At 64.7% G+C, this 54,951-nt stretch carries 57 protein-coding genes and 1 pseudogene (2 of these 58 cut by a window edge); 22 read left to right on the top strand and 36 right to left on the bottom strand.

Going from position 1 to position 54,951, the window contains the following annotated elements:
• The 3 genes from efp to EHH60_RS28455 all read left to right on the top strand — a co-directional run.
• Positions 1-469, top strand: partial view of an elongation factor P gene (gene efp, locus EHH60_RS28465; protein WP_124162696.1) — the 3' portion only. It extends 98 nt beyond the left edge of the window; only the last 469 of its 567 coding nucleotides appear in the window; its start codon lies off the left edge, out of view; it ends in the stop codon at positions 467-469.
• Between the two features lie 91 nt (positions 470-560).
• Positions 561-2,111 (top strand): M23 family peptidase, encoded by a 1,551-nt coding sequence (locus EHH60_RS28460; RefSeq protein WP_245454610.1) that lies wholly within the window; start codon positions 561-563, stop codon positions 2,109-2,111.
• A gap of 85 nt (positions 2,112-2,196) precedes the next feature.
• Positions 2,197-3,174, top strand: a complete 978-nt coding sequence (locus tag EHH60_RS28455) for a DUF808 domain-containing protein (protein WP_124162694.1) — start codon at positions 2,197-2,199, stop codon at positions 3,172-3,174.
• 37 nt (positions 3,175-3,211) lie between these two features.
• Here the strand turns inward: EHH60_RS28455 and EHH60_RS28450 are convergent, their stop codons facing one another.
• Both EHH60_RS28450 and EHH60_RS28445 read right to left on the bottom strand, forming a co-directional pair.
• Complete coding sequence (locus tag EHH60_RS28450) at positions 3,212-3,715, bottom strand: cupin domain-containing protein (protein WP_124162693.1); 504 nt, start codon at positions 3,713-3,715, stop codon at positions 3,212-3,214.
• A 21-nt stretch (positions 3,716-3,736) separates the two neighbouring features.
• Positions 3,737-4,214, bottom strand: a pseudogene (locus EHH60_RS28445) (carboxymuconolactone decarboxylase family protein).
• A gap of 54 nt (positions 4,215-4,268) precedes the next feature.
• Here EHH60_RS28445 and EHH60_RS28440 point away from each other — a divergent pair.
• Positions 4,269-4,793, top strand: coding sequence for a MarR family winged helix-turn-helix transcriptional regulator (locus EHH60_RS28440; RefSeq protein ID WP_124162692.1), 525 nt, complete (start codon positions 4,269-4,271; stop codon positions 4,791-4,793).
• Positions 4,794-4,842: 49 nt separating this feature from the next.
• Here EHH60_RS28440 and EHH60_RS28435 read toward each other — a convergent pair whose 3' ends face one another.
• Both EHH60_RS28435 and EHH60_RS28430 read right to left on the bottom strand, forming a co-directional pair.
• Positions 4,843-5,094 (bottom strand): hypothetical protein, encoded by a 252-nt coding sequence (locus EHH60_RS28435; RefSeq protein ID WP_124162691.1) that lies wholly within the window; start codon positions 5,092-5,094, stop codon positions 4,843-4,845.
• A gap of 67 nt (positions 5,095-5,161) precedes the next feature.
• Complete coding sequence (locus tag EHH60_RS28430) at positions 5,162-5,422, bottom strand: hypothetical protein (protein WP_124162690.1); 261 nt, start codon at positions 5,420-5,422, stop codon at positions 5,162-5,164.
• Between the two features lie 148 nt (positions 5,423-5,570).
• Here EHH60_RS28430 and EHH60_RS28425 point away from each other — a divergent pair, with 148 nt between their 5' ends.
• A complete protein-coding gene (locus EHH60_RS28425) occupies positions 5,571-6,800 on the top strand; it encodes a lytic murein transglycosylase (protein WP_124162689.1) in 1,230 nt (409 codons plus the stop codon).
• 107 nt (positions 6,801-6,907) lie between these two features.
• Here the strand turns inward: EHH60_RS28425 and EHH60_RS28420 are convergent, their stop codons facing one another.
• The 3 genes from EHH60_RS28420 to recJ all read right to left on the bottom strand — a co-directional run bounded on the left by EHH60_RS28420 (position 6,908) and on the right by recJ (position 10,543).
• Positions 6,908-7,705, bottom strand: coding sequence for an aldolase (locus EHH60_RS28420; RefSeq protein ID WP_124162688.1), 798 nt, complete (start codon positions 7,703-7,705; stop codon positions 6,908-6,910).
• A 94-nt stretch (positions 7,706-7,799) separates the two neighbouring features.
• The gene (locus EHH60_RS28415) at positions 7,800-8,609 is read right to left on the bottom strand and encodes an SDR family NAD(P)-dependent oxidoreductase (protein ID WP_199752107.1); all 810 of its coding nucleotides are present in this window, start codon (positions 8,607-8,609) and stop codon (positions 7,800-7,802) included.
• Positions 8,610-8,701: 92 nt separating this feature from the next.
• Positions 8,702-10,543: a single-stranded-DNA-specific exonuclease RecJ gene (gene recJ / locus EHH60_RS28410; RefSeq protein WP_124162686.1), complete on the bottom strand. Its 1,842-nt coding sequence runs from the start codon at positions 10,541-10,543 to the stop codon at positions 8,702-8,704.
• A 289-nt stretch (positions 10,544-10,832) separates the two neighbouring features.
• Between recJ and EHH60_RS28405 the strand changes: the two genes are divergently transcribed.
• The 3 genes from EHH60_RS28405 (at position 10,833) to EHH60_RS28395 (ending at position 13,521) form a co-directional block, all read left to right on the top strand.
• Entirely contained in the window at positions 10,833-11,909 is a 1,077-nt protein-coding gene (locus EHH60_RS28405; RefSeq protein WP_124162685.1) for a methyl-accepting chemotaxis protein, read from the top strand.
• A 402-nt stretch (positions 11,910-12,311) separates the two neighbouring features.
• On the top strand, positions 12,312-13,055 hold the full coding sequence (locus tag EHH60_RS28400; RefSeq protein WP_124162684.1) for an SDR family oxidoreductase: 744 nt from the start codon (positions 12,312-12,314) through the stop codon (positions 13,053-13,055).
• Positions 13,056-13,104: 49 nt separating this feature from the next.
• Positions 13,105-13,521, top strand: a complete 417-nt coding sequence (locus tag EHH60_RS28395; protein ID WP_124162683.1) for a cupin domain-containing protein — start codon at positions 13,105-13,107, stop codon at positions 13,519-13,521.
• A gap of 243 nt (positions 13,522-13,764) precedes the next feature.
• Here the strand turns inward: EHH60_RS28395 and EHH60_RS28390 are convergent, their stop codons facing one another.
• From EHH60_RS28390 to EHH60_RS28360, 7 genes are all read right to left on the bottom strand, one after another.
• Positions 13,765-13,980, bottom strand: a complete 216-nt coding sequence (locus EHH60_RS28390) for a hypothetical protein (protein ID WP_124162682.1) — start codon at positions 13,978-13,980, stop codon at positions 13,765-13,767.
• 137 nt (positions 13,981-14,117) lie between these two features.
• Complete coding sequence (locus EHH60_RS28385) at positions 14,118-15,122, bottom strand: 4-hydroxythreonine-4-phosphate dehydrogenase PdxA (protein ID WP_124162681.1); 1,005 nt, start codon at positions 15,120-15,122, stop codon at positions 14,118-14,120.
• Positions 15,119-16,657 (bottom strand): tripartite tricarboxylate transporter permease, encoded by a 1,539-nt coding sequence (locus tag EHH60_RS28380; RefSeq protein WP_124162680.1) that lies wholly within the window; start codon positions 16,655-16,657, stop codon positions 15,119-15,121. Before EHH60_RS28380 ends, EHH60_RS28385 begins: the two co-directional genes overlap by 4 nt.
• Before the next feature lie 11 nt (positions 16,658-16,668).
• A complete protein-coding gene (locus EHH60_RS28375) occupies positions 16,669-17,151 on the bottom strand; it encodes a tripartite tricarboxylate transporter TctB family protein (RefSeq protein WP_124162679.1) in 483 nt (160 codons plus the stop codon).
• A 267-nt stretch (positions 17,152-17,418) separates the two neighbouring features.
• Positions 17,419-18,405: a Bug family tripartite tricarboxylate transporter substrate binding protein gene (locus EHH60_RS28370; RefSeq protein WP_124162678.1), complete on the bottom strand. Its 987-nt coding sequence runs from the start codon at positions 18,403-18,405 to the stop codon at positions 17,419-17,421.
• 51 nt (positions 18,406-18,456) lie between these two features.
• Positions 18,457-19,716: a CaiB/BaiF CoA transferase family protein gene (locus tag EHH60_RS28365; RefSeq protein ID WP_124162677.1), complete on the bottom strand. Its 1,260-nt coding sequence runs from the start codon at positions 19,714-19,716 to the stop codon at positions 18,457-18,459.
• Positions 19,717-19,725: 9 nt separating this feature from the next.
• Positions 19,726-20,520, bottom strand: coding sequence for an enoyl-CoA hydratase/isomerase family protein (locus tag EHH60_RS28360; protein ID WP_124162676.1), 795 nt, complete (start codon positions 20,518-20,520; stop codon positions 19,726-19,728).
• A gap of 116 nt (positions 20,521-20,636) precedes the next feature.
• Between EHH60_RS28360 and EHH60_RS28355 the strand changes: the two genes are divergently transcribed.
• Entirely contained in the window at positions 20,637-21,302 is a 666-nt protein-coding gene (locus EHH60_RS28355; protein ID WP_124162675.1) for a GntR family transcriptional regulator, read from the top strand.
• Positions 21,303-21,474: 172 nt separating this feature from the next.
• Positions 21,475-22,446, top strand: coding sequence for an MBL fold metallo-hydrolase (locus EHH60_RS28350; protein WP_124162674.1), 972 nt, complete (start codon positions 21,475-21,477; stop codon positions 22,444-22,446).
• Positions 22,447-22,474: 28 nt separating this feature from the next.
• Here EHH60_RS28350 and EHH60_RS28345 read toward each other — a convergent pair whose 3' ends face one another.
• The 7 genes from EHH60_RS28345 to EHH60_RS28315 form a co-directional block, all read right to left on the bottom strand.
• On the bottom strand, positions 22,475-23,038 hold the full coding sequence (locus EHH60_RS28345) for a DUF4269 domain-containing protein (protein WP_124162673.1): 564 nt from the start codon (positions 23,036-23,038) through the stop codon (positions 22,475-22,477).
• Positions 23,019-23,432, bottom strand: a complete 414-nt coding sequence (locus EHH60_RS28340) for an ASCH domain-containing protein (protein ID WP_124162672.1) — start codon at positions 23,430-23,432, stop codon at positions 23,019-23,021. The genes EHH60_RS28345 and EHH60_RS28340 overlap by 20 nt, the downstream gene beginning before the upstream one ends.
• Before the next feature lie 62 nt (positions 23,433-23,494).
• Positions 23,495-24,214 (bottom strand): haloacid dehalogenase type II, encoded by a 720-nt coding sequence (locus tag EHH60_RS28335; RefSeq protein ID WP_124162671.1) that lies wholly within the window; start codon positions 24,212-24,214, stop codon positions 23,495-23,497.
• A gap of 166 nt (positions 24,215-24,380) precedes the next feature.
• Complete coding sequence (gene glpX, locus EHH60_RS28330) at positions 24,381-25,382, bottom strand: class II fructose-bisphosphatase (protein WP_124162670.1); 1,002 nt, start codon at positions 25,380-25,382, stop codon at positions 24,381-24,383.
• An 85-nt stretch (positions 25,383-25,467) separates the two neighbouring features.
• Positions 25,468-26,784, bottom strand: a complete 1,317-nt coding sequence (locus EHH60_RS28325; RefSeq protein ID WP_124162669.1) for a homoserine dehydrogenase — start codon at positions 26,782-26,784, stop codon at positions 25,468-25,470.
• Positions 26,785-26,813: 29 nt separating this feature from the next.
• Entirely contained in the window at positions 26,814-28,034 is a 1,221-nt protein-coding gene (locus EHH60_RS28320) for an LL-diaminopimelate aminotransferase (protein ID WP_124162668.1), read from the bottom strand.
• Positions 28,035-28,250: 216 nt separating this feature from the next.
• Positions 28,251-28,526 carry a hypothetical protein gene (locus EHH60_RS28315; protein ID WP_124162667.1) on the bottom strand — a complete coding sequence of 92 codons (276 nt, stop codon included), beginning with the start codon at positions 28,524-28,526 and terminating at the stop codon, positions 28,251-28,253.
• A gap of 250 nt (positions 28,527-28,776) precedes the next feature.
• On the opposite strand from EHH60_RS28315, the gene EHH60_RS28310 reads away from it, so the two are divergent.
• The 3 genes from EHH60_RS28310 (at position 28,777) to EHH60_RS28300 (ending at position 31,933) form a co-directional block, all read left to right on the top strand.
• Positions 28,777-30,585: a PHA/PHB synthase family protein gene (locus EHH60_RS28310; protein WP_199752105.1), complete on the top strand. Its 1,809-nt coding sequence runs from the start codon at positions 28,777-28,779 to the stop codon at positions 30,583-30,585.
• Between the two features lie 62 nt (positions 30,586-30,647).
• Positions 30,648-31,046 carry an MAPEG family protein gene (locus tag EHH60_RS28305; RefSeq protein ID WP_124162666.1) on the top strand — a complete coding sequence of 133 codons (399 nt, stop codon included), beginning with the start codon at positions 30,648-30,650 and terminating at the stop codon, positions 31,044-31,046.
• Between the two features lie 20 nt (positions 31,047-31,066).
• Positions 31,067-31,933: a Rossmann-fold NAD(P)-binding domain-containing protein gene (locus EHH60_RS28300; protein ID WP_124162665.1), complete on the top strand. Its 867-nt coding sequence runs from the start codon at positions 31,067-31,069 to the stop codon at positions 31,931-31,933.
• Positions 31,934-32,173: 240 nt separating this feature from the next.
• Here the strand turns inward: EHH60_RS28300 and argC (EHH60_RS28295) are convergent, their stop codons facing one another.
• Genes argC (EHH60_RS28295) through EHH60_RS28285 form a run of 3 tightly spaced genes read right to left on the bottom strand, consistent with a single transcriptional unit; the run spans position 32,174 to position 34,929 of the window.
• Positions 32,174-33,157, bottom strand: a complete 984-nt coding sequence (gene argC, locus EHH60_RS28295) for an N-acetyl-gamma-glutamyl-phosphate reductase (RefSeq protein WP_124162664.1) — start codon at positions 33,155-33,157, stop codon at positions 32,174-32,176.
• A 42-nt stretch (positions 33,158-33,199) separates the two neighbouring features.
• A complete protein-coding gene (gene argC, locus EHH60_RS28290; RefSeq protein WP_124162663.1) occupies positions 33,200-34,246 on the bottom strand; it encodes an N-acetyl-gamma-glutamyl-phosphate reductase in 1,047 nt (348 codons plus the stop codon).
• Positions 34,246-34,929 carry an FMN-binding negative transcriptional regulator gene (locus tag EHH60_RS28285; RefSeq protein ID WP_124162662.1) on the bottom strand — a complete coding sequence of 228 codons (684 nt, stop codon included), beginning with the start codon at positions 34,927-34,929 and terminating at the stop codon, positions 34,246-34,248. The genes argC (EHH60_RS28290) and EHH60_RS28285 overlap by 1 nt, the downstream gene beginning before the upstream one ends.
• A 159-nt stretch (positions 34,930-35,088) precedes the next feature.
• Between EHH60_RS28285 and EHH60_RS37245 the strand changes: the two genes are divergently transcribed.
• Both EHH60_RS37245 and EHH60_RS28280 read left to right on the top strand, forming a co-directional pair.
• Entirely contained in the window at positions 35,089-35,265 is a 177-nt protein-coding gene (locus tag EHH60_RS37245; RefSeq protein WP_158626782.1) for a hypothetical protein, read from the top strand.
• A gap of 78 nt (positions 35,266-35,343) precedes the next feature.
• Entirely contained in the window at positions 35,344-36,345 is a 1,002-nt protein-coding gene (locus EHH60_RS28280; RefSeq protein WP_124162661.1) for an MBL fold metallo-hydrolase, read from the top strand.
• 38 nt (positions 36,346-36,383) lie between these two features.
• Here EHH60_RS28280 and EHH60_RS28275 read toward each other — a convergent pair whose 3' ends face one another.
• Entirely contained in the window at positions 36,384-36,914 is a 531-nt protein-coding gene (locus tag EHH60_RS28275; protein ID WP_124162660.1) for a DedA family protein, read from the bottom strand.
• Between the two features lie 272 nt (positions 36,915-37,186).
• On the opposite strand from EHH60_RS28275, the gene parE reads away from it, so the two are divergent.
• The 4 genes from parE to EHH60_RS28255 all read left to right on the top strand — a co-directional run bounded on the left by parE (position 37,187) and on the right by EHH60_RS28255 (position 41,745).
• The gene (parE, locus tag EHH60_RS28270) at positions 37,187-39,229 is read left to right on the top strand and encodes a DNA topoisomerase IV subunit B (protein ID WP_124162659.1); all 2,043 of its coding nucleotides are present in this window, start codon (positions 37,187-37,189) and stop codon (positions 39,227-39,229) included.
• A 447-nt stretch (positions 39,230-39,676) separates the two neighbouring features.
• Positions 39,677-40,459: an outer membrane protein gene (locus tag EHH60_RS28265; RefSeq protein WP_199752103.1), complete on the top strand. Its 783-nt coding sequence runs from the start codon at positions 39,677-39,679 to the stop codon at positions 40,457-40,459.
• Positions 40,460-40,767: 308 nt separating this feature from the next.
• A complete protein-coding gene (locus EHH60_RS28260) occupies positions 40,768-40,953 on the top strand; it encodes a hypothetical protein (protein WP_124162657.1) in 186 nt (61 codons plus the stop codon).
• Positions 40,954-40,974: 21 nt separating this feature from the next.
• Complete coding sequence (locus tag EHH60_RS28255; RefSeq protein ID WP_124162656.1) at positions 40,975-41,745, top strand: SDR family NAD(P)-dependent oxidoreductase; 771 nt, start codon at positions 40,975-40,977, stop codon at positions 41,743-41,745.
• 111 nt (positions 41,746-41,856) lie between these two features.
• Here the strand turns inward: EHH60_RS28255 and EHH60_RS28250 are convergent, their stop codons facing one another.
• From EHH60_RS28250 to EHH60_RS28230, 5 genes are all read right to left on the bottom strand, one after another.
• Positions 41,857-42,624 carry an outer membrane protein gene (locus tag EHH60_RS28250; protein ID WP_124162655.1) on the bottom strand — a complete coding sequence of 256 codons (768 nt, stop codon included), beginning with the start codon at positions 42,622-42,624 and terminating at the stop codon, positions 41,857-41,859.
• Between the two features lie 178 nt (positions 42,625-42,802).
• Positions 42,803-44,050 carry an FAD-dependent oxidoreductase gene (locus EHH60_RS28245; protein WP_199752101.1) on the bottom strand — a complete coding sequence of 416 codons (1,248 nt, stop codon included), beginning with the start codon at positions 44,048-44,050 and terminating at the stop codon, positions 42,803-42,805.
• Positions 44,051-44,225: 175 nt separating this feature from the next.
• Complete coding sequence (locus tag EHH60_RS28240) at positions 44,226-44,630, bottom strand: hypothetical protein (protein WP_124162654.1); 405 nt, start codon at positions 44,628-44,630, stop codon at positions 44,226-44,228.
• Positions 44,631-44,708: 78 nt separating this feature from the next.
• A complete protein-coding gene (locus EHH60_RS28235; protein ID WP_124162653.1) occupies positions 44,709-44,924 on the bottom strand; it encodes a hypothetical protein in 216 nt (71 codons plus the stop codon).
• 91 nt (positions 44,925-45,015) lie between these two features.
• A complete protein-coding gene (locus tag EHH60_RS28230; RefSeq protein ID WP_124162652.1) occupies positions 45,016-46,530 on the bottom strand; it encodes a caspase family protein in 1,515 nt (504 codons plus the stop codon).
• A 196-nt stretch (positions 46,531-46,726) separates the two neighbouring features.
• Here EHH60_RS28230 and EHH60_RS28225 point away from each other — a divergent pair, with 196 nt between their 5' ends.
• The 3 genes from EHH60_RS28225 (at position 46,727) to EHH60_RS28215 (ending at position 50,719) form a co-directional block, all read left to right on the top strand.
• A complete protein-coding gene (locus tag EHH60_RS28225; protein ID WP_124162712.1) occupies positions 46,727-47,701 on the top strand; it encodes an AraC family transcriptional regulator in 975 nt (324 codons plus the stop codon).
• Between the two features lie 299 nt (positions 47,702-48,000).
• Positions 48,001-49,485: a DEAD/DEAH box helicase gene (locus EHH60_RS28220; RefSeq protein WP_124162651.1), complete on the top strand. Its 1,485-nt coding sequence runs from the start codon at positions 48,001-48,003 to the stop codon at positions 49,483-49,485.
• Between the two features lie 166 nt (positions 49,486-49,651).
• Complete coding sequence (locus EHH60_RS28215) at positions 49,652-50,719, top strand: GGDEF domain-containing protein (RefSeq protein ID WP_124162650.1); 1,068 nt, start codon at positions 49,652-49,654, stop codon at positions 50,717-50,719.
• 49 nt (positions 50,720-50,768) lie between these two features.
• Here the strand turns inward: EHH60_RS28215 and EHH60_RS28210 are convergent, their stop codons facing one another.
• The 6 genes from EHH60_RS28210 to sufC all read right to left on the bottom strand — a co-directional run.
• Positions 50,769-51,230: a TfoX/Sxy family protein gene (locus EHH60_RS28210; RefSeq protein WP_124162649.1), complete on the bottom strand. Its 462-nt coding sequence runs from the start codon at positions 51,228-51,230 to the stop codon at positions 50,769-50,771.
• Between the two features lie 162 nt (positions 51,231-51,392).
• Positions 51,393-51,734, bottom strand: coding sequence for a HesB/IscA family protein (locus tag EHH60_RS28205; RefSeq protein WP_025036042.1), 342 nt, complete (start codon positions 51,732-51,734; stop codon positions 51,393-51,395).
• Between the two features lie 108 nt (positions 51,735-51,842).
• Positions 51,843-52,214, bottom strand: coding sequence for an SUF system Fe-S cluster assembly protein (locus EHH60_RS28200; protein ID WP_124162648.1), 372 nt, complete (start codon positions 52,212-52,214; stop codon positions 51,843-51,845).
• Entirely contained in the window at positions 52,211-53,458 is a 1,248-nt protein-coding gene (locus tag EHH60_RS28195; RefSeq protein WP_124162647.1) for a cysteine desulfurase, read from the bottom strand. Before EHH60_RS28195 ends, EHH60_RS28200 begins: the two co-directional genes overlap by 4 nt.
• Entirely contained in the window at positions 53,455-54,759 is a 1,305-nt protein-coding gene (gene sufD / locus EHH60_RS28190) for a Fe-S cluster assembly protein SufD (protein ID WP_124162646.1), read from the bottom strand. Before sufD ends, EHH60_RS28195 begins: the two co-directional genes overlap by 4 nt.
• 12 nt (positions 54,760-54,771) lie before the next feature.
• Positions 54,772-54,951: the 3' portion of a Fe-S cluster assembly ATPase SufC gene (gene sufC, locus EHH60_RS28185; protein ID WP_124162645.1), read on the bottom strand. 570 nt of this gene lie beyond the right edge of the window; only the last 180 of its 750 coding nucleotides appear in the window; the start codon falls outside the window, past its right edge; its stop codon occupies positions 54,772-54,774.

Raw genomic sequence — 54,951 nt, 5'->3', positions numbered from 1 at the left:
GGGCACGCCGGTCAGCCAGATCGAAATGCGCCGAATCTCGGACGGGGTAAAGATCTCCGAACGCTACAAGACCACCGACCAGGTCGAAAAGGCCACGATCGAAGAACGCAACTACACCTATCTCTATGAGGATGGCGACGGCTATCACTTCATGAACCCCGAGACCTACGACCAGGTTCAGGTCTCCAAGGACGTCGTCGGCTCCGCCGCCGCGTATCTCCAGGAGAGCATGACGGTCAAGCTGTCCATGCACGACACCAACCCGGTCTCGATCGCCTTGCCGCAGCGCGTAACGCTGGAGGTGGTTGAGACCGAGCCGGTGACCAAGGGGCAGACCGCCTCGTCCTCCTACAAGCCCGCGGTTCTCTCCAACGGCGTGCGCACCACCGTGCCGCCGCACATCACGGTCGGAACCCGCGTGGTGGTGATGACCGAAGACGGCTCCTACGCCGAGCGCGCCAAGGACTAAGCGACCAATCGAGGATCGGAACAGGTACCGCCGGGGGGGCGAGGCAGTGGGCAGGAACAGTTTCCGCTTCGTCTCGTTTCTCCTGGCGTTGATGTCGCTCCTCCTCGCCGCGCCAATCGCTGCGGATGAATTCCGCGGCCCCTCGCTCACGGCCCTGCGCGTCGATTGGCGCGCAGCACTCGACCAGCTCCGTGTCGAGATCAAGAGCCACCCACAGATTGCGGGCAACTTCATCTTCGCACTCCGACGTTCGGTGCCGCGCTACGATCCGCGCGCGGTGCCCGCGCTGGTGCAGCTCAACGCGATCTCCTCTCGCTTCTTCACCGGCATTACCCGCAGTCCCGTGCCCGTGCTGCTGCCGTTCGACGCTGCCGCGTACCTCGAGGCGCAGTACAGCGGCGCATCGCTAACGTTGTCGCGCTACCAGGCCGATTTCAACCCCGTCGACATGTTCGATGCCGGTCCAGCCGGCTACAGCGCGACCTTCTCGTTCGAGCCCGGCGCCGGCGAGGGCATGCCGAGCCGGGTGTTCGCAAGGCCGGTCGAGGTGCAGATCACGGGCTCGGCGCTCGTCTACGACATCGCCGATCCAGCCGGCGGCAAGGGCGAGCTAGTCAAGCCGCTCGCGCCAACCTACCCGGACCTACGCAAACTCATCCGGGAAGGCTATGTGCGCTACGCCTTCACCCGCTTCGGCGTCGCCTATGTGGTGTCGATCCAGTGCCTCGACAGCGCCGCCAAGCCGCGGCGGCTCGCCTGTAAGGAAGCCTATCCGGTCGCCGAGCGCTTCTTGAAGGCTCTGCGTGTCGCCGGCGGCCAGCGCACGCGGCCGTTGATGGACATTGCCTCCAACGTGCTCGAGCGTCCGGTGGAGCGTTCACCGGACTTCAGCTACCGGCCGAGCGGCGACATCATCCCGAACACCGGCTACCGCAAGCAAAGCGGCCATCCCGACATGATGGCCTATGCCCAGATCCGCTTTCCGCTAGATAAGGCGCCCGCCTTCGTACGCTCCCAATCCTACGGCAAGCGCGACAAGAGCGAAGGTCCGACCGCCTATCCCTGGCGCGACAATTTCTGCGAGTCGCGCAGTTTCGAGGTGTGGCAATGTGCCGGAGGCTACGGCCACCAGGGCGAGGACATCCGCGCCGCCGCCTGCCCGCCGCCCGGCGAAGGCCGGGAGCCCTGCGATCCCAAGCAGCGCGCCGTCGTCGCCGTACGTGACGCGATCGTCATCCGTGGAGCCAGGGACCAGGCCGCGACGCTTCAAGTCAATAGTCGCACCGAGCACATCCGTTTCCGCTACATGCATATGAACCCGCACGCGTTGAACGCCGATGGCGTGCTCAATGGCCGCACCGTCACCGAAGGCGAGAAGATCGGTGTGATCTCGAACTATCTCGACCATCCCGCCGGCACGTCGATGCACCTGCATTTCGACGTGCAGGTGTTCACGCGCGACGGCTGGATCTGGGTCAGCCCCTACATCACGCTGGTCTCGGCATACGAACGCCTGATCCGCGCCCGCGGCCGCGAAGTCGGCCCGGAGATCGCAAACACGGCGCAGCCGGTCGCCCATGCGCTGCCGGAGGACGTGATCAAGCCGGACCTGCGCGAGGGATCGGGCGGCGAGGACAATTGACGGTTTTGCCCGTTCCGATGCCGCGCGGTGCAAGAGCGTGTCGTCGCGCACACCCGCAGGCTCGAACGAAGAAGGAACACGGTTCATGAGTGTCGGACTGATCGGTCTTCTCGACGATGTCGCGGCGATCGCAAAGGTGGCAGCAGCCTCGCTCGACGATGTCGCGAGTCAGGCCGCCAAAGCGGGCACGAAGGCGGCAGGCGTGGTCATCGATGACGCGGCCGTCACGCCGAACTACGTCATCGGCTTTGCCTCGAAGCGCGAACTGCCGATCGTCGGCACGATTGCGGTCGGATCGCTGCGCAACAAGTTGCTGATTCTGCTCCCCATTGCCCTGCTGCTTGGCTATTTCCTTCCCGCCGCGGTCACGCCGCTGCTCATGCTGGGCGGAGCCTTTCTCTGCTACGAGGGCGCCGAAAAGGTGCTCGAAGCCGTGCTGCCGCATCATGCGCACCACCACGAAGCTCAGCTCCAACCGATTGCGTTGAATGCCCGGTCGGCCGAGGACGAGAAGGTCGCGAGCGCCATCAAGACGGATTTCATCCTGTCGGCGGAGATCATGGCGATAACGCTGGCGGCCCTCCCGGCGGGCGGCATCTGGATGCAGGCGCTGGTGCTGGCGCTGGTCGGCATCTGCATCACCGTCGGGGTCTACGGCGTTGTGGCTCTGATCGTAAAGGCGGACGATGTCGGCGTCGCTCTTGCCCGCCATGACAGCGCTTCGATCATCGGCGGCGGAATCCGCTTGCTTGGACGCGCGCTCGTCCGCGGCATGCCCACCTTCCTGGCGGTGCTGAGCACGATCGGCACCGCCGCCATGATCTGGGTCGGCGGCGGCATCATCCTGCACGGCATCGAGAAATACGGTCCGCCTGCGGTCGGTCACACGGTCCATGCTGCAACCGAGGCTGCCGCACACCTTCTTCCCTCCGTCGCCAGCATCATCGAATGGTCGGTCGAGGCGGCTATCTCGGGCGTCGTTGGACTGCTTGTCGGCGCGATTGCTATTCCGGTTGTCGAATACGGCCTCTCACCGGCATGGAAGCTGTTGAGGCGATCATAGCCGGCTTGAATACGCAGTCGGGGCCGACGAATGGCGGCTATTCCAAGAACGTCGTCAGCTGCGCGCCCTCATCCGCGACGAACACCGCGATCAACTCTGCCGGCTCGGTCATGCTCGCATTGGCCGAGACCAGATGCGTCGAGCCGGGTGGCTCGAAAAAGGACTGGCCGACGCCGAATGTCTCGAGGGGGCCACCGCCGAGCTGCGAGCGGATCTCGCCCTTGGTGATGTAGGCCGTCACCGAACCCGCGTGACGATGCGGCCGCGAAAGCCCGCCTGGACCGTAGGACACACGCACGATGGTGACGCGCTTGCCCGGGACGTTCGGAAGCGCGTAGGAGCCGATCGGCTCGACCTTGTCGAGCGGCGAGCTCTCGGCTGCGGTGGCGCAGAGCGGCGCCAACGCTCCCGATACACTGTCGATCGTCACCGGCAGCACCTTGCCGATCACAAGCGCGCAGGCGAGGCCGCCAATGCCGGCGATCGCCATCGAACGCGACGGCATCGGACGCTGCGCGGCGGCCAAACTCATTGCTGTCATGCCGATCTCCCAGTCCTGCAATCATGACGCCGCAGCGTTCGCCGTGACCGGCCGCTTGGCCGGCGTCCAGCGATACGCTGCACCAAAGCGATTCCAAACGTTGATCGAAGCGACCGCCGAGGTCAGATAGGTCAGCTCGGTTTCGGAGAACTCGCGCGTTGCCTCCGAATAGACCTCCTCGCTGACCCCGCCGGGCAGCAGCGTCAAGGCCTCCGCCCAAGCCAGTGCCGCGCGCTCGCGCGCAGAGAAGATCGGCGCCTCGCGCCAGACCGCGACCAGATGCAGCTTGTCGACGGGAACTCCGAGCCGTTCCGACAGAAGGACGGTGCTGCAAGCAGAAGGCGCAGCCATTGATCTGCGAGGCGCGCAGCTTGACGAGCTCGAGCAGCTGCTTGTCGAGACCGGCCTTGGCCGCAAGCTGGCCCAGCGCAAGCACCACATCATACGCGTCCGGCGCGATTCTCTTGAAATCCTCATATTCGCTGCGGGCGTGTGACATTGCCGTTCACCTCATCTTGTTATAAGTGCACTTATAACTTATAAGAGCTCTGATATGCTACACAAGACTGCTGCCATCACAAGACCGAAAACGGTGCGCAAGGCACCCGCGCCTGCCGGCGACGTGCGCGTGCCCGCTCCCGGCGAAGGCAAGCGCGGTGAGCAAGGCTATCTCGGCTATCTCCTGCGTCAGGCCCAGGCCGCGGTTCGCCTCACGATGGAACGGACTCTCGCCGATCTCGGCGTGACGTCGCCGCAATTCGCGGTGTTGACGATGCTCAACGCCTATCCGGGCTTGTCGGGGGCCGATGTCGCCCGCCTCACCTTCCTCACGCCTCAGACCGTCGGCGTCATCGTCCGCAACCTCGAACGCGACGGCGCGATCGTGATGACACCTCATCCCGTCCATGGCCGCATCCAACAATGGACGCTGACGCCGCGCGGCGTGACGCTGTTGAAGGCGTGCCGGCAGCGTGTGCTCGAACTGGAGAAGCGCCTCGCTCGGGATTTGGATTCGAAAGCGGAAACCACGATACGGCGCTGGCTTGCCGGCATCGCGGCTGATCTGCAGGAGGACTAAAGGCGATCGACATTCGCAGTCGCTGATTGCTGCCGCAGCGGCAGCGCGGTTAGCCGCCTTTCAACACCTTCTTGACCTCGCCGTCGGGCCAGGTCTCGCCCGCCGCGATCACCCGCACGCGGCTTTGGTCGGCGGCATTCACCAGCACGTGCGAACTCATCCGGTCGCCGCTCTGCTCAAGACGCAAATCGGTTTCGGGCTTCCAGCTCAGCGTGGTCGCGAGGTCGCCGGGAAAGATCTGCCATTGCGATCCGTCGTCGAGTTCGACGACATGGCTTTCCGCATGCGTGCGTATCTTCATTCCACCCCGATTCGATCTGCCGATCGTGTGAAGGAAGGCCCCGGCGTCGAACCGGGACCCTGCTCCGTCAGTCGTTGTCGTGATGAATTTCGGTCTTGCTGCGATTGCCGAATTCATCTTCCTTCTTGATCACCGTGGTGCGGTCGGCGGGCTCGCGCTCCCTGATGACCGTGGTGCGGTCGTGGTCGCGGTCGCGCTCACGATATTCGTGGGACTGTCCGACCGTTACGCCTGGACCGGCTGGGCCGACGTGAACGCCGACCTCATCGGCGAGCACAGGCGCCGCAACGGTGGTAACCATGGCGGCGGCAAGCAGATATTTCCTCATCTTCTCCTCCTTCCCAGTGTGTGGGGGGAATGCGGGAGTGCGACACTTGTTCCGGTGGGAACAGCCGACGCGCTCAGGCAGAATTCACCCTTCGCCGCCGTTCCAGGAACCGACTCACACGCGCCATGTTTCCGGCTAGAATGCGCCCATGACGCACGCTGATTCCTCGCCTCATCCAACTCGCCGCGCCCTGCTCCAATCGGCGTTCGGTGCAGCCGCCTTGCTCGCCGGCCCGACACGCGCTCTCGCCGCGCCTGCGGGCTTCGACGAATGGCGCGAGAGCTTTCGCGCACGCGCGATGGCGAAAGGTATTTCCGCCGCGACATGGCAGCGCGCGATGGGACGGGTCGAGCCGGACATGAGCGTGTTTAAGCAGATGCGCAACCAGCCCGAATTCCACGAGCAGGTCTGGCAATACATCAATCGCCGCGTCTCGGACTGGCGCATCATCAACGGCAAGATCGCGCTGAAGAACAACGAGGCGTTGCTCGCCCGCATCGAGCGCGATTTCGGCGTCGAGCGAGGCACGCTGCTGGCGCTGTGGGGCGTCGAGTCCGCCTATGGCGATCCTCTGGTGCAGCAGAACCACATGAGGCCGGTGTTTCCCTCGCTTGCCGCGCTCGCCTGGAACGAGCCGCGCCGCAAGGCCTATTGGGAGACCGAGTTGATCAACGCGCTGCGGATCGTCGACAAGGGCTGGAGCACCCCGGAAGAAATGCGGGGTTCCTGGGCCGGCGCGATGGGGCACTCGCAATGGATGCCGGAAGTCTGGCTCAATGTCGGCATCGACTATGACGGCGACGGCAAGGTCTCGCCATTCGGCAAGCCCGACGACGCGCTGGGCTCGACCGCGAAATACCTCGTCAACCGCGGCAAATGGCATCGCGGCGAGCATTGGGGCTACGAGGTGCGCGCGGCAGGCAATATGAGCGGCAGCCGCACCTATGCGGCGTGGCAGGCGGCCGGCGTCACCCGCGCCGACGGCCAGCCCTTCCCGCAGCCCAACGCGTCCGCGCAGATGTGGACGCCGGTTGCGGGCGGGCCGACGTTCCTGCTGGGACCGAATTTCTATTCGGTGAAGAGCTACAACCCTTCCATGAACTATGCGCTCGCAATCTGCCATCTCGGCGATCGATGCCTCGGCGCACCGCCCTTCATCCAGCCGTTCCCGGGCTCGGAGCGCGCGTTGACGCTGGCCGAGGTGCAGGAGATGCAGACGCGCCTGACCAAGGCCGGCTTCGATACTGGCGGCACCGACGGGCGCGTCGGCAACGACACGATGAAGGCAGTGAAGGATTTTCAGCAGCGCGCCGGCATCACGCCGGCGGACGGATACGGCGGACTGAAGGTGCTTGCGAAGCTGCGGCAGGGATCGTAGGTACGCTCCTCCTGCTCTCGTTCCGGGCGTGGCGAGACCCCGATATGTCGCACCACGGCCTCTTGATTCCGGGCTCGCGCTTCGCGCGCCCCGGAATGACACCGTGATCAATGCCGGTACTGCGGCTCTTCCGCGTCGAGCTGTCGGCGGATGGCGGCAAGATGCAGCCGCGCGGATTCGGTATCGCCCTCGCGCATCTGCTTGTAGGTCGCGTCCGCAATCGCGGGATCGACCGGCAACACCTTTCGTCCCGTCGACATCGCCAGCACCTGCACCTCGGCAGCGCGTTCGAGGTAGTAGAGATCGTCCCAGGCCTCCGCGATGGTCGGCGCCAGCACCATCACGCCGTGATGCTTCATGAAGACGATGTCGGCATCGCCCACGGCGGAGGCTATGCGTTCCCCTTCACGATTGTCGAGCGCAAGGCCGTTGTAGTCGCGGTCGACCGCCGTGCGGCCGTAGAACTTCAGCGCGGTCTGGCCGGCCCAGATCAGGGGATCGCCCTCGGTCATCGACAGCGCCGTGGCATAGGGCATGTGGGTGTGGAAGGCGACCTTTGCGCGCGGCAGGCGCTTGTGCATCTCGGCATGGATGTAGAAGGCGGTCGCCTCCGGCACACCCTCGCCGTCGAGCACGTTGCCGTGGAAGTCGCAGATCAGGAGCTTCGACGCAGTCAGCTCGCGGAAGGCGTAGCCGTAGGGATTGACCAGGAACAGGTCGTCATGGCCGGGGACGACGGCCGAGAAATGATTGCAGATGCCCTCCTCGAAGCCGTTGCGCGCCGCCATGCGGAAGCAGGCGGCCAAATCCTCGCGCGCGGTGCGGATCGCGTCGGTCGCGAGGTCCGGCCGGTTGGAGCGGAATGGAGCGGGCGCGGGCGAGGAAGCGTGAAGGCTGTGCGCCATGGCGAAGGACACCTCTGTCGGTAAGCTCCCCGCCTTGTACAGGGCTGGCGCTTACACGTCAGCCCCTTGCGTGCGCCGCCCTGCCCTGCGTGGCCTATGCGCGCCGCGGCACGCCTCCGGCATTCATGCCGCCGTCGATAACGAGCTCGCTGCCGGTGACATAGCGCGAGACATCGGACGCCAGATACAGCACGCCGGAGGCGATCTCCGCGGCATGGCCGGCACGGCCGAGGGGCGTGACGACCTTGGCGCGCTCCTCCGGATCGATCGGTGCGTTCTGGCCGGCGCCGGTCGCCCCGGTCGGGATCTTGCCCCAGATCGGGGTATCGATGATGCCGGGGTGAACCGAGTTGACGCGGATGCCGTCGCCCGCAGCCGCGCACTCCATCGCGATGGATTTGGCGAACAGCCGAACGCCGCCCTTGGTCGCCGAATAGGCCGACAACCCCGGCGAGCCGCGCAAGCCCGCCAGCGATGACATCATGACAATCGAGCCGCCGCCGGTCTTGCGCATCAACGGCAGGCAATGCTTGACCGAAAGAAAAACACCATCGAGATTGATCGCATTCTGCTTGCGCCAGTCAGCGAGCGTCATGTCGACGATCGAGGGCACGGAGATGCCGATGCCAGCGTTGGAGACGAGCACGTCGAGCCGGCCGTAGCGCTTGCCGACCTCAGCGACGACCTCGATCCAGCGCTCCTCGCTGGTGACATCCTGCTCGAGGAAGACCGCCTTGCCGCCGGCCTTGGTGATGCGCCTGGCAAGTTCGAGGCCTCTCAGCTCATCGATATCGGTTGCGATGACCGTGGCGCCTTCGCGCGCGAACAGCTCGACGATGGCCTCGCCAATACCCGAGGCGCCGCCCGTCACCAGCGCGACCTTGCCCTCAACCTGCCCTGCCATATTCACTCCCTTTCTTTTTTGTTGTTTGAGGCCGTTATATTTGGCGCATGATCTTTGTCGGAAAACCGCTTCGCGCTTTTCCGGATCATGAGCTATCTAATCACGGATGGCCCCTGGTCCGGTAGCGCGACGTCGACGACGCGGAATTGCACGCGCTCGGCGCCCTGGTAGCGATCGACCGAGAGCGAGCCCGCGACATGCAGCTGCTGGCCGCGATTGGCGAGCAGTGCGTTGCCGAGCTTCTGGCCGACCGAACGGAACGCGATGCCGTTGACCATGGCGCCGTCGCCCGACTTGAAGCGCAGGCGCAGATGCGCCTGCCCGACCTCGTCGGCAAATACGAGTTGGTGCGCCGGCAGTGCCAGCACGGGCTCCGGATTTCCGCTGCCGAAGGGACCAGCGCGGTTGAGCGTCGTCGCCAGCTCCGGCGTCACCGCACGTGCGGAGACCGCGCCGTCGATATAGAGCTCGTTGACGTGGCGCGCCTCCGCGACGTCCCGGGCCAGCGCGTTTTCGAGATAGGCGCGGAATTCGGCCAGCTTCTCTTTTCGCAGCGTGACGCCGGCGGCCATCGCATGCCCGCCACCCTTGAGCAAGATACCGTCGGCAACCGCCTGCCGCACCGCCTTGCCGAGATCGACGCCGGCGATCGAACGGCCCGAGCCGGTGCCGATGCCGCCAGGCTCCAGCGCAATGGCAAAAGCAGGCCGCGAGAACTTCTCCTTCAGGCGGGAGGCGACGAGGCCGACCACGCCGGGATGCCAGCCTTCCGAGGCCGTGACGATCACGGCGAGCTTGTCCTCCAGCCCGATCGAGGCCAGCGCCTCGGCTTCAGCCTGCGCTTCCGCAGCCTGCTCGATGACGCGGCGCTCGCTGTTGAGCCGGTCGAGTTCCGCGGCGATCCGCGCAGCCTCGACGCTGTCGCCCTCCAGCAGCAGCCGCACGCCGAGATCGGCGCGGCCGATGCGGCCGCCGGCATTGACGCGCGGCCCCAGCATGAAGCCGAGATGCCAGGCCTCCGGCGGGCCGTTGAGTCGGGCCACGTCCATCAGCGCGGTATGCCCGACATGGTCGCGACGTCGCATCGCGATCAGGCCCTTGGCCACGAAGGCGCGGTTCAGGCCGATCAGCGGCGCCACGTCGGCGACCGTGCCGAGCGCGACGTGATGCAGCATGCCGAGCAGATCCGGCTCCGGCATCCCGGAGGTCCAGAAGCCGCGCTGGCGCAGCTCGCGGTTGACGGCGACCAGCGTCACCAGCACGAGGCCGACGGCGGCGAGATGACCGAGGCCGGAGAGATCGTCAGGGCGGTTCGGATTGACCAGCGCATCGACTTCGGGAAGATCTAGTCCGCATTGGTGGTGGTCGATCACGACCACGGACATGCCGAGACGCTTTGCTTCAGCGAGCGGCTCGATGCTGGTGGTGCCGCAATCGACGGTCACGAGCAGCGTCGCGCCCTTCGCGGCGAGCGCCCGCACCGCCTCAGTATTTGGGCCGTAGCCTTCGAATATCCGGTCGGGAATATGGATCAGGGGATCGAGCCCGCAATGACGCAGGTGCCAGGCGAGCAGCGCCGCCGAGGTGGCGCCGTCGACGTCGTAGTCGCCGAAGATCGCAACCTTCTCGCCCCTCGCCGCCGCATCGGCGATTCGCTTCGCAGCGGCTTCCATCTCCGTCACGGTGAACGGGTCCGGCAGCAGCTTTCGGATGGTCGGATCGAGAAAGTCGGGCACGGCGTCGATGTCGACCCCGCGGCCGGCCAGCACCCGCGCCAGCAGTTCGGGCAATTGGTGCCTCTGCACGATGGCGAGCGCCTGCGCCGCCCTGCGGGCGTCCAGCCGGTCGCGCCAGAGCTTGTCGGTCAGCGAGCGCGCCACGCCCAGGAAAGCCTGGGGCGCTTCGACGGGCAAGGCGGTGGCGGGCAGCGTCATGACGGAGGCAGGTTATTGGGAACTGGAAGGTCCAGGCGATCAGGCGGACGCACGGTCATTGGCTTTCCGGAGGATTGGCCGGCAATCGGGCGGGATTTGCAACGGCTCCACCACACAAACCGGTGGATGGCCGCTCGGCCGGACGGGCTGACTACCATTTAGGCATTCCGTCAAACAGCAAATTAAGCAGGCGTTAGGCGGAATCTTCGAAAAAGAATCGTATTCGATCTGTAAGTCGCTGTTCACCGTTCATTGCAGATCAGGCCTCATTGCCAAGGGAAGCTCCCCGATGTCTGCTGCGCTGGGTCTGAAAGCCAAGCCGATTGCCCCTGAAGCTACGGAGGATGATTCCGACATCTCCGCGCTGATCAACCGCCTCACTGCCGAGGTCAACCAGATCGCGATCGACAAGACCAAGTCGATCCAGCAGATCACCAATCAGATGAAGATGCTGGCGCTGAACGCGCTGATCGAGAGCTCGCGCGCAGGCGCGCAAGGTGCCGGCTTTGCGGTTGTGGCGCAGGAGGTGCGCGGCGTCGGCCAACAGGTCGAGACCATCGCCCGCGAGCTCGAAACCCAATTGACGAAACGCACCGGCGATCTCGTCTCCTCGATCGAGCGCATGAGCCAGCGCTCCCGAGGCGAGCGCATGACCGACCTGTCCCTCAACGCGATCGAGCTGATCGACCGCAATCTCTACGAACGGACCTGCGACGTGCGCTGGTGGGCGACCGATTCCGCCGTGGTCGATTGCGCGGCTTCGCCGAGCACCGCCGCCGTCTCCCATGCCTCGCAGCGCCTGGGCGTGATCCTCGGGGCCTACACCGTCTATCTCGACCTCTGGCTCTGCGATCTCGACGGCAACGTCATCGCCAACGGCCGCGCGGACCGCTTTCGCGTCGTCGGCCAGAACGTCGCCCACACCAGATGGTTTCGCGAGGCGCGGTCGTTGCGCTCCGGCGACGACTATGTCGCCGGCGACGTCGAGAACCAGCCGCTGCTCGGCAACGCGCAGGTCGCGACCTATTGCGCCAGCGTCCGCGACGGCGGTCAGGCCAATGGCGCGCCGATCGGCGTGCTCGCCATCCATTTCGACTGGGAGCCGCAGGCCCGCGCCATCGTGCAAGGAGTCCGTGTCGGCGACAGCGACAAGGCCCGCGTGCTGCTGGTCGATTCGAATTTTCGCGTGATCGCGGCCTCCGATGGCCAGGGCATCCTCAGCGAGCGCATCTCGCTGTCGCTGGACGGCCAGCGGTCCGGCTTCTATCAGGACCGCTCCGGCACGATGATCGCCTTCCACGCCACGCCCGGCTACGAGACCTATCGGGGCCTCGGCTGGTATGGCGTGATCGTCTGCGGAGCGTGAGGCGAGCAGCGGCCGCCTCGCGAGACCGGATCGTTATCGCCTGCCCGATTTCAATCCTGGAAAACAACCCCATGCACAGTAGCCGGATGGTTGTTTTCATTGGTGTTTTTCAAAGGCTTCCCTGCCGTCTTGCATCCGTCGAAGCGCTTTGACACGTCGGGCAAACCACCGGCAATCTGTGATCATCGCAGGTTGCGTTCACGGCATGAGGGAATGATCCCTTGCGATCCGATCTTCTGACACCACAGCCCGGCTTCTGAAGCGTTTTCCGGCAAGGCTCGCCCGTTACAGGCAAGAGCCTGCGCCGCGGCTCGGATAGAGTCGCTTCGCATCACGTTGATCGACGTGACAGCGCGAGCTCCTTGGTTCGTCTCGCGCTCGGAAATAACGAGGAGACACGCCATGAAGATCGTCGTGATCGGCGGAACCGGCTTGATCGGATCAAGGCTCGTCGCGAAGCTCAAACAGCAGGGCCACGAGGCGGTGGCGGCCTCGCCGAAATCAGGCGTGAACGCGGTGACCGGCGAAGGCCTTGCTGCGGCGCTGGCGGGTACGGATGTGGTCGTCGATGTCGCCAACGCGCCGTCCTGGGAGCCCGCCGCGGTGCTCGAGTTCTTCCAGCGCTCGAGCCAGAATCTCGGCGCGGCAGAGGCCGCAGCAAACGTGAAGCATCACGTTGCGCTCTCGATCGTCGGCACCGACCGCTCGCCCGACAACGCCTATTTCCGTGCCAAGCTGGCGCAGGAAACCATCGTCAAGTCCGCCTCGGTCCCCTACTCGATCGTGCGTGCCACCCAGTTCTTCGAATTCCTCGGAGCCATCGCCGAAACAGGCGTGATCGACGGCAAGATCGTCGTTCCCACCGCCCAGTTTCAGCCGATCGCCGCCGACGACGTCGTCGCTCGCCTCGCGGAGGTCGCAACGGGCAAGCCGCTCAACGGCACGATCGATATCGCAGGCCCCGAGATGGCCCCCTTCAACGAATTCATCGCGCGGCGCCTGAAGGCGTCCGGCGACACACGTCCCGTGATCGGAGATCCGAAGGCGCTGTATTTCGGCGCCCCCATCAACGACACGTCGCTGAACCCGCTCGGCGAGGCGCGGCTCGGGACAACGCCGCTCGCAACATGGCTCGCGAGCCTCTGAGGCTCCGGTAGAATCAACCACGATGGAAATGGCAAAGAAGGGGAATCCCATGCGCAGATTGCTAATCGCAACCGCGGTCTATGCCGCATCTTGCCTGGCGGCCCACGCAGCCGAGACCGCAGCCCCCTTGACCAGGGTCACGGTCGTCTTCGACCAGGCGCTGCCGAACGTCCCGGGCAAGAGCATGAAGGGCGTGCTGGTGGAGTACGGTCCCGGAGGCTCCTCACCGGCCCACATCCACGCGCCCTCCGCCTTCATCTATGCCACGGTCCTCGAAGGCGCGATCCGCAGCCAGCTCAATGACGGTCCCGCAAAAGTCTTTCACAAGGGGGAGAACTTCTTTGAAAGGCCCGGCGACCGCCACGCCGTCAGCGCCAATGCCAGCGATACCGAGCCTGCGAAGCTGCTGGCCGTGTTCGTGGTCAACACGACCGACAAGGAGTTGACGACGCCGATCGCGAAGTAGCACGGGGCCAACAGGCGGCGCCACGCTATCGCGGAGGACTGGCGCTATCCCGCCCCTCTCCACGACCGCGGGCAATATCGCGACGTCGCAGGAACACCCCGAGCACCGCGCCCGGAACTCGCTATATCGCCGACCGCACGATCAGCACGATAGCTCCGGATAGAAGGTTCGAAATGGCGAGCAGGGTCCAATCCGGCCTCGCGCTTGCGCTCGCCAGGCGACATGCGAGGCTCTCGATGAGCCTCAGCATTCGTCATCGGAAAGCCGCTCGAGATAGGCGAGCCCGAATGCTGCGAGTTCCTGGGCGTCACCGCTACTCTCGCGCGCTTCCCGCCTCCCTTGCAGATGACGCTCGAGCAGGCAGCGACGACCATCCGCAGCATCGATGTCGCGATGCCGGGTACGGTACACGCACCAAGCGATGTCCACCGCTGCTCGTAGCGGGCCGTCGTCGACCATGTTCCAGCTCCCAATGTGGAGATGCGAATGGGACGCCAACTCGTCGCGACGACGGAAGTTTCCAATTTTTCCCGAGCAATCAAGGCCTGCGCGCGAAGCGAGCGCAGTCAGCGCTCGCTCCCTTGCTGCGTGCAAAATCAGATGGAGCGACGCGCCGCCATCTCCGCCGCGAGCAGCAGAGCAGTGCGGCTAGCGCCAACCGATGCGATGCCTTGCCCCGCGATGTCGTAGGCAGTGCCGTGGGCCGGCGTGCAGATCGGGAACGGAAAGCCGCCGAGCAAAGTCACGCCGCGATCGAAGCCCATCAGCTTCATCGCGATCTGGCCCTGGTCGTGATACATCGTCAGAACCGCGTCGAAGGCGCCCGCCTTGGCGCGCAGAAACACGGTGTCGGCGGGAAACGGCCCCTCGGCGGCAATGCCCTCGCGCTGGCCGGCCACGACCACCGGCGCAATCAGGTCGATCTCCTCGCGGCCGAAATTACCGCCGTCGCCGGCATGGGGATTGAGGCCTGCGACTGCGATTCGCGGTCGCGCGAAGCCGGCATTGCGCATGCAGGAATCGGTCAGCCTGAGTGCACGGTGGATGCGTTCGCTGGACAGCTTTGCAGCAACATCCTTGAGCGGAATATGAGAGGTGACCCGTGCGTTCCAGAGCCGGTCCAGCACGTTGAATTCGCTTGCCGGCGTCTTCAGACCGACGACCTCGGCCGAGAACGCGATCTCGTCGTCGTACCCGGCATGGGCAAGGCGCATCGCCTGCTTGTTGAAGGGGGTGAAACAGACCGCGTCGACATGGCCGTCGCGGCCGAGTTCGAGCGCATGCCTGTAATTGGCCAGCGCGAATCTGCCGCCGGCAAGCGTCGCAGTCTTCGGCTCGACCTCTCTGGGATCAAGGTGGCGGAGATCGACAAGCAATGCATCGCCTCTTGCCGCGCGAAGGTCGGCCCCCTGCTCCACCGCCCTCAGTTCCGGCTCGACCCCGGCAATGCGCGCGCCCTGGTCGAAGATGCGGCGGTCGCCGATGACGACGAGCCGGCAGCGGGCGCGGATCTCGTCCTGCGCCACGAGATTCGCCGTCAGCTCCGGGCTGATGCCGGCGGGATCTCCCATTGCCAGTGCGATCAGCGGCTTTGCGGTCATATGATCACCTTCTCCTGGGCTGGCGTGTCGATCGCGGGCGACGCGGGTTTGCGCCAGAGCCGCGCAAGCTGCAACACCAGCGGCAGCAAGAGCAGCGCGATCCCGCCCACGATCAGGCACGTCACCAGCTTGTTGGCGAAGAAGATGCCCAGTGATCCCTTGGACAGCAGCATCGACTGTCGGAACGCATCCTCGGCCTTGTCGCCGATGACGATCGCGAGCACGAGCGGCGCCAGCGGATAGAACAGCTTCTTGAAGAGATAGCCTACGACACCGAAGCCGAGCATCATCACTACGTCGAGATAGGAGTTCGACACCGAATAGGCGCCGACGACGCAGATGATCACGATCAGCGGCGCGATTACCACGAAGGGAATCCGCATCAAGGCCGCGAAGACGGGAACGGTCAACAGCACCAGCGCGACGGCGACGATGTTGCCGACATACATCGAGGCGATCAGGCCCCAGACGAAATCCTTCTGGTCGACGAACAGCATGGGTCCGGGATTGAGGCCCCAGATCATCAGCCCGCCCATCATGACGGCTGCGGTTGCCGAGCCGGGAATGCCGAGCGAGAGCATCGGCAGCAGCGCACTCGTCCCGGCGGCATGATCGGCTGTCTCCGGCGATATGATGCCTTCGATCTCGCCGGTGCCGAAAAGGCGGCCGCGGCGCGAGAAGCGGCGGGCGATGCCGTAGCTCATGAAGGAGGCCGCGGTCGGTCCGCCCGGCGTGATCCCCATCCAGCATCCGATGGCGGCGCTGCGCAGCAGGGCAACGCCATGCCGCGGCAAGCGGCCGACGGCGCGGAACACCTCACGCCAGTCGATCTTCGAGGAAACCGCGCGGGCGTGAAATTCCTCCTCGACGGCGACCAGCAGCTCGCCGATGCCGAACAGGCCCATCACCGCAACGACGAAGCTCACGCCTTTGACCAGCTCATCCACGCCCATGGTGAGGCGCACGCTGCCGGAGACCGTGTCGATACCGATGGCGGCGATGGCAAAGCCGATCGCCAACGCCACGACCGTCTTGATCGGTGCCGCCCCACCCATGCCGACGAAGCTCGCAAAGGCGAGGAAATAGACCGCGAAATACTCCGGCGGTCCGAAGGCGAGCGCGACCTGGGCAACCCAGGACGCCAGGAAGGTGATCAGGATGACGCCGATCAGCGCACCGAACGCCGCCGAGCCGAAGGCGGTGGCAAGTGCCGTGGTCGGCCGGCCGTCGCGCGCCATCGGATAGCCGTCGAAGGTGGTCGCGACCGACGACGGCTCACCGGGAATGTTGAACAGGATCGAGGTCACGGAGCCGCCGAACAGCGCGCCCCAATACATGCTGGAGAGCAGGATGATCGCCGACACCGGCTGCATGCCGAAGGTCAGCGGCAAGAGCAGCGACACCCCGTTCGGCGCACCGAGGCCGGGCAGCACGCCGACGAGAATGCCGAGCAGCACACCGACTGCCATCAGGGCCAGATGCGGCATGGTGACCGCGATGGAGAAGCCATGCAGGAGGTCTGCGAGATTATCCATCGGCCGCTCCGTCAGAAGCCCAAGGCGGCGGCGAGCGCGCCGTGCGGCAGGCTCACCTGGAACATGCGCTCGAACACGACATAGAGCGCGAGCGCCGTTGCTCCGGCCATGACGAGCGCGCGCGGCACCGATTGGTGCCTCGGGATCGCCAGCACTGCGAGGACATACAGGGCCGAGGCGACGTACATCCCGGCGAGCGGGATCGCGGCAACGAAGATCGCAGCCGGCACCAACAGGCCGGCGAGCCGGCGCAGCTCGATGGACGTGATGGCGGTGGGAACGCTTGCGAGCGTCACGGCCGGCAACACACCCCGGACCAGATTGACGAGACTCCCGACCACGATGACGATCCCGGTCAGGAACGGAAACGTGCCCGCATCGACGCCCGCGCTCGACCAGCCGATGCCGTTGTCGAGGCTGGAGACGACGACGGCCACGCCGAAGCTTCCGGTGAGGACGGCGGTCGCAAGTTCAAGCGCGCGGCGGGAGATCATGGGAGGCTCCGATCAGGCCACGTACGGTGGTGGTGCAGGGCACGTATCTTGCCCCAACGTTCGGAGTCGTCCCTGCGAACGCAGGGACCCATAACCCCAGGCAGGAGTTTGACGAAAACTGGAAGTTGATACCACCACCAACGCTCCTCGATAGATCACGCGGTATGGGTCCCTGCATTCGCAGGGACGACAGCGGAGCTGGTGGCACGATGGTCAAGACGTCGCGAAAAAGCCTGCTCACATCGAAGCTGGTGCAACAGCCCCGCCTCACTTGACGAGCCAGCCCTGCTCGCCCGCGACCTGCCTGACGTGCTCGAGGTCCTCCTTGATGAATTTGTCGAACTCAGCACCGGTCAGGAAGGTGTCGACCTGGGAGGTCTTCTCGATGTAGTCCTTCCACTCGGGCGTCGCCTGCACCTTCTTCATGAGGTCGACATAGAACGCGGCCTGCTCCGGCGTGACCTTGCCGGGCAGCCACACAGTGCGCGGCTGCTCATACTGCTTGATGTCGAGGCCCTGCTCGACGCAGGTCGGAACATCGCTCCAGCCCTCGCTCGCCGTGACCTTGGGTCCCTGCGGCAGACGCTTCGGGCTGAACACGCAAAGTGGCCGCTGCGTGCCGCCCCGCCATTGGCCGAGACTTTCGCTGGGGTTGTTGACGTGGGAGTCGAGATGTCCGCCGGCGAGCTGCACGGCGGTCTCGGCGCCGCTCTTGAAGGGGATATAGGTCAGCTTGACCTTGCCGGCCTTCTCGATCATGCGCGTCAGCACCTCGTCGGTGTCCTTCGACTGCGCGCCGCCCATCTTGAATTCGCCCGATGCGGCGGCCTTCAGATAATCGCCCGCCGACTTGTAAGGTGAGTCCTGCTTGACCCAGAGCAGGAACTCGTCCTGCGCCATCGCCGCGACCGGGGTGAGATCGGTGTAGTTGAAGGCGACCTTGGAGACGAGCGGCTGCTGCCAGGCGTTCGAGGTGCCGAAGATCACCTTGTAGGGATCGCCGGCGGAAGCCTTGGCGTAGACGTAACCCTCCGCACCGCTCCCGCCGCCCTTGTTGACAACGATGATCGGCTGCTCCGTCAGCTTGTGCTTGGTGATGATGTTCTGCACCGCGCGCGCGAGATTGTCGGTCCCGCCGCCGGGCCCGGCGGTAGCCACGAACTCGATCGGCTTCTGCGGTTGCCAGGCGGCACTCGCCGGCATCGTGCCGGCGAGCATGGCCGCGGAGAGCAGAAATGTTGACGTCCGACCCATGATTTCCTCCAGCTGATCTTGTCTTCTTGTTCTTGTCGTCTCGACGTCCGCTCAGGCGATGCGTTCCTCGCGTCTTCCTGATGCCAGCACGATCGCGCCTTCTGTTTCGAGCGCTTCGATCTGCTTCTGGTCGAACCCGTGCTCGGTCAGCACCTCGCTCGTGTGCTCACCATAAACAGGTGCGCCTGATCGCACTTTGCCTGGGGTCTCCGAAAACTTGATGGGAAGCCCAATCGTCTTGACGGGGCCGAGCGTGGAGTGCTCGACCTCGACGACCATCTCGCGCGCCAGCGTCTGCGGATCGCTCAGAGCCTCCAGCATGTCGTGCACGGGTCCGCATGGAACGCCCTTCTCCTCCAGCACTGCGAGCCAGTGTGCCCGGGACTTCGTGCGGAACCGCTCGCTCAGGACGGCTTCGAGCTCCTTCAGATTGGCCATGCGGTCGGCTCCGTTGAGGAAGCGCGGATCGGAGGCAAGCTCGCTCGCGCCGAGCGCTTCCAGCATCAAAAGCCAATGCTTCTTGTTGGCGCCGCCGACGACGAGCCAGCCGTCCGAGGCTTCGAACGCCTGATACGGCGCGTTGAGCGGGTGCGCCGAGCCCATGGCGCGCGGCGCAGTGCCCGCGGCAAGCGCGATCGTCGACTGCCAATAGGTCTGCACCAGCGCGGCCTCATAGAGCGAGGTCTCGACCCACTGCCCTTCACCCGTCTTGAGGCGATGCGTGTAGGCGGCCAGGATGCCCATGCTCGCGAGCAGGCCGGCGGTGATGTCGGACAGCGGCGGTCCGCACTTGACCGGAGGACCGTCGGGCCGCTCGCCGGTGAAGCTCATGATGCCGCTCATGGCTTGTGCGACGAGATCGAAACCCCTGCGGTGCTTGTACGGGCCGGTGCGGCCGAAGCCCGACAGCGAGCAATAGATCAGCGCCGGGAATTCCGCGTGCAGCGCCTCGTAGCCGAAGCCGAGGCGCTCCATCGCGCCCGGTGCAAAGTTCTCGACCAGCACGTCGGCGCTGGCGATCAGCCGCCGCAGCACCTGCTTGCCGCCGTCGGTCTTCAGGTCCAGCACGATGCCGCGCTTGTTGCGGTTCATCATCAGGAAAGAGGCCGCCTCGTCCCCGATCTTCGGCGGCACCGAATGACGGGTGTCATCGCCGTTCGGCCATTTCTCGATCTTGATGACGTCGGCCCCCATGTCGGCCAGCATCAGGGTGCAGGTCGGTCCCGCCATGACATGGGTGAGGTCGACGACCTTGAGGCCGGCCAGCGGTCCCGAGCGGCGGGAGGCGGATTGCGATCGATCGCTATGCATCGGGGCGCCCTATTCGCCGCGCCATTGCGGCGCGCGCTTGTTGAGGAAAGCATCGAGCCCTTCGCGAAAATCCCGGCTCGTGTAGCACATCAGGATGAGGTCTTCGCCCTCGTCCCGCGTCAGCCGCTTTTGCAGGCGAGCCACGGCCTGCTTGGTCGCATTCAGCGTCAGCGGCGCATGGCTGGCGACGAGGCGGGCCACCTCGTCGGCGCGCCGGTCGAGAGCTGCGATGTCATCGACGACCTCGCCGAGCAGCCCGACACTCGCGGCCTCTGTGGCGTCGACGAGGCGCGCGGTGAAGATGATGTCCTTGACGCGCGCGGCGCCGATAAGCGCGATGAGACGGCCGACATTGGACATCGACAGGCAATTGCCGAGCGTGCGGGCGATCGGAAATCCAATTTTGGTGCTCTTCGTGCCGATGCGGAGATCGCAGGCCGCGGCAATGCCAGCCCCGCCCCCGGTGCAGAACCCGTTGATCGCCGCGAGCGTCGGCACCCTGCACTGCTCCAGCGTGGTCAGCACGCGATCGATGCGGTTCTCGTAGTCGATCGCGTCCTGGGGCGTTTTGAATTCGCGGAACTGGTTGATGTCGGTGCCCGATGCAAAGGCCTTGTCGCCGGCCCCGCGCAGCACCAGCACCTTGACCGCATGGTCGCGGTTGGCCTCCTCGCAGATCGCGGCAAGCCGCTCGTACATGGCGAACGTGAAGGCATTGCGGGCCTGCGGGCGGTTGAAGGTGATCCGCCCGATGCCGTCGTCACGCTCGAAGACGAGGTCTTCTGCCTCCACCTGCCGGTCCATTTCCTCATACCTTTCTGTTTTGCGCATTTTTGAATGCAAAATTTTGGATTTTCAAGCTGGAACTTGGAAATATCTGCCTGTAAGCTGATTTTTGCATTCAAATCGAGCTCAGACCCATGCTTCACGAAGAAGTCGTTGGCCGCATCCGCGCCATCCTGCTCGACGGTGAAATCCCGCCGGGTGCGCGGATTCCCGAACGCGAGTTGTGCGAGCGGCTGGAGATCTCGCGCACGCCGCTGCGCGAGGCGCTCAAGGTGCTCGCCGCCGAAGGCCTGGTGCAGTTGCTGCCCCATCGCGGCTCACGCGCGGCGAAGCTGACGGACAAGGACATGCGCGACCTGTTCGAGGTCTGCCAGGGGCTGGAGGCACTCGCCGGCGAGCTCGCCTGCGAGCGCATCACGGACGCCGAGATCGACGAGATTGCCGCCGCGCATGCGGAGATGGTGCAGCATTATCGCGAGCGCGACCTGATCCAGTACTACCGTGGCAACCGCGCCATTCACGAAGCTATCGTCGCCGCGGCCGGAAACCCCGTGCTGGCGGGGCTCTACACCTCGGTGACCGCGCGCATCCGCCGGGCGCGCTATGTCACGCCGATGACGCCGCAACGCTGGGCGCTCGCCGTCAAGGAGCACGAGGCCATCCTCAACGCGCTCCAGCGGCGCGATGGCGTCGGCCTCGCCCACATCCTGCGGGCGCATCTTCGTCACAAGCGCGAAGAGGTTCTGCAGGCGGGCTTTGCCGAGACGGAAGGCCATGACCTCACGCTGAAAATTGCGTAACGCGCAATTCGGCGGTCACATGCATCCGCGGACCAATTCTACTTGCTAGCTTGTCGTAACCGGCGCAGCATGGCTTCTGCCGACCTCCGGCCGCATGGCTGATCAGGCCGGTCGCAACGCGCGAACAATTGCGCAAGATACGTAATACAAAAGACAAAAGCGGAGGAAACGCATGACAATCGATGTCTCTCGTCGGTCCCTGCTCGCGCTCGGGGCGGGCCTCGGTGCCAGCGCCATGCTCGGCAGCAGCGCGCTGGCGCGGGCTCCCAAGCTCGGCACACAGACGCCCTACTGGCACCGCTTCGTTCTTGGCGACGCCGAGGTCACGGTCGTCTCCGACGGGCCGCTGCCGCTCGGCGATCCCTCGGGGACCTTCACCGGCGTTCCCAAGGAAGAGGTCAAGAAGATGCTCGCCGACAACTTCCTGTCGCCGGACAATGTCGTACTGGAGCAGAATTCGCCGATCGTGAACACCGGCGACAAGCTCATCCTGTTCGATACCGGCATGGGCTCATCGAAGATGTTCGGCGCCAGCACCGGCCGGCAGCAGAAGAGCATGACCGAGGCCGGCATCAAGCCGGGCGACATCGACGCCGTCGTGTGCTCGCATGCCCATATCGACCATATCGGCGGTATCGTCGACGAAGGCGGCAAGCCGCTGTTTCCGAACGCTCAGATCTACATTGCCCAGAGCGATTTCGACTTCTGGACGGACGAGGGCAAGCTCGGCAGCGCGGCCAAGGACTTCGTCGTTCACGCCCGCAAGAACCTGCTGCCGGTGCGCGACCGCATCGTGTTCTTCAAGGACGGCCAGGAATTCCTGCCCGGCGTGCAGGCGATCGCGGCGCCCGGCCACACCGTCGGCCACACCATCTTCATGGTCACCTCGGCGGGGAAATCCTTCGCCTTCCTCGGCGACCTCTCGCACCATTCGGTGCTGCTGCTGGAGCGGCCGCGGATGGAATTCTCATACGACACCGATCCCAAGCAGGCAGCCGAATCGCGCGTCAAGCTGCTGACCATGCTGGCAGCCAACAAGACCCCGGTGATGTCCTATCACTTCGCCTGGCCGGGCTATGGCCACGTCGCCAAGGCGGGCGAAGGCTTCCACTACTATCCCGAGCCGATGAAGATGATGTTGTAACTCTCGTCAGATCAGGTCCGGACGGCGCTCACCGTCCGGACCGCCCCCTCGCTGGGCGAAACGGTTTTTGTAAGCGGTCGAGGCGCGATCGCAGCTGGGCGTCACTCTCACGGCCCAATGCAAGCAATCCAGAATAGGGATTTCCTGCTATGCCGAGCACGGCAGCAAACGCAGGCTCCGTTTTCATTCCGCGCCCCCTGTGCCCCACCACCGCCTTCCGCAGGCGTCCATCGTCGAGAGCCAGCAATCTCCGCTCGATCTCGAAGTGCTGCCATCCCTCCTGCTGATCGACCGGTCTCGGATCTCCGAACAGCTCGAAGGGCCAGCCGCCCCATTCGAAGCGGGCAACCACCGGCCGCCGGCTGGAGCGCCACTGGTAGAGAGCAAATCCGTCACAGGCGCCGTACCGTCGCCACACGAGCTCCGCGAAAGCGGCCGCGTCGCGTACCTGACACACGACATCGATGTCGCTTGTCGGCGTCGAAATTCCCAAGGGCAGCGTCCCAACCACACGCGGATCGAATCCACTCAGCTCCCCGAGCAATTCCGAACTGCCGATCGCAGCTTCGTAGCTACCGATCCAGCTGGTCATCGCAGAGGACCTCGACCAGGCGAAAGCGCTCGCACATCAGCATCATGTCGTCGCTGTATCGTCCGAGCCGGCCGAAATAGTCTTGATGGGCGCGGCGCCAAAAGGCCAGGCTCCGGTCACCTTCTCCCTCCTCATGCGCAAAGGCTGCGTCGACCTCGTTGAAGCGCCGATATGTCACGTCGATGGTTTCGATGACGCAGCGCGGCTCCGCTCGCCCGTCGAGCACCACCCAGCGCTCACCGGGTGTGGAGGTGCTCGGCTCGTCTTCGGTACTGCATGTCGCGGTCTTGATGCCCTTGACGACGAGTTCGACCAATTGGTCCGCCAGCGCCGAATTGTCCCCGAATGCAAATGTCCGGAGGTGTCGATACCGCTCGGGGACCGGCTTGCTCATGGTCTTCCAGGCTTTCAGTCGCCTCGCCGCCCGGGCCACAGCGCATCGTGACGAAGCGCTGCCTAGCACCCCAGCCTGTCGGCGATCCCGCCAAAATCCTTCGCGACGATGTCCCAGTTGCCGGTCGCCTCGAAGTCGACCTTCTGCAACGGCCCATATTCGGTCGGCCGCGCCACGAACGCGGTCCTCAATCCGTTCTTCTGCGCGGCGGCGAGATCGCCGTTGTGGGCGGCGACCATCATCACTTCCTCCGGCTTGAGGCAAAGTAGGCGCGCAGCGCCGAGATAGGTTTCCGGATCGGGCTTGTAGTGCTCGAACAGCTCCGCCGACAGGATGAGGTCCCACGGCAGCCCGGCGAACTTCGCCATGTTGGTGAGCAGCGCGACATTGCCGTTCGAGAGTGGCGCGATCACGAATTTCGTCTTGAGCCGCGTCAGACCCGCAACACTGTCGGGCCAGGCATGCAGGCGATGCCAGCCCTTGGTGAGGTAATCGAGATCCGCGTCGGTGAGGCCCGGAAGCGCGAACTTCTCGACCAGCTTCTCCAGCGAACGGCGATGCAGATCGTCCAGCATGACGTAGCCGCGCTCGGGATGCTGGCGCACGTCGTCCATCGAGGCCATGTACATGCCGCGCCAGCCATCGACCAGCGCGGTCCAGTCGGCGCTGATGCCGCGCTGCTTGCTCCACCACATGAAGTCGGCGATCAGGCTGGTGCGCCAGTCGACCACGGTGCCGAACACGTCGAAGACCAGGGCTTTGACAGTGGAGAGATCGGACATGTGCGCTTTCCTCTATATTACTTGTTCTTGGTCATTCCGGGATGCGCCGTAAGGCGCAGGCCCGGAATCCATACTCCCGATCGTGGTTATGGATTCCGCGCTCTCCGGGCCGCGCGTTTCGCGCGATCCCGTCGCCCCGGAATGACGGCAGTTGGGGTTGCCTGGATCAGTCCAGATGGAACTTGGCCAGCTCACGGTGCTCGGCCTTGATGTAGCGCACGGTGCCGGTGACGGAGCGCATCACCACCGTCTCGGTCTCGATCACGCCGTCCTTGCGGAACTTGACGCCCGAGAGCAGCGAGCCCGTGGTGACGCCGGTGGCCGCGAACAGGCAATCGCCGCGCGCCATGTCCTCGATGCCGTAGATCATCTTGGGATCGTCGACGCCCATCTTGGCGGCGCGCTCGCGCTTCTCGTCGGAATCGAGGATGAGACGGCACTGCATCTGGCCGCCGATGCAGCGCAGCGCCACGGCCGCGAGCACGCCTTCCGGCGCACCGCCCGTGCCGAGATACATGTCGACGCCGGTGTTATCAGGGTCAGCGCAGTGGATCACGCCGGCGACGTCGCCGTCGGTGATCAGGCGCACCGCGGCGCCGGTCGAGCGCACGCTCTCGATGATGCTGGCATGGCGCGGACGATCGAGCACCAGAACGGTGATACCATCCGGCTGGACACCCTTGGCCTTGGCGAGGCGGCGGACATTGTCGGCCGGCGTTGCATCGAGATCGACGACGCCCTTGTCGTAACCGGGGCCGATCGCGAGCTTCTGCATGTAGACGTCGGGGGCGTGCAGCAGCGTGCCGCCGTCGGCCATCGCCATCGTGGCAATCGAGCCCGGCATGTTCTTGGCGCACAGTGTGGTGCCTTCGAGCGGATCGACCGCGATGTCGACCTGCGGGCCTGCGTTCAGGCCGACTTTCTCGCCGATGAAGAGCATCGGCGCCTCGTCGCGCTCGCCCTCGCCGATCACGATGGTACCCTCGATCGGGAGCTTGTTGAGCTCGCGGCGCATGGCATCCACCGCGGCCTGATCGGCCGCCTTCTCGTTACCGTGCCCGCGCAAGCGCGCCGACGACACCGCCGCCCGCTCCGTCACGCGCACGATCTCCAGCGTGAGGATGCGCTCGAGCAGCGCTTGCGGCGGGACTGAAATATGGGTCGACATCGGCTAACTCCTTCGAAACAGTTTGGGACGGAAATCTCCGTCCGCTTTAACTCGTAACGCCCACGGTTCGTTCGAACGAACCGCCTCAGTTCTTCTCGATCCGGATCACCTGCGGCCGTCCGCTGATCACCTTGTCCTTCTGCACGGCGGCGAGCGCGCGGCGCACGGCGTCCTCATGCGTGGCATATGTGATCAGGATTACGGGCACGGGGACCGCCTTTCCGTCGACCGGCGCAGCGCCTCCATTGAGATGACGCTGCACGATCGACTCGATCGAAATCTTCTGCTCGGCCAGTCGCGTCGCGATCGCGGCCGCAGTACCGGGGAAGTCACGCGCCAGAAGGCGGATGTAGTAGCCGCCCTCGTGCCGCTCCATCGGCGCCTTCTTGGTGTCGCGGAGCTGCGAGATCGGCCGGCCGAACGGATTGGCGCGGATGCCGCGCGCAACGTCAGCGATGTCGGCGACCACGGCGGACGCAGTGGCTGCGCCCCCGGCGCCGGGGCCGACCAGCGTGATGGGCGGAATGCCGTCGCCGTCGATCGTGACCGCATTGGTGACGCCCATCACCTGTGCGATCGAGGATGATTTCGGCACCATGGTCGGATGCACGCGCTGCTCGATGCCCTTGGCGGTGCGGACCGCAACGCCGAGCAGCTTGACGCGGTAGCCGAGATCGGCGGCCGCCCGCAGATCTTCCGGCGCGATGGATGAGATGCCTTCGACATACACGGCGCTTTGAGCAACTTTCGTGCCGAAGGCGAGGCTGGCGAGAATGGCAAGCTTCTGTGCGGTGTCGTGGCCGTCGACGTCGAAGGACGGATCGGCCTCGGCATAGCCGAGCCGCTGCGCATCCTTGAGGCATTCGGCGAAAGACAAGCCCTCCTGCTCCATCCGGGTCAGGATGTAGTTGCAGGTACCGTTGAGGATGCCGTAGACGCGATTGATGCCGGTTCCGGCGAGCCCCTCGCGTAACGTCTTGATGACAGGAATCGCCGCGCCGACCGCTGCCTCGAAATTCAGCGCGCCGCCGTGCTTTTCAGCCGCCTTGGCGAGCTTGAGGCCGTGCCTTGCCAGCAACGCCTTGTTGGCGGTGACCACCGACTTGCCGGCGCTCAGCGCGGCTTCCACCGCCGACAGCGCCGGATCGCCGGCGCCGCCTATCAACTCGACGAAACAGTCAACGTCGGGATGGGTGGCCAGCGCCATCGGATCCCTGGCCCATTCGACGCCGCGCAGGTCGATGCCGCGCTTCTTCGTCTTCGAGCGCGCAGTGACGGCGACGACGCGAATGCCGCGGCCGCTGCGGCCCGCGAGCACGCGCGCCTGCGTTTCGATCAAACGGATAACGTCGGCGCCCACGGTGCCGAGCCCCGCTATGCCCACTTTCAGGGGTGCAACCATGATGTCTTAGAAAACCTGCCGAAGAGAACTCAACGCCGATTGGCGAGCGGAACGACGTTGTGCAACGTTTCGATGCCGGTTTCAAGGAAGCGGCGCACGCCGCGCGCGGCCTGCCTGATCCGTTGCTCGTTTTCCACCATGGCGATGCGGACATATCCTTCACCATGCTCGCCGAAGCCGACGCCTGGCGAGACCGCAACGCCCGATTTCTCCACCAACAGGGTCGCGAACTGCATGCTGCCGACGCTGCGAAAGGCTTCCGGCAGCGGCACCCAGGCGAACATCGAGGCCTCCGGCGCCGGGATCTCCCAGCCGGCGCGCCCGAACGATTCCACCAGCGCGTCGCGGCGCTTGCGGTAGGTGTCGCGCATCTCCTTGATGCAATCGTCCGGACCGTTCAGCGCCGCGGTCGCCGCGACCTGGACCGGCGTGAAGGCGCCGTAGTCGAGGTATGATTTGACGCGGGCGAGCGCCGCGATCACGCGCTCATTGCCGACCGCAAAGCCCATGCGCCAGCCGGCCATCGAATACGTCTTCGACATCGAGGTGAATTCGACGGTGACATCCATCGCGCCGGGCACCTGGAGCACCGAGGGCGGCGGGTTGTTCTCGTCGAAATAGACCTCGGCATAAGCGAGATCCGACAGGATCAGGATCTCGTGCTTCTTCGCGAAGGCGACGAGGTCCTTGTAGAAATCGAGGCTCGCGACATAGGCGGTCGGGTTCGAGGGATAGCAGACGACGAGCGCGAGCGGCTTGGGGATCGAATGCACGATCGCCCGCTCCGCCGCCTCGAAGAATTGCGGCGTCGGCTCGGATGGCACCGAGCGGATCACGCCGCCCGCCATCAAGAAGCCGAAGGCATGAATCGGATAGCTCGGGTTCGGACAAAGGATGACGTCGCCGGGCGCGGTGATCGCCTGCGCCACGTTGGCAAAGCCTTCCTTCGAGCCGAGCGTCGCCACCACCTGCGTGTCGGGGTTCAGCTTCACGCCGAAGCGGCGGGCGTAATAGGCGGCCTGGGCCCGGCGCAGCCCGGGGATTCCGCGTGAGGCCGAGTAGCGGTCGGTGCGCGGCTTGCCCAGCGTCTCCTTCAGCTTCTCCAGCACGTGCGGTGGCGCCGGCAGATCCGGATTGCCCATGCCGAGGTCGATGATGTCGGCGCCGGCATTCCGCGCGGCCGCCTTGGCCCGGTTGACCTGTTCGAACACGTAGGGCGGCAGGCGGCGGATGCGGTAAAATTCTTCCATGGCTCTCTAGGGCTCCGGGCAACCGGTCGGGATAGAATCGACAGGCCACGAGGGCCCATTCCAAAAGGCGCTTATTTCTTCGCGAAAATCGCTCAAAATCAAATGCTTAGAGCAATCATCGGCGACCAGGACTGAAGTCGTTCGCCCTGACTCTTGGCTGAACCGAGATCTTTTAGCACGGCAAGCCGGAGGCGCCAGCGATTACCTTGCAGCGCCTTATTTGGCGTCCTTGGCAGCCACCGCCTGGCGCTCGCGTGCAGCAGCGAGCTCGGCCTCTATCTTGGCGCGCTGCTCCGGCGGGATGATCGCCTCATCGCGATCCGGCGGCAGGTCGTGCACCGGCAGATAGGTGCCGGGCTCCCTGACATGCGACTGCGCATCCGCCGGCGTCAAATCCGCGAGCTGGCTCGAGCATCCGCCGAGGGCAAACGCCGTGATCAGCAGCGCGCCACAGATCGGCCGCGTCTTTTGCAGGTCCCATAACGCCAACACTTGGGAAATCCCCTACTCCCAACGCACGGCCCCGGGCAACCTTACCCAAGACCGCGCCCAAGCTCAAACCATTGCTGCCCAAATGGAGCGAGCGAGAAAATAGCCCTTGCCCAACAAGACGAGCGGTGCGGCCCGATTGTGACGGAACCAAGAAAATTTGTCGCAGTGCAACACATCTTCGAGAGTGTTTAACGTCAAACATGCGAGCTTCGCGGTGACGAATACGGAATGAATCGTTACTGTTCTGCTCATGAGCATGGCCACGACCGACACGCCGAAACCCGGGACGAAGTTCGACGCGGAAGCCTTCGCGATGAATGTCGCGCGGGCGATGGAGAGCGGCGGCAAGGCGCTCGCCGCTTATCTCAAGCCGCGCGAGAGCGGCGAGGTGCAGGATCGCCCGCCGGCCGAGCTTGCCGAGGTCGTCAGGACCTTCACGTCGGTCGCCGAATACTGGCTGTCGGACACCTCCCGCTCCTCCGATCTCCAGACCAAGCTCGCCAAGGACTATCTCGACCTCTGGGGCTCGGCGGTGCGCCGCATGGCCGGCCAGGACGTCCAGCCCGCGATCGCGCCCTCGCCGCGCGACAAGCGCTTTGCCGATCCGGAATGGAAGTCGAACCAGTTCTTCGACTTCGTCATGCAGCTCTATCTGCTCACGACCAAATGGGCGCAGGAGCTGGTGCGCGATGCCGAAGGGCTCGATCCGCAGACCCGCCGCAAGGCGGAGTTCTACGTCCAGCAGGTCATCAACGCATTGTCGCCGTCCAATTTCGTGCTGACCAATCCGGAGGTGCTGCGCGAGACGGTGGCCAGCAGCGGCGAGAACCTCGCCCGCGGCCTGAAGATGCTGGCGGAGGATATCGCGGCCGGCAAGGGCATGCTGAAGATCCGGCAGTCCGATCCGGACAATCTCGTCGTCGGCGTCAACATGGCAACGACGCCTGGCAAGGTGATCTACCAGAACGAGATGATGCAGCTGATCCAGTATTCGCCGACCACGGAGAAGGTGCTGCGCACACCGCTCCTGATCGTGCCGCCCTGGATCAACAAATTCTACATCCTCGATCTCAAGCCGGAGAAATCCTACATCAAGTGGTGCGTCGATCAGGGCATCACCGTGTTCGTGATCTCATGGGTCAATCCCGACAAGCGGCTCGGCAACAAGAGCTGGGAAGACTACATGAAGGAGGGCCCGCTCACGGCGATGGACGTGATCGAGAAGGTCACCGGCGAGATGAAGGTGCACACCGCCGGCTACTGCGTCGGCGGCACCATGCTCGCGACCACGCTGGCCTGGCTCGCCGAGAAGCGCCGCCAGCGCGTGTCGTCCGCGACGTTCTTCGCCGCCCAGATCGATTTCACCCATGCGGGCGATCTCCTCGTGTTCGTCGACGAGGAGCAGATCTCGGCGCTCGAGCAGGACATGAGGGCCGCCGGGGTGCTCGAAGGCTCGAAGATGGCAATGGCCTTCAACATGCTGCGCTCCAACGACCTGATCTGGTCTTACGTCGTCAGCAACTATCTGAAGGGCCAGCAGCCGAGCGCGTTCGACCTGCTGCACTGGAATTCTGACGCGACGCGGATGACCGCGGCCAACCATTCCTATTACTTGCGCAATTGCTATCTGGAGAACCGGCTCTCCACCGGCACGCTGGTGCTCGACAACACCCTGCTCGATCTCTCCAAGGTGAAGGTGCCCGTCTACAATCTCGCCACCCGCGAGGACCACATCGCACCAGCTGAATCGGTGCTGTACGGCTCGCAATTCTTCGGCGGCCCGGTGAAGTACGTCCTGTCCGGCTCCGGCCACATCGCCGGCGTCGTCAATCCGCCCGCCTCGAACAAGTACCAGTACTGGACCAACGACAACATCAAGGACCTCAACGTCGCGCAGTGGATGAAGGGCGCCGTGGAGCACAAAGGCTCGTGGTGGCCGGACTGGCGCCAATGGCTGGGCGAGCTCGATCCCGAGGAAGTCCCGGCGCGCGCAGTCGGCAGCGAAGCATTCCCACCGATCGAGGACGCACCCGGCAGCTATGTCAGGGTTCGCGCGTAGCGGAATCCCCCGCGCTTGTATAAGCTCGCTTGCAGCACCGTGACGACTGAGGGAACCGGACTATGACGCGCGAATTGTTCTGGCTGACACTGACGGTGATCCTGACCGGGATCCTATGGATTCCCTACATCATCAATCGCTGCCAGGTTCGCGGGCTTAACGGTGCCATGGCCAACCCGTCGCGCGGCGACAAGCCGCAGGCGGAGTGGGCGAACCGGCTGATGTTCGCGCATGACAACGCGGTCGAGAACCTCGTGATCTTCGCGCCGCTGGTGCTGATCCTGAACGCGATCGACTATTCCACGAAATGGACCGTGCTCGCCTGCGCCGTTTATTTCTGGTCGCGCGTCGCACATATCATCGTCTACGCGATGGGAATCCCGGTGTTCCGCACCCTGGCCTTCACCGTCGGCTTCCTCGCCCAGGCTGCGCTGGCGCTGGCGATCTTCGGATTGGTTTGAAGTCGCTCCGATGCGGGTTCATGCCTAGGGAATCCAGCCGGGACTTTCTCCGGTTTCAGGATCTCGATGCTGATACGATCCTGTCGATTGTTGCGCGCGCACAGGTGCTGGCGGCGGCGTGGATGGACCGCGCCATGCCGCAGAGCCTCGCCGGCAAACGCGTTGCCGTCATCGTCGACGACGGCGGCTGGCGCAATACGACCGCATTCGATCTCGGCGTCAGAGCCATGGGAGGCATCTCGGTACAGCCTCCGCTCCGGTTCAATGTCCATGAGACTACAGCTGATCTCGCCAAGTATCTGGACAACTGGTTCGACATCCTGATCGTGCGCACCCGGGAATTGTCGACCTTGCACGAGCTTGCAGCGCACGCCACCGCCCCGGTGATCAACGCCAGAACGCGATCCAATCACCCCTGCGAGACACTCGGCGATCTCGCCTATGTCAACGACAAGCGCGGATCGCTGGAGGGCCTTAAGGTTGTCGGTGTCGCTCCAGACGCCAACATTCTGCGGTCTTGGGTCGAAGCCTCGATCTCGCTGCCGATCCAGGTGACGCAGATCTATGCGGAAGACTGGCACATCAAGGATATCGCGTGTCCCAACTTCGCCACGAGCACCAGTCTGGACAGCTTGCTCGATGCGGATGTGATCATCACGGATTGCTGGCCCGATGGCGGACGGGCGGGTCAACTCCTTCAATACCAGATATCGGCGCCCCTCCTCGACAGCTGCCGTCGCGACGTCATTTTCCTGCCCTGCCCGCCCGTGACCAGAGGCAAGGAGGTTAACGCCACCGCGATGACCCACCCTGCATGTCAGAGCACGGCCGCGAAGGCTTTCCTGCTCCACGCGCAAAACGCCCTGCTGGAATGGGTCGCCGCATAGCTGGTGCCGGTCGGCACGTTCTCGCGCCTCGACCGCATCGGCCAGGATGTCGACCTGGTCACGACCCGGATCGCTTCGGCGGTCCGGTCATCGCGAAGCATTGAGGTCTCGTGTCCCGCACGCGCGAAGCGCGAGCCGCGACCCAGAAAGCCGCAAACCAAGCAGGACGCATGGGCCCCGGCTCTGCAGCGCATCACCGAAGAGGTGCCGCGCTGCGTCCGGGGCACACCGGAGTGAACCCTACTCCTCCGGCAGTCCCAGCATCAGCCGCATGTTCTGCACGGCTGCGCCGGAGGCGCCCTTGCCGAGATTGTCGAGCCGGGCAACCAGCAGTGCCTGATGGTACTTGTCGCTGGCGAAGACGTAGAGTTCGAGCATGTTGGTCTCGTTGAGCGCCTCCGGCTCGAGCCGGCCGGCCTTGGTCGCCTCGTTCTGGAGCGGCATCACCTTGACGTATTTCGACCCGGCGTAGCGCTTTGCCATCGCCGCCTGCAGGTCGGCCCCGCCAGGCTTGCCCGGCAGCGCGTCGAGCTGCAGCGGCACCGAGACCAGCATGCCTTGCCGGTAGTTGCCGACCGAGGGAATGAAGATCGGCCGCCGCGTCAGGTTCGAATAGAGCTGCATCTCGGGCAGGTGCTTGTGCTCGAAGCCGAGGCCGTAGAGCTCGAAGGACGGCGCGCTGCCATCCTCGAAGCTTGCGATCATCGACTTGCCACCGCCGGAATAGCCGCTCACCGCGTTGACGGTGACGGGATAGTCAGGCGGCAGCAGGCCGGCATCGACGATCGGCCGCAGCAGCGCGATCGCGCCGGTCGGATAGCAGCCGGGATTGGAGACCTTCTTCGCCGCCTTGATCTTGCCGGCCTGGTCCGGGGTCAACTCGGGAAAGCCGTAGGCCCAGTCCGGCGCGACCCGGTACGCCGTCGAAGCGTCCAGCACCTTCGGCGCCGACGTGCCCATGCTGTCGACCAGCGCAATGGTTTCCTTGGCGGCATCGTCGGGCAGGCAGAGGATGACGAGGTCCACCTCCTCCATCAGCGCCTTCTTGGCCGCGGGGTCCTTGCGCTTGTCGTCGGGAAGCGTCTTCACGACGACGTCGTTCTGGTGCTTCAGCCGCTCGTTGATGCCGAGGCCGGTGGTGCCGGAACCGCCGTCGACGAAGACGGTGGCCGGTTTCTTGGCAGCGCCGGTCGACGGGGCTTTGGCGGTGTCCGTTAGGCTCATGATACGCTCCTTTCGAGCTTGTTCGTGTCGTGGCGCCTCGCCTTATGGAAACAGCGCGATCTGCTCCAGGCCGGCGGTCTCAGGAAATCCAAACATCAGGTTCATGTTCTGGATCGCCTGACCAGCCGAGCCCTTCACCAGATTGTCGAGCGTCGAAAGCACGATCGCTCGATCCTTGATGCGGTCAGCGACGACGCCGATCTGAACATGGTTGGAGCCGCGCACGTTCTGCGTCTGCGGCAGCACGCCCTTCTTGGCGACATGCACGAACGGCTCGTTGGCGTAGGCAGTCTGCAGCGCCGCCCGCAGATCGTCGGGCGTTGCACCGTTGAGCTTGACGTAGGAGGTGCAGAATTCGCCTCGCGCCATCGGAATCAGATGCGGCGTGAAATTCACCGTCACCGCGGCGCCAGCCGCGAGGCTGATTTCCTGCTCGATCTCGGGCGCGTGCCGGTGAGTGCCGACCGAATAGGGCGACAGCCCCTCGCCCGCTTCGCTGAACAGCGTGTTCTGCTTCAGCCCCCGGCCGGCGCCGGTGAGGCCCGATTTCGCGTCGATGACGATGTCGTTCACGTCGATTAGCTTGGCCTTCGCCAGCGGCACTAGCGCCAGCAGGACCGCGGTCGGATAGCAACCGGGACAGGCGACCAGCCGAGCGGAAGTGATCTTCTCTCGGTAGAATTCGGTCAACCCATAGACAGCCTCGCCTTGCAGCTCGAGCGCGCGATGCTCATGGCCGTACCACTGCGCATAGGTGTCCTTGTTGCGCAGCCGGAAATCCGCGGACATGTCGAGGATCTTGATCTTGGGATTGGCCTTGAGCACGGCCGCGATGATCTCCTGCGTGGTGCCGTGCGGCAGCCCGCAGAGCACCGCGTCGAGCTTGGTCCAGTCGACCTTTTCCCACTCCACGAGTTCCGGCAGGTCGAGCATGAAGAAGTGCGGAAACACCTCGCTCATGGCCTTGCCTGCATGGGTGTTGGCGGTGACTGCCGTGATCTCGGCGTTCGGATGCCGCGCCAGAAGGCGCACCGCGTCGGCTCCGGTGTAGCCGGACGCACCAAGAATGCCGATCTTCTTCCTGCTCATCACACGCCCCCTTCAGGCGTCATCGCTTGCTGCGCTTGTACCGTGTCTGTTGCGAAGGCCAACGGTCTTGCTTCGCGCATCAGGCCTGCGATCGTGCGCGAGTCCGGATCCGTTTGCGCGCCGAGTGTATTGGCGATCGCCGCATAGTCGGCATCCGACTTGTGCTGGTTCAGCTTGAAGCTGCCCTCGACCTCTTCAACCGTCATGACCAGACCCACGATCGCCTTCTTCATCGCCTCGAACCGCCCGGCGGTCATCTTGCCCGACGTCCATGGCAGCTTCGGCAGCAGCCAGCTCTCGAACTTGGCGCTGAGCCTGTCGAGTTGCACCGCCAGTTCGTCATCCGACAACAGCCGAACCGGCCCGCTCAGATGCACCGACTGGTAGAGCCAGGTCGGAACCTGATCCGGCGAGACGTACCAGTCCGGCGATACATAGGCGTCCGGGCCGTTGACCGCGAGCAGCCACGACGCACCGCCGCCCGCCAGCTTTAGCAGTGGATTGTGACGGGCGAGATGAAAGGCGGTCTGCGGCGTGCCGTCTGCAGCATAGGTCAAGTAGAACGGCAACGGCGAGGCGATCGGCCGCTTGCCGTCGAAGGCGCACACGGTCCCGAAGCCGCGCTCGTCGGCAAACTTCAGGCTCGCGGCGCGGTCCTGCTTGAAAAAGGGCGGTGTGTACATCGTAATCTCCTGCTGGGCCTCCCTGGGGGAGCCGCCGGATCAGATCGCGCTGACAGGAGAGAGAATGCCGCGGATCGGGTCCAGCGGCAAAGACGATGATCTCAAACGCGATCGACCGCCCAAACCGCTAAGCTGCGGCGGCGGCGACGGGCGAACAGAATGGTCGCGGCGTTGATCATGGCGCGCGGCTATAATGCCAGCAGGTTCCATGGTCAAGAGCAAATCGGTTCAGTGGGACGGCAGGATGCCGCACGCGCGACGGCAGGATGCCGCACGCGCGACGGCAGGATGCGCACAGATGTCATCGGGCCGCCGTGGAATTTCGACCAGCAATAGGGGTTTTCGAGAACGACCGGCGGGACACAACCTCTTCGCCGGCCCCGAGCCGTTCGCACCCAGCCTCAGGACATCACCATGACCGAGATTACTCGTCGCGCAACGCTAGCCGGCGCCGCCGCATCGGCGTTCCTGCCTTTCGTGAAGATTTCGCCCGCGAGCGCAGCCGCGCCGCTGGCAGATAAGCAGAATGCGAGCTTCTATCGCTACAACGTCGGCACTCATCAGGTCACGGTGGTCTGCGACGGCGTTGCGACCGTCAATCTGACGGACAATTACGCCGCCGGCGCCAGCAAGGATGACATCAACAAAGTGTTCGCCGAGCACCACCTGCCGGCCGACAAGGTCACCCACACATTCAACCCGGTCGTGGTCAACACCGGACCGAAGCTCGTCGTCATCGATACCGGTCTCGGTCCCGACCAGTTCACGCAGACGAAGGGCAAGGTCGGCCAATTCCAAAACAATCTCGCCGCCGCTGGTATCGACCGCGCGGCGGTCGATACCGTCATCATCTCCCACTTCCATGGCGACCACATTAACGGCCTGCTGGCGGCCGAGAACAAGCCCGCCTTTCCCAATGCCGAGATCATGGTGCCGGCGGTGGAATGGAAGTTCTGGATGGACGACGGCGAGATGAGCAAGGGGATGGGCAACCCGATCCTCGAGAACAATTTCAAGAACATCCGCGGCGTGTTCGATGCCCTGGGCCGCAAGGTCACGCAATATGAGGCCGGCAAGGAAGTCGCGCCCGGTATCACCTCGGTGGCGAGCCCCGGCCACACGCCGGGCCACAATTCCTTCATAGTCGCCTCCGGCGCCGAGAAGGTGCTGGTGCAGGTGGACATCACCGCGGGCGCGGCGTTCCTGTTCGTGAAGCATCCCGAATGGAACATCGCATCCGACGTCGACAAACCGCTGGCCCAGCAGACGCGCCGCAAGCTCTACGACATGGCGATTGCCGAGAAGATGCCGATCCAGGCCTTCCACGCCGCCTTCCCCGGTCTCGTCCGGGTCGAGAAGGAGAAGGACGGCTCGGGCTATCGCTGGATCCCCGCGATCTGGAACGCATCGCTGTAGGCTTCGCCTGACACCTGACCTGGCGGCCCGGTTGCCGGTCAGATCACGCGCCAGATCCATTCCATGAGCTTGGCAAGCACGTCGCCGAACAGCAGGAGCACGGCCGACCAGATCAGGGCCGAGACGAAATTGGCGGCCTGGAAGCTCCAATAGGGCATCTCGAAGATGCCGGCCGCGAGCGGCACGGAGGCGCGCAAGGGGCCGAAGAAGCGCCCGATGAAGATGCTGGGTATGCCCCAGCTGCGCACGAAAGCCTCGCCTCTCGGCAGCAGGTCCGGATAGCGCGAAAGCGGCCACATCTGGGCAACCCTCTCCTTGTAGCGGTAGCCGAACCAGTAGGAGACCCAGTCGCCCAGCGCCGCGCCGAGGCCGCCGGCAATCCAGACCGGAAAGAAACTGATGCCGCTGACCCCGATCAGCGCGCCGATAGCCACCAGCGCGCCCCAGGCCGGAACCAGCAACGAGATGAACGCAAGCGACTCCCCGAAGGCGAGCAGAAACACGATCGGTGCCGCCCAAGCCTGGTGAACGCGCACGAAATCAGCCAGGGCGTGCGCAAATTGCTCCATCAAAAATAGCCTTCCCGCCCCGTCTCAAGGTGCTGCTCGATGAAAAGGACTGGTAAGCCAAGGACTTGTGTGACATCAAGTCACAAAACCCGACATCACGCGAGCGAACCGTCAAATTGCCGGGAACTTGTGGTCCTGCGGCGTAAAATCGCCGGGTTTGGCTCCCAACCCACACCGCCAGCCCCGTCTGCGGTAACCTTTCCAAGGCAGAAGTGGCATAGTCGGCCTAACCGATTCGCCGCTTATGCGGCCCTCAAAACACATCAAGATATATGTCCAAGCAGTTGAAGCCCAAAGCAAAAGACGACTTTTTCGGCGGCGACGAGCCGAAACCCCGCGCCGCCAGGGCGGCGCTGCGCGGAAGCGGCGGGGAAGCCGACTACACGGCGGCCGACATCGAGGTGCTCGAAGGCCTGGAGCCGGTGCGGCGCCGGCCCGGCATGTATATCGGCGGCACCGACGAGAAGGCGCTGCATCACCTGTTCGCCGAAGTCATCGACAACTCGATGGACGAGGCGCTGGCCGGGCACGCGACCTTCATCGAAGTCGAGTTGAGCGCTGACGGGTTCCTGACCGTGACCGACAACGGCCGCGGCATCCCGATCGATCCTCACCCGAAATTCCCGAAGAAGTCGGCACTCGAAGTCATCATGTGCACGCTGCATTCGGGCGGAAAGTTCGACAGCAAGGTCTATGAGACCTCGGGCGGCCTGCACGGCGTCGGCATCTCCGTGGTGAACGCCCTCTCCTCGCGTCTCGAGGTCGAGGTCGCGCGCAGCCAGAAACTCTACCGCATGACGTTCGAGCGCGGCCACCCGAAGGGCAAGCTCGAGGACCTCGGCAAGGTCAACAACCGCCGCGGCACGCGCGTGCGCTTCAAGCCCGACACCGATATCTTCGGCGCCAAGGCCGCGTTCAAGCCGCAGCGCCTGTTCAAGATGACGCGCTCGAAAGCCTATCTGTTCGGCGGCGTCGAGATCCGCTGGAACTGCGCGCCCGAGCTGCTCAAGGGCATCGAGGACGTGCCGGCCGAAGCGACGTTCCACTTCCCCGGCGGCCTCAAGGATTATCTCGCCGCGGCGATCCACGCCGATACGCTGGTGCATCCCGACATCTTCTCCGGCAAGTCGGGCCGCAACGGCGCGCATGGCGCCTGTGAATGGGCCGTGGCCTGGACCGCGGATGCCGACGGCTTCCTCTCCTCCTACACCAACACCGTGCCGACGCCGGATGGCGGCACGCACGAATCCGGCCTGCGCAGCGCACTGCTGCGCGGCCTGAAGGATCACGCCGAGCGCGTCGGTCAGGGCAAGCGTGCAGCCTCCGTCACCTCCGAAGACGTGATGGTCGGCGCCGCCGTGATGCTGTCGGTGTTCGTGCGCGAGCCGGAATTCCAGGGCCAGACCAAGGACCGTCTCGCCACCGCGGAAGCGCAGCGCATCGTCGAGCAGGCGATGAAGGATCCGTTCGACCATTGGCTGTCGGGCAATCCGAACATGGCCAATCGGCTGCTCGACTTCGTGATCGACCGCGCCGAGGAACGGCTGCGGCGGAGGCAAGAGAAAGAGACCGCGCGAAAAACCGCGGGCAAGAAGCTGCGCCTGCCCGGCAAGCTCGCCGACTGCACCGACGCCGGCACCGATGGCTCGGAGCTGTTCATCGTCGAGGGCGACTCGGCCGGCGGCAGCGCCAAGCAGGCGCGCGACCGCAAGACCCAGGCCGTGCTGCCGCTGCGCGGCAAGATCCTCAACGTCGCCTCCGCCGGCAAGGACAAGCTGACGGCGAACGCCCAGCTCTCCGACCTCGTGCAGGCGATCGGATGCGGAACGCTGGCGCAGTATCGCGAGGAGGATCTGCGCTACCAGCGCATCATCATCATGACCGACGCCGACGTCGACGGCGCGCACATCGCTTCGCTCCTGATCACCTTCTTCTATCGGCAGATGCCGCGGCTGATCGACGAGGGTCACCTCTTCCTCGCGGTGCCGCCGCTCTATAAGCTCACGCACGGCACCAAATCGGTCTACGCCCGCGACGACAAGCACAAGGACGAGTTGATCAAGACCGCGTTCAACGCCAACGCCAAGGTCGAGGTGAACCGCTTCAAAGGCCTCGGAGAGATGATGCCGGCGCAGCTCAAGGAAACCACCATGGATCCGAGCAAGCGGACGCTGCTCAAAGTGGTCCTGCTCGCCGACGACCGCGACACCACCGCGGATTCGGTGGAGCGGCTGATGGGCACCAAGGCCGAGGCGCGGTTCGCCTTCATCTCGGACAAGGCCGAATTTGCCAGCGAAGAGCTGCTGGACGTCTGAGGCCTCAAACGCGTCGCCCGTATTCCGAGACAGCCCCGGCCAAGGCCGGGGCTGTCTCGTTTGAGGGACGACCGCATTGTCCGGCAGCGTTGCCGGGAAGAACCCCGTGTTTCCGTTGATTCCCGAAATCGTCGCATGGCGATTCGCCTGGCGACTCGCAGGCGCAAAGCCGAGGCAGGATGGCCTCCATTTCGGACAAAGCTGACTTTGCTAACGACACATTACCCGAAATCGAAGCTCTGAAATTCCCATCAACTTATTGAATCTTCTGGTTTATTTTAGATGCGAGTGATGCAACCTGAAATACTCCGACACCGGCGTTTTCCGGCGACTGTGCCTGCCCGGCAACAGCTTTTCGGTCAGAACCGTCTATAGTCCGACCATCAGATGACACGAACTTCAGCGCGCTCGCGCCTGGTACGACAGACCAAGGTTGGGGATTTTAACATGAAGAAGACTTTGCTCGCTCTGACCGCGGTTGCGGCAATGACCGGTTCGGCCTCGGCGGCAGACCTTGGCGCCCGTCCCTACGTGAAGGCCCCGATGCCGGCGCCCGTTGCCAACTGGACCGGCTTCTACGTGTTCGGCGGTGGCGGCGGCGGCCTCTCGAATGCCGACCAGAGCGTTGTCGACACCGCCACGGGCACCCCGCTGACGATCACCCAGCGCCAGGGCGGCTCGGGCTGGTTCGGCACCGTCGGCGCCGGCTACGACTGGCAGTTCAGCGGCACTTGGGTCGCTGGTGTGTTCGCCGACGGTCAGTTCGGCAGCATCCGCGCCACCATCCAGGATCCGACCCTCGGTATCACCGGCAACCAGAAGCTGGAAACCTCCTGGGCCGCGGGTGTTCGCCTCGGTTGGCTGGTCGCTCCGAACGTTTTGTCCTACGTCAACGGTGGTTACTCCGGCGCTCATTTCGGCCAGACCAACTTCACGACGCTGGGCGGCACGCCCGTGGGTGTCCATCTCAGCAGCTATGATCGGCATGGCTGGTTCGTGGGTGGCGGCGTGGAGAACAGCCTGAACATCTTCGGCATCACCTCGCCCGGCTGGTTCATGAAGACCGAGTATCGTTCGGCTTTCTACAATGCCAAGACTCAGGACGAACTGTTCGACGGCAGCAACCTTCCGGTCGGCAACAGCATCCGCGCCAACAGCTGGAATCAGACGATCTCGACCTCGCTGGTCTATCGCTTCAATTGGACCGGTCCGGTCGTCGCGAAGTACTGATCCGATCTCACGATCAAACGTCAAAGCCCCGGCATCGCCGGGGCTTTTTCGTTTTGGGCCAGACGACCGACACTCGCCAGGAATGACCTGTACGGCGAGCCGGGCTCCACCGCCGATCATCGGAACTGCCGATCGCCCGGCGGCGCGTTGCCTTTTCAGGGAACACGCTCCCTCCCCGCCGGCAGCTTGCGCCGGTGCCGCCATTGTATCCGAACCGAAGCTACGGTTAGTGTGCGCTCAAGCTTTCGCGGCGGCGGCGATCCTTCGTCGCCGCGCCGCTGACAAAAGCGGACCGATGGGAGGAATCCATGCGCAGATTTCTGCTGGCCGCAGGCCTGCTTGCGACTGCCATCGGGCTGCTCTGGATCGGACAGGGCACGGGCAGCGTTCCGTGGCCGCGATCGAGCTTCATGGTCAACCAGTTGCAATGGGCCGGCTATGGCGCAGCCATGGCCGGATTCGGGCTGGTGCTGATCTGGCAGAGCAACCAATAAAAGAAACCAGGGAATGACAGCATGACATCCAGCCGGTTCGATCTTCGCGGCAAGGTGGCGATCGTCACGGGAGGCAACGGCGGCATCGGCCTCGGCATGGCGCGCGGCCTTGCCGACGCCGGCGCCGACATCGCCGTGGTCGGACGCAACGAGACCAAGTCCGCCGCAGCCGTCGCCGATCTCAAACAGCGCGGCGTGAAAGCCATCGCCGTCACAACCGACGTGACCGACAAAGCGGCGGTGGCCGCAATGGTCGAGCGCGTCGTCGGAGAACTCGGCCGCATCGACGTGCTCATCAACAATGCCGGCATGAGCATCCGCAAGCCGCCGCACGAGCTCGAGCTCGACGAGTGGAACAAGGTGATCGACACCAACCTCACCAGCGCCTTCGTGTGCTCGAAGCTGGCCTATCCGGCGCTGAAGGCGTCCGGCAACGGCAAGGTGATCAATATCGGCTCGATGATGTCGATCTTCGGCGCGAGCTTCGCGACGGCCTATGCGGCGAGCAAGGGCGGCATCGTGCAGTACACCCGCGCCTGCGCCAACGCTTGGGCGCCCGACAACATCCAGGTCAACGCCATCCTGCCGGGCTGGATCGACACCGATCTCACCCGCGGCGCCCGGCAGCAGGTCTCGGGGCTGCACGAGCGCGTGCTTGCGCGCACGCCTGCAGGGCGTTGGGGCGACATCGACGACTTCGCCGGCATCGCCGTGTTCCTCGCTTCGCCCGCGTCGAACTTCGTCACGGGCACCGCGATCCCCGTCGACGGCGGCTTCTCGGTGATGGCCTGAAGCCGCGCGCGCCCGCAATCAAACGACGCAGAAAAGAAGCCCCGGACCATGCCGGGGCTTTTGAAATTTGCAGTGCTTTTCTTGATCGTTGGTCGCGTTGCGTCGACGTGCTCAGTAGCGGCCGATGGTCGGCGCGTCGAACTTGTAGCTCGCGCGCACGACGGCCCATTGGATGTCGCGCGGCTTGGCATCGAAGGTGTAGTTACCCGAGGTGCCGCCGAGCTGATAGGTCTGGCTGCCGAAGGCCGCATAGTTGTATTCGAGGCCGACGATCCAGTTGCGGGTGACGCCGTATTCCCAGCCGGCGCCGACGGTCCAGCCGTTGGCCCAGTGTGTCTGTTCGCCCGAACCCGTCGCCACACCGGCGGTGTCGGTCACCGAGAGACGGTTGTTCACGCCGGCATAGCCGCCCTTGAAGTAGAACAGGTTGTTCTGCACGGCGAAGCCGGCGCGACCGACGACGGTCGCGAGCACGTTGGCGCGCCAGGAGAACACGTCGTCCGCGGCGCCAAACACGTTGTTGACGACCGTGCCCTTGTTGTCGAGGCCGGAGATCGTCCCTTCAATGCCGAACACGTAGTTGTTGGCCTGCCAGTTGTAGCCGATCTGCGCGCCGCCCATGACGCCCGAGTTGCGCTGACGGAAGCTATCGCCCGGCGAAAGATCGCCGAACGCTGCGCCGGTCCCGTTGTTGGTGAACTGCTCGTTGGTCCATGCGCCGCCGATGTGACCACCAACATAGAAGCCGGTCCAGTTGAACAGCGGCTCGACATAGGCGGGCGCCTTCGTGTAGCGCGCACCGAGATCGGCGGCGGAAGCCGCGCCGGTCGAAACCAGAGCTGTCGTGCAGGCGAAGGCGGCAATCAATTTGTTACGCATGGTACACCCCGTGTCCTTTGATGGACGCACGGTCACAGACGGCTCTTACTAAAAATGAAATCAACACGGTTAACGTGGCGGACCTGCTCGCATCGGCACGAGAATGCGTCGGCGCTGTTGCAGACGTGCAACGCGCCGCGCGCGATTCAGCACGGCCTTATCCCTACCAAGTCCTACGCTAGTATCCCGGTGCGGCCTTCGAATGCACGTGCTCGGGCCGCACGCCGAGCGCAAGCAGGCGCGCCGGAATGCCCTGAAGCCACGGCAGCGCGGTGACGAGACGCACGACCAGCGGCACTTTGAGCGGCCGATCGCCGCCCTGCAAGGCGCCGCTGATGATGTTGTTCTGCACGATCACCTGCATTGCTTGCGTCATCTTCACCGGAAATTCGCGTCGGCGCCTGACAGCATCGAACTCGTTCTCGGACGGGCAGCCGCGCTGAAGCTTGTCCGCCAACAGATTGGCGGTGGCGACTGCGTCCTGCACGGCGAGATTGACGCCGACGCCGCCGACCGGCGACATCGCATGCGCGGCGTCGCCGATGCACAGCAGGCCCGGCTGCGTCCAGCGCCCAAGCCGGTTGATCGCGACCGTGAGCAGCTTGATATCGTCAAAGCTCTTCACATCAGTGATGCCGGATCGAAGGATCGGCGCCATGCGCGTGACGTCGTCAAGCAACGCCTGCAATCCCCTCGCCTTCACCGCTTCGTGCTGTCCCTTGGCGATAACATAGGCGCATTGCCAATAGTCGCCGCGGTCGAAGGTGATCATCATCTTGCCGGGCTCGACCCGCGCGAACACGTTCTCGGTCTCGTCGGGTCTGCGGCCGGCGCGGAACCAGAGCACGTCCATCGGCGCGCCGATCTCCTCGACCTCGAGTCCGGCGCGCTCGCGCACCGTCGAATGCCGGCCGTCGCAGGCAATGGTGAGATCGGCCTCGATGTCGATGATGCCGTCTGGCGTCTTCGCCCGCACCCCGGCGACCGTCTCGCCGCGGCGGATCAGATCCACCGCCTCCGTGCTCATCATCACCTTGAGCGAGGCGAAGCGCCGGCCGGCCACGCGCAGGAAATTCAGGAAGTCCCATTGCGGCATGAAGGCGATGAAGGGGTATTTGGTGTGGAGCCGGCTGAGATCGGCAATGCGCACCGGTGTGCCGCCGAACAGCCCGTCCATCTTCTGCAGGCGCTGATGCGGCAGCTTCAGGAAGCCATCGATCAGGCCGAGCTCGTCCATCACCTGAAGCGTCGAGGGATGCACGGTGTCGCCGCGGAAGTCGCGGAAGAAATCCGCATGCTTCTCCAGCACGACCACGTCAAGGCCGGCCCGCCCCAGCAGATAGCCGAGCATCATGCCCGCCGGCCCGCCGCCGACGATGCAGCAGCGGACCTTCATGGTCTGGTTTGGCTGTTTGTCGGATGTCATTGCCGCTGCGATCCGCGATGCGAGTATCGATCAACATATCCCTGACGATACTAGCGCGATTCAGGCCGAACGCAGTTCAATTTGCAGCCATAGCCGCCGCGGCTGGTTCGCAGCAGCGCCAAATCCCCGACCAGAAGGCCCGCAGAGCGCGGGCCTTTGCCCGAAAAAGGGATGACTATTTCTGGTCCTCGTTGCTGGTCCCGGTGCCCGGACTGCCGATCGGCAACCCATTGGGCGCATGACCGACGCCCGAGTTTCGCTCGGCTTGCGCCGCCGCGGGGGTCTTACCGTTCGCGGTCGGAGGCTGAACGTTCGGATTGTTCAGGCGGTTGTTGGTATTGACGTTCGCTCCCGTCGTGGTGCCATGCGTCCCCATTCCGGAGGGAGCCGACGGTCCCGAATTGGCGCTGCTGGATGACGTGCCCGTTCCAGCGCCCGAGCTGGCCGCAGATCCCGCGCTGGCGCCGCCGGCACCGCCACCCGAACCACCGCCGCCTCCACCACCACCTCCCCCTTGCGCAAAGGCGGCCGTCGACAGTGCAGCACAAGCGATCGTTACGATAATGGACTTGCGGATCATGGATCGTCTCCCTGGTTTGACAGACAATCCAGGTGACCAACAGGTTGTTCCTTGCGCGGGAATCGACGTTCGCTTGCCTCAGGGCTTCGACGATTTCCGTTCCCATGGGCGCTTGCCGTCGGCGTCGCGATCCCAGGGGCGCGAGATCGGAGCGACCTTCTCGTCCTCGGCGGCCCTCGCGCGGTCCGCCTGGACGCGTTCGCGGTCAGTGAGTGGCGGCGCCGTGGGAACAGGCGTCGTTTGGGCCAGAACCGGAAGCGTCGTAAGGAGCACGACGATGATGAATTTTGTCATCCCCGGCTCTAGCACTTCCACCTTTGCCTGTCCCGATTTAAGCCGTCTGCTCCGTCAGCCGATCCCGTCGATCCGGCGGCTGAACGGCGCATCAATGATCGCTGCGGTTCGCGCTGCGAAAACTCTTGATCTCCGAGACGCTGCCGTCGCGATAGGTCAGTTCCACCGAGACGGACTGCGTGCTGGGCGCGAGCTTCATATAGAGCGGCATGCCGGCGGTGATCGCGCTGGGGTCGCGCATGTCGCAAGGTGGCATCTTCAGCACCTGGTTCGGCACGGCGGTGTCGATGCCGATGCGCACCTCGCGGATGGCGCAGCGGTAGGACACGAGATGCGTGTAATAGACCAGCAGCCCGTTGAACTCGCGAAACGACAGCCAACTCGTCGCGGTCATGTCGAGGATCTTGCGCTGGTCGCGGATCAGCGCGGCCTCGGGATCGAACCTGATCGGGAACGGCCCCTGCATCTCGCCGGACTGATCGACATAGCGGACCTCGATGGTGCCGGCCTGCGCGTCAGGCGGCAGCTCGATCGACGGGTTCGGCATCCGCTTGCGCGTGCGCGGATCGAGCGTGTCGATGAATCCGGTCTCGCGGAAATCGCTCTTGCCGGCCACGCGCCAGGAAATGCCGAGCGTCGGGTCGGCGAAAGAGAACGTCACGCTCCAGCCGCCATTGTGCCGCGAGAAGCTTGCGATCGGCGCGTTGAGGGTCTCCTCCTTGGGGATCTGCGGCACTGCGACCGGCGGCAGCGCCGCGAGCTTCTGCGGCGGCGGGTCGTCGGAACGCGCGGCGGCATCCTTCGCCATGCCGCTGAGGAAGACGTCGTCCACCATCTGGTCGAAGTAAACCGGGACCTGCCTGTGCTTCACGGTGTCAGCCAGCTCGCTGACGGCACGGCGGGTGCGCTGCGCCACCTGCACGAGGTTCTCGCCGGGCTGGAGCAGCTCCTTGGCGAAAGTGCGCGTGAACACCGAATTCGGATTGCTGTCGTCGTTGGACAGACGATCGAGCGCGGTCTGGCGAGGTCCCGCCGAGAACACCGAGAACACGCCTTCGGGCAGCTGCGTCATCGGCGCGAGCCCGCCGCCGCCGGCGACCGCGCGGGTGCCCTTGCGCTCGAACGGATTGTTGCGGCAAGCGTCGAACACCAGGATCGAGGTGCGCGCCTTCTTGTTCTGCAGGCGCTCGACGATGCGGTCGGCGAGAATCGAGGCGTCACGCACCAGCTCTTCCTGGCCTTCCGTCGCGGCCGGCACGTCGGTCGGCAGCAGATAGTTCTGACCTGCGATCTCGAAACCGTGGCCGGCATAGAAGAAAAACGCGGTGTCGCCGGGCTCGATCGCCTTGTCGAAGGCGAGCAGCGTCTCGGAGAATTGCTGCCGGCTCTGGTTCTCGGCAACCATGACAGAGAAGCCGAGCTGCTTGAGCGTGTCCCCCATGGTGCGAGCGTCGTTGACCGCCTTGAGCAGTTTCGGGACGTTCCTGTAATCGTTATTGCCGACGACGAGCGCGACGCGCTTCTCGGCCTGGGCCGGCGCTGCGAAGCCGCTCAGGCTCGCCGCGAGGCCAAGGGCCGCCAGAATTCCGAAAAGCCGACGCCTCATCGCAAAATATCCCGTTGCAGAACGGCCCTACGCCGGTTCCTTCGAATAGCAGTTCATGGGATCCCCCGCCGCTGTGTGATAGTCGGCCCAGCGGCAACGACGGTTCAAGGGGCTCCGAATCCACGATCTGGGCTATGGCAGATTGCATTGGAATCTGCTTCTTCTTGAACGATTTCGCCGGAAACGAGGGGCGGCCGTGTTTCGCTGGTGTACGGACGAGGTGGAGCCACACGACCGCTTCGAGTATTGGCGCGAAGTGCGCGCCAAGGGATTGTTCGGCGTTACTGCCGAGCTCGAGCGCGAGCGCCGAACGGACTTTTTCGGCGAATTCTCGCTGCGCCAGCTTGGCGGCGCTGGCCTCGTCGAGCTGAGGGCCTCGGCCTACGCGGTCGAGCGCAGCACGTCCGACATCGCCGACGCCCCGGGTGACGCAATCTGCGTCTATCAGCAGCTCGGCGGCGGTGGCTGGTTCGGCGGCATGCGCGCAAGCGACTTCTCGATTGCCAATGGCAGCTTCGCCACCAGCCATACCGACCTGCCTTACCGCACCGCACCGCTGGGCGCCGGGGGCTTCCATCTGCGGATCCTGAAGATTCCCGTGAGCAACATCCCGACGCAGGACAGACGCGTGCGCGAGCTTGCGCCCCGGACGTTCGACGATCCGGCCCTGGCGCCCCTGCTCGCTGCCTGCTTTGCCGATCTCGGCGAGGCCGCCGCGGATGATGCCGCCGATTCACCCCCTGTCGTCCAGACCTCCTTGGTTCAAGCTTTGGCCCATCTGGCGCTGATCGAGCGCGGCATTGTGCGGCCCGGCAGCCGGCGCGGCCAGGCCGCGCTGCGAACCGCGCGCCTTTCGCAGGCCCGCCGCCTGATCGCCCGCCACCTGCAAAACCCCGATCTGGCGCCGACCATGGTGGCCGACCTGCTCGGCGTGTCCGTGCGTCACCTGCACATGCTGTTTGAGACGGCAGAGAGGAGCTTCTCGCAGACCGTGACGGACGAGCGGCTGAAACGGAGCCGCCGCCTGATGCGCGAAGCGCCGGATCTGCTGATCGCCGACATCGCGACCTCCTGCGGTTTCGAGAGCCTTGCGACCTATTACCGGGTCTTCAACGCGGCTTATGGGATGGCGCCGGGCGACTTCCGGGCCAAGGGGGTGGATGGGCGTTAGCCGACCTATTGGCGGATCCGGCCGTGCTGACGGGCTGGGCGAAAAATCCGAGTCACGCCCGCGATTTGGGCAAAAAGCTCTGGTTTTTTAGGGCCTTCCCGCGCCCGCTCCATTGACTTTGGCCAATTCCCCCCTATGTTCCGAGGCGACGCGGCTCAGATCGACGAGCGATTCCTGAGCCTTGCGCTTTGTTCGCGTGAGTCAGCACCCCCAGCTTCTTCGAGAGCGCGCCGTTTCGGGGTGGAACGCGACAGCCTTATTACCCTCGATTCCGAACGGCGGTTTCGACCAGAGGCTCAATGTCCTTTTCAAATCTCGGACTGTCCGAAAAAGTCCTCGCCGCAGTGGCGGCTACCGGTTACACCAACCCCACCCCCATCCAGGAACAGGCGATCCCTCACGTCCTCGCACGCAAGGACGTGCTCGGCATCGCCCAGACCGGCACCGGCAAGACGGCAGCCTTCGTGCTGCCGATGCTCACCATCCTCGAGAAGGGCAGAGCCCGGGCGCGCATGCCGCGCACGCTGATCCTCGAGCCGACCAGAGAGCTCGCGGCCCAGGTGAAGGAAAACTTCGACCGCTACGGCGCCGGCCAGAAGCTGAACGTCGCCCTGCTGATCGGCGGCGTCTCCTTCGGCGACCAGGATGCCAAGCTGATGCGCGGCGTCGACGTGCTGATCGCAACCCCCGGTCGCCTGCTCGACCACACCGAGCGCGGCGGCCTGCTGCTCACCGGTGTCGAATTGCTCGTCATCGACGAAGCCGACCGCATGCTGGATATGGGCTTCATTCCCGACATCGAGCGCATCTGCAAGCTCGTCCCGTTCACGCGGCAAACCCTGTTCTTCACCGCGACCATGCCGCCGGAAATCCGGCGCATCACCGAAGCCTTCCTGCACAATCCGCAGAAGGTCGAGGTCTCCAGGCCCGCCACCACCGCGGTCACCGTCACGCAAGCCCAGGTGCCTGCCGGACGCGAGGCGCACGAGAAGCGCGAGCTGCTTCGCCGCCTGCTGCGCGAGGCCAAGGACCTCAAGAACGCGATCATCTTCTGCAATCGCAAGCGCGAGGTCGCCATCGTTCACAAGTCGCTTCAGAAGCACGGCTTCAGCGTCGGCGCGCTGCACGGCGACATGGACCAGTCGGCCCGCACGGCGGCGCTCGAACAGTTCCGCAAGGGTGAGCTGCCGCTGCTCGTCGCCTCCGACGTCGCCGCCCGCGGCCTCGATATCCCCGAGGTCAGCCACGTCTTCAATTTCGACGTTCCCCATCACGCCGACGACTACGTTCATCGTATCGGCCGCACCGGCCGCGCCGGCCGCACCGGCACCGCGATCTCGATCGTGACACCACTCGACCAGAAGTCGATGGCAGCGATCGAAAAGCTGATCGGCCAGAGCATTCCGCGCGCCGAAGGCGATTTCGAAGTCTCGGCCGAGGCTATCGATGCGCGCGAGCAGCGCGGCCGTGAACGTTCACGCGGAGGACGCGGCAAGCCGCAGCGCGGCGAGCGGCGCGGTCATGACCGGGAACGCGGGCACGAGCCGCGCGAGGCGCGGCCGGCTCCCGAGGCAAGGCCCGCCCGCGAGGCACGGCCTCCGCGCGAAGCCAGGCAATCATCCGAGCCGCGCCATGGTGCGCGCCCGCAAGCGAATTCGTCGCATGTGCCCTCGATCGGCCGTCCCGAGCCGCGCCGCCAGCGCGAGATCGACAGCGAGCCGGGCGATCACTCGCATCTGCCGGCGTTTCTGCTGCGGCCGGTGCGCTCCCCCGCCGGGGCCTGAAGCGCGCCGGCGCTCCAGATTTCGGTTGAAAACCCTCGATCTGCAATTTTTTGGATGCCCCCCATGAACGTATATTTACGGGGCGTTCACGATCGTCCGTTAGCCTACGAACATAATTTAAGGATTGCTGCGGTCGATGGCGCGTCGGCCGTTGTGGGGATGTTCAGTGATCAAGGTACTCGACGAACACGAACGCACGCTGGCGTTCGCCGAGGTGGCGCTCGGTCAGATCCGATCGCTCAGACAGACGGCCATTCCCCGCAATTACGAGATCTGGTACGTCTACGCCACCGGCTACAACGCACCGCTCAACAAGATCATCAACGAGACGCTGGCGCGCAGCGGCAAGCTGACTGAAGCCGATCTCGAGCAGATCTACGAGACCTATCTCTCCCACATCAAGACCACCGACCGCATCGACAAGGTTGGCGCGCGCGTCATCGGCGAGATCGACGACGTGATGAACGTCTTGGGCGACGCGCTCGGCATGACCAGCGCCTACGATGCCAGCCTGTCGGGCGCGACCGAGCAACTGTCGTCGGCCAAGGACCGCGACCAGATCAAGGCGATCGTCGAAGCCCTGCTGCGCTCGACCAGCGAGATGCGCGAGACCAACAAGGCGCTGGAAGACCGGCTCACGCTGTCCAAGAACGAGATCAGCAATCTCCAGCAGAGCCTGGAAGCGATCCGCGCCGAGAGCCTGACCGATCCGCTCACCGGCCTCGGCAACCGCAAATATTTCGACCGCATGATCGGCATGGCCGTGCAGAGCGCCCTCGCCTCGGGCGAGCCGTTGTCGCTGCTGCTGTTCGACATCGATCATTTCAAGTCGTTCAACGATTCCTACGGCCATCTCACCGGCGACCAGGTGCTGCGGCTCGTCGGCCTTTCGATGAAGCAGACCATCAAGGGCCAGGATATCACCGCCCGCTATGGCGGGGAGGAATTCGCGGTCGTACTGCCCAACACCGCGCTGCGCCAGGCTCTCACGGTAGCCGACCACATCCGCCGCGCCGTGATGGCGAAGGAATTGAAGAAGAAATCGACCGGCGAGATCCTCGGCCGCGTCACCATCTCCGTCGGCGTCTCCATGCTCAAGGAGGGCGACGACACCGACTCGCTGATCGAGCGTGCGGATGCCTGCCTCTACGCCGCCAAGCGCAACGGTCGCAACCGCGTCATCTGCGAAGCCGATCCGGAATACGCGGTCGAGACGCACAGCCGGGTGGCGTAGGTTTTCACCGGCTCTTTGTAGGGCGGGCAAAGTGCCGTGCCCACCATCTCTATCTTGAACGGCGGGCACGCTTTGCTTTGCCCACCGCGCCAAACGCCTTCTTGGCGGTCTTCCTGGCCGGTCGCTTCTTCGCAACGGGCTTCTCCGGCTTCGTCTTCTTCGCCGCCGCCTTCTTCGCCTTCGGCCGCTTCTTCACCTTGGCGCGCTGGGCGGCGGCGAGCGCGGCCCTCGCCCATTGTGCAAGCTCTGCGGAATCGTCGAACAGGCGCGCGGGCAGCTCCCAGTAGGAGTTGACCATCACGGTCTTGGCGCGCGTCTGGTACTGGAACGGCCTTGAGCCTTCCGCCTCGAAGTCCGGAATGGTCGTCTCGTCCGCGCGGAAGAACAGGCCGGCGCGCAAGGACAGTGCGAAATTGACGCCGTCGGCGGAGATGCCGTAGCCCGAGAACATCTTGCGGATGGTGACGGGGCCGAAATCGGCGAACAGATCGATCAGAAATTCGCGGTCCATGCACACGCTCTCTCGTGCCCCGGACGCAGCGAAGCGCGTAGCGGTGCGCCGCAGAGCCGGGGCCCAGCCGTCTTGCACCGGTGACTATAGCGTGGGTCCCTGCTCTGCGCAGCAGCGCAAACGCGCTGCAGCGCGGCCGGGACATGAGGGCGTAGGCCGAAATTACCCGTCGATCTTGGCCGGCCGCAGCTCGACCGATTCACCGCAGCCGCAGGCGGAGATCTGGTTGGGATTGTTGAAGACGAACTGGGCCTGCATCTTGTCGGCCTTGTAGTCCATCTCGGTACCGAGCAGGAACAGCACGGCCTTGGGATCGACCAGGATCTTGACGCCCTTGTCCTCGACCACCTCGTCGGTCGGCCGGATCTCGTGGGCGTATTCAACCGTGTAGGACTGGCCGGCGCAGCCGCCGTTCTTCACACCGACGCGCAGGCCCACGATCTCCGAATCGGCGCGCTGGGTCAGCTCGGTGATACGCTGGGCAGCGGCATCCGTCAGCCGCATCACCTGCGGGCGCGGCCGCCGCGGCTTCGGAGTGGAGGATGCTGGTATCGCATGGGTCATGTTATTTATGTGGTCCGTTGCGGAGCGAATTCAATGCCGATGGTAGCGTCACCACATGTTGAGCACGAGACGCGCCTCGTCGCTCATGCGTTCCGGCGACCACGGCGGCTCCCAGACGACCTTGACGTCGACGACGCCGACGCCTGGCACGCTGGCGACCGCGTTCTCGACCATGGTCGGCAGCTCGCCGGCGGCCGGACAGTTCGGCGTCGTCAGCGTCATCTGCACGTCCACGGAGCGATCGTCCTTGATCTCGACCTTGTAGATCAGGCCGAGCTCGTAGATGTCGGCCGGGATTTCCGGGTCGAACACGGTCTTGAGCCCAGCGATGATCTCGCGGGTCAGCCGCTCGGTCTCCTCCGGCGGCAATGCCGAATGGGTCTCCATCGGATTGGTTTTGATTTCAGCCGTGTCACTCATGCGAACAAATCCCGCGCCTTCAGCAGCGCCTGTGCCAGATGATCGACTTCTTCCCGCGTATTATACATGCCGAACGAGGCGCGGCAGGTGGCCGTGACGTTGAACCGCTCTAAAAGAGGCATGACGCAATGGGTGCCGGCGCGCACCGCGATGCCCTGGCGGTCGATCACGGTGGCGACGTCATGGGCGTGCGCGCCCTTGAGCTCGAAGGAGATCACCGGGCCCTTGCCCCGCGCCGTGCCGATCAGCCGCAGCGAGTTGATTTCGCGCAGACGTTCCTGCGCATAGGTGGTGAGATCGTGCTCGTGCGCGGCGATGCGCTCCTTGCCGATCGAATTGACATAGTCGATCGCGGCACCAAGGCCGACGGCCTCGACGATGGGTGGGGTGCCCGCCTCAAACTTGTGCGGCGGGTCGCCGTAGGTGACGATGTCGCGCGAAACTTCACGGATCATCTCGCCGCCGCCGTTGTAGGGGCGCATCGCGACGAGGTGGTCGTACTTGGCCCAGAGCACGCCGATGCCGGTGGGGCCATAGACCTTGTGGCCGGTGAAGACGTAGAAGTCGCAGCCGAGATCCTGGACGTCGACCGGCAGATGCACCGCGCCCTGACTGCCGTCGACCAGCACCGGAATGCCGCGCGCATGCGCGATCCTCACGACCTCCTTGACCGGCACGATGGTGCCGAGCGCGTTCGACATCTGCGTGATCGCGACCAGCTTGGTCTTGGCCGTCAGCAGCTTCTCGAACTCGTCGACGAGGAAATTGCCCTCGTCGTCGACCGGCGCCCATTTGATCACGGCACCCTGGCGTTCCCTGAGGAAGTGCCACGGCACGATGTTGGAGTGGTGCTCCATGATCGAGAGGACGATCTCGTCGCCTTCTTTGATGTTCGGACCACCCCAGGACGACGCGACCAGGTTGATCGCCTCGGTCGCGTTGCGGGTGAAGATCACTTCTTCAGGTCGCCCAGCGTTGATGAACTGCGCGACCTTGGTGCGGCCGCCCTCGTAGGCTTCGGTCGCCGCATTGGCGAGGTAGTGCAGGCCGCGATGCACGTTGGCGTATTCGGATGTATAGGCCTGCGTCATGCGGTCGAGCACCGACTGCGGCTTCTGCGCGGACGCGGCGTTGTCGAGATAGACCAGCTTCTTGCCGTAGACCTGCATCGCGAGCGCCGGGAAATCCTGGCGCACGCGCGCGACGTCATAGGCGCCGTTCTTGACTGCCGGATGCGTGCTCATGACCGCTGCTCCAGCCAGCGCTCGGCGATGCCGATCACATGCTCGCGCAAACTGTCGTCGGCGATCTGCTCGATCGCCTCGCCCACGAACGCCTGGATCAGCAGTGCCTGGGCCTGCTTCTCCGGCAGGCCGCGCGCCTTGAGATAGAACAGCAGGCTGTCGTCCAGCGCGCCGGCGGTGGCGCCGTGGCCGCAGGAGACGTCGTCGGCAAAGATCTCGAGCTCGGGCTTGTTGTCCGCCTCGGCCTCGTCCGAGAGCAGCAGCGCGCGGGTCATCATCTTGCCGTCGGTCTTCTGCGCGTCGGGACGGACGATGATGCGGCCCTGAAACACCGAATGAGCGCGGTCGTCGATCACGGCGCGGAAGATCTCGCGGCTGACGCAGTTCGGCACGGCATGGTCGACCACCAGCGTGGTGTCGCCATGCTCGGTCTTCTTGAGGAGGTTCACGCCGTTGACCGAGAGCTCGCTGCCCTCGCCCGCCAGCGTGATGAAGCCTTGCAGGCGGCTCACCGCGGCGCCCGTGGTCATGTTGAAGAAGTTGAACTTCACGTTGGCGCCGATGGTGACGAACTGCGAGGTGATGTTCACTGCGTCGGGCGCGTCATCCATCAGGCGGACATGCGCAACATCGGCGTTGTCGCCGACCGAGACGATGACGGCGTCGTTGACCTGGTAGGCCTCGGCTTCCGTCGCGACAAAAGTCTCGACGATGGTGACGCGAGCGCCCTTCCCGACCACAACCTGCGAACGGGTGTACGCCGAGGTCGACGCGGCGGTCGCGACGTGGATGATCTGAATCGGCGCGGACAGTTGCGCGCCATCCGCAATCGACAGCACGACGCCGTCGGTCGCCAGGGCGGCGTTCAGCGCGATCACCGCATCGGTGCTCGCGGTCTTCAGCAGACCGGCATCTTTCTCCAGCGTCTCACGCAGCGTCTTGAAGCTTGCCTCGGCGACCAGCGCCTTCACGTCGGACAGGTCGGCCGCGAACACGCCGTCGACCAGCACCAGCTTGCAGGCGCCCGCGATCGCATGCGCCTTCACCGCCTCAGCCGCGCGCTTCGACGCGGCGGCATCGGGGGCGGCTGCCAGCGGCAGCACTTCGCCCACGAGCGCACGCAGGTCGGTATATTTCCATTCCTCGATCCGGCGATGCGGCAGGCCGAGACGCTCATAGCTCTCGAACGCCTCGCGGCGCGCCGCGATCACATCGGGCGATCCCGGCAAACGGCCTTCTGCGCTGGCGAAGAGATCGCTCACCGCGCGGCGGCTTCCGGTCTTTGCCACAGCAACGTTCATTGCAACCAATCCTTACGCGGCCTCGAACTGGGCGTAGCCGGACGCTTCCAGCTCCAGCGCCAGCTCCTTGCCACCGCTCTTCACGACGCGGCCTCTCGACATCACGTGCACGACGTCGGGCACGATGTAGTTCAGCAGCCGCTGATAATGGGTGATGACGACCATCGCACGCTTGGGCGAACGCAGCGCGTT

Origin of the sequence: Bradyrhizobium sp. RP6, assembly GCF_003837805.1 — a bacterium.
Taxonomy (GTDB): domain Bacteria; phylum Pseudomonadota; class Alphaproteobacteria; order Rhizobiales; family Xanthobacteraceae; genus Bradyrhizobium.
Note: the sequence above shows the minus strand (reverse complement) of the source record. Positions and strands in the feature narration are given on the sequence as shown.

Bases quoted from the DNA above. Each gene is read 5' to 3' on its own strand.
- EHH60_RS28460 (WP_245454610.1), top strand. From the start codon at position 561: ATGTCGCTCCTCCTCGCCGCGCCAATCGCTGCGGATGAATTCCGCGGC.
- EHH60_RS28455 (WP_124162694.1), top strand. From the start codon at position 2,197: ATGAGTGTCGGACTGATCGGTCTTCTCGACGATGTCGCGGCGATCGCA.
- EHH60_RS28450 (WP_124162693.1), bottom strand. From the start codon at position 3,715: ATGACAGCAATGAGTTTGGCCGCCGCGCAGCGTCCGATGCCGTCGCGT.
- EHH60_RS28440 (WP_124162692.1), top strand. From the start codon at position 4,269: ATGCTACACAAGACTGCTGCCATCACAAGACCGAAAACGGTGCGCAAG.
- EHH60_RS28435 (WP_124162691.1), bottom strand. From the start codon at position 5,094: ATGAAGATACGCACGCATGCGGAAAGCCATGTCGTCGAACTCGACGAC.
- EHH60_RS28430 (WP_124162690.1), bottom strand. From the start codon at position 5,422: ATGAGGAAATATCTGCTTGCCGCCGCCATGGTTACCACCGTTGCGGCG.
- EHH60_RS28425 (WP_124162689.1), top strand. From the start codon at position 5,571: ATGACGCACGCTGATTCCTCGCCTCATCCAACTCGCCGCGCCCTGCTC.
- EHH60_RS28420 (WP_124162688.1), bottom strand. From the start codon at position 7,705: ATGGCGCACAGCCTTCACGCTTCCTCGCCCGCGCCCGCTCCATTCCGC.
- EHH60_RS28415 (WP_199752107.1), bottom strand. From the start codon at position 8,609: ATGGCAGGGCAGGTTGAGGGCAAGGTCGCGCTGGTGACGGGCGGCGCC.
- recJ (WP_124162686.1), bottom strand. From the start codon at position 10,543: ATGACGCTGCCCGCCACCGCCTTGCCCGTCGAAGCGCCCCAGGCTTTC.
- EHH60_RS28405 (WP_124162685.1), top strand. From the start codon at position 10,833: ATGTCTGCTGCGCTGGGTCTGAAAGCCAAGCCGATTGCCCCTGAAGCT.
- EHH60_RS28400 (WP_124162684.1), top strand. From the start codon at position 12,312: ATGAAGATCGTCGTGATCGGCGGAACCGGCTTGATCGGATCAAGGCTC.
- EHH60_RS28395 (WP_124162683.1), top strand. From the start codon at position 13,105: ATGCGCAGATTGCTAATCGCAACCGCGGTCTATGCCGCATCTTGCCTG.
- EHH60_RS28390 (WP_124162682.1), bottom strand. From the start codon at position 13,980: ATGGTCGACGACGGCCCGCTACGAGCAGCGGTGGACATCGCTTGGTGC.
- EHH60_RS28385 (WP_124162681.1), bottom strand. From the start codon at position 15,122: ATGACCGCAAAGCCGCTGATCGCACTGGCAATGGGAGATCCCGCCGGC.
- EHH60_RS28380 (WP_124162680.1), bottom strand. From the start codon at position 16,657: ATGGATAATCTCGCAGACCTCCTGCATGGCTTCTCCATCGCGGTCACC.
- EHH60_RS28375 (WP_124162679.1), bottom strand. From the start codon at position 17,151: ATGATCTCCCGCCGCGCGCTTGAACTTGCGACCGCCGTCCTCACCGGA.
- EHH60_RS28370 (WP_124162678.1), bottom strand. From the start codon at position 18,405: ATGGGTCGGACGTCAACATTTCTGCTCTCCGCGGCCATGCTCGCCGGC.
- EHH60_RS28365 (WP_124162677.1), bottom strand. From the start codon at position 19,716: ATGCATAGCGATCGATCGCAATCCGCCTCCCGCCGCTCGGGACCGCTG.
- EHH60_RS28360 (WP_124162676.1), bottom strand. From the start codon at position 20,520: ATGGACCGGCAGGTGGAGGCAGAAGACCTCGTCTTCGAGCGTGACGAC.
- EHH60_RS28355 (WP_124162675.1), top strand. From the start codon at position 20,637: ATGCTTCACGAAGAAGTCGTTGGCCGCATCCGCGCCATCCTGCTCGAC.
- EHH60_RS28350 (WP_124162674.1), top strand. From the start codon at position 21,475: ATGACAATCGATGTCTCTCGTCGGTCCCTGCTCGCGCTCGGGGCGGGC.
- EHH60_RS28345 (WP_124162673.1), bottom strand. From the start codon at position 23,038: ATGACCAGCTGGATCGGTAGCTACGAAGCTGCGATCGGCAGTTCGGAA.
- EHH60_RS28340 (WP_124162672.1), bottom strand. From the start codon at position 23,432: ATGAGCAAGCCGGTCCCCGAGCGGTATCGACACCTCCGGACATTTGCA.
- EHH60_RS28335 (WP_124162671.1), bottom strand. From the start codon at position 24,214: ATGTCCGATCTCTCCACTGTCAAAGCCCTGGTCTTCGACGTGTTCGGC.
- glpX (WP_124162670.1), bottom strand. From the start codon at position 25,382: ATGTCGACCCATATTTCAGTCCCGCCGCAAGCGCTGCTCGAGCGCATC.
- EHH60_RS28325 (WP_124162669.1), bottom strand. From the start codon at position 26,784: ATGGTTGCACCCCTGAAAGTGGGCATAGCGGGGCTCGGCACCGTGGGC.
- EHH60_RS28320 (WP_124162668.1), bottom strand. From the start codon at position 28,034: ATGGAAGAATTTTACCGCATCCGCCGCCTGCCGCCCTACGTGTTCGAA.
- EHH60_RS28310 (WP_199752105.1), top strand. From the start codon at position 28,777: ATGAGCATGGCCACGACCGACACGCCGAAACCCGGGACGAAGTTCGAC.
- EHH60_RS28305 (WP_124162666.1), top strand. From the start codon at position 30,648: ATGACGCGCGAATTGTTCTGGCTGACACTGACGGTGATCCTGACCGGG.
- EHH60_RS28300 (WP_124162665.1), top strand. From the start codon at position 31,067: ATGCCTAGGGAATCCAGCCGGGACTTTCTCCGGTTTCAGGATCTCGAT.
- argC (WP_124162664.1), bottom strand. From the start codon at position 33,157: ATGAGCCTAACGGACACCGCCAAAGCCCCGTCGACCGGCGCTGCCAAG.
- argC (WP_124162663.1), bottom strand. From the start codon at position 34,246: ATGAGCAGGAAGAAGATCGGCATTCTTGGTGCGTCCGGCTACACCGGA.
- EHH60_RS28285 (WP_124162662.1), bottom strand. From the start codon at position 34,929: ATGTACACACCGCCCTTTTTCAAGCAGGACCGCGCCGCGAGCCTGAAG.
- EHH60_RS37245 (WP_158626782.1), top strand. From the start codon at position 35,089: ATGGTCGCGGCGTTGATCATGGCGCGCGGCTATAATGCCAGCAGGTTC.
- EHH60_RS28280 (WP_124162661.1), top strand. From the start codon at position 35,344: ATGACCGAGATTACTCGTCGCGCAACGCTAGCCGGCGCCGCCGCATCG.
- EHH60_RS28275 (WP_124162660.1), bottom strand. From the start codon at position 36,914: ATGGAGCAATTTGCGCACGCCCTGGCTGATTTCGTGCGCGTTCACCAG.
- parE (WP_124162659.1), top strand. From the start codon at position 37,187: ATGTCCAAGCAGTTGAAGCCCAAAGCAAAAGACGACTTTTTCGGCGGC.
- EHH60_RS28265 (WP_199752103.1), top strand. From the start codon at position 39,677: ATGAAGAAGACTTTGCTCGCTCTGACCGCGGTTGCGGCAATGACCGGT.
- EHH60_RS28260 (WP_124162657.1), top strand. From the start codon at position 40,768: ATGCGCAGATTTCTGCTGGCCGCAGGCCTGCTTGCGACTGCCATCGGG.
- EHH60_RS28255 (WP_124162656.1), top strand. From the start codon at position 40,975: ATGACATCCAGCCGGTTCGATCTTCGCGGCAAGGTGGCGATCGTCACG.
- EHH60_RS28250 (WP_124162655.1), bottom strand. From the start codon at position 42,624: ATGCGTAACAAATTGATTGCCGCCTTCGCCTGCACGACAGCTCTGGTT.
- EHH60_RS28245 (WP_199752101.1), bottom strand. From the start codon at position 44,050: ATGACATCCGACAAACAGCCAAACCAGACCATGAAGGTCCGCTGCTGC.
- EHH60_RS28240 (WP_124162654.1), bottom strand. From the start codon at position 44,630: ATGATCCGCAAGTCCATTATCGTAACGATCGCTTGTGCTGCACTGTCG.
- EHH60_RS28235 (WP_124162653.1), bottom strand. From the start codon at position 44,924: ATGACAAAATTCATCATCGTCGTGCTCCTTACGACGCTTCCGGTTCTG.
- EHH60_RS28230 (WP_124162652.1), bottom strand. From the start codon at position 46,530: ATGAGGCGTCGGCTTTTCGGAATTCTGGCGGCCCTTGGCCTCGCGGCG.
- EHH60_RS28220 (WP_124162651.1), top strand. From the start codon at position 48,001: ATGTCCTTTTCAAATCTCGGACTGTCCGAAAAAGTCCTCGCCGCAGTG.
- EHH60_RS28210 (WP_124162649.1), bottom strand. From the start codon at position 51,230: ATGGACCGCGAATTTCTGATCGATCTGTTCGCCGATTTCGGCCCCGTC.
- EHH60_RS28205 (WP_025036042.1), bottom strand. From the start codon at position 51,734: ATGCGGCTGACGGATGCCGCTGCCCAGCGTATCACCGAGCTGACCCAG.
- EHH60_RS28200 (WP_124162648.1), bottom strand. From the start codon at position 52,214: ATGAGTGACACGGCTGAAATCAAAACCAATCCGATGGAGACCCATTCG.
- EHH60_RS28195 (WP_124162647.1), bottom strand. From the start codon at position 53,458: ATGAGCACGCATCCGGCAGTCAAGAACGGCGCCTATGACGTCGCGCGC.
- sufD (WP_124162646.1), bottom strand. From the start codon at position 54,759: ATGAACGTTGCTGTGGCAAAGACCGGAAGCCGCCGCGCGGTGAGCGAT.